Source organism: Streptomyces sp. TP-A0874, assembly GCF_001748085.1.
In the GTDB taxonomy this organism is placed as follows: Bacteria; Actinomycetota; Actinomycetes; order Streptomycetales; family Streptomycetaceae; genus Streptomyces.
Genome location: NZ_BBZK01000007.1, coordinates 282,298 through 338,292, shown reverse-complemented (window position 1 = coordinate 338,292; position 55,995 = coordinate 282,298). Strand labels below are relative to the sequence as shown.

The 55,995-nt window shown below is 69.1% G+C and carries 52 protein-coding genes and 9 pseudogenes (2 of these 61 cut by a window edge); 21 read left to right on the top strand and 40 right to left on the bottom strand.

Annotated features, from left to right (window positions below):
- Nucleotides 1–703 (top strand): annotated as a pseudogene (locus tag BGP73_RS13810) (APC family permease) (it extends 564 nt beyond the left edge of the window).
- A 256-nt stretch (nt 704–959) separates the two neighbouring features.
- Here the strand turns inward: BGP73_RS13810 and BGP73_RS23970 are convergent.
- The 4 genes from BGP73_RS23970 to purN form a co-directional block, all read right to left on the bottom strand.
- The gene (locus BGP73_RS23970) at nt 960–1,355 is read right to left on the bottom strand and encodes a DUF3017 domain-containing protein (RefSeq protein WP_069814628.1); all 396 of its coding nucleotides are present in this window, start codon (nt 1,353–1,355) and stop codon (nt 960–962) included.
- Between the two features lie 149 nt (nt 1,356–1,504).
- A complete protein-coding gene (locus BGP73_RS13800) occupies nt 1,505–2,371 on the bottom strand; it encodes a bifunctional methylenetetrahydrofolate dehydrogenase/methenyltetrahydrofolate cyclohydrolase (RefSeq protein WP_069814627.1) in 867 nt (288 codons plus the stop codon).
- 284 nt (nt 2,372–2,655) lie between these two features.
- Nucleotides 2,656–4,239: a bifunctional phosphoribosylaminoimidazolecarboxamide formyltransferase/IMP cyclohydrolase gene (gene purH / locus BGP73_RS13795; protein WP_069814807.1), complete on the bottom strand. Its 1,584-nt coding sequence runs from the start codon at nt 4,237–4,239 to the stop codon at nt 2,656–2,658.
- Between the two features lie 17 nt (nt 4,240–4,256).
- Nucleotides 4,257–4,913 (bottom strand): phosphoribosylglycinamide formyltransferase, encoded by a 657-nt coding sequence (purN, locus tag BGP73_RS13790; protein WP_069814806.1) that lies wholly within the window; start codon nt 4,911–4,913, stop codon nt 4,257–4,259.
- 326 nt (nt 4,914–5,239) lie between these two features.
- On the opposite strand from purN, the gene BGP73_RS13785 reads away from it, so the two are divergent.
- Nucleotides 5,240–6,124: a hypothetical protein gene (locus BGP73_RS13785; RefSeq protein WP_069814626.1), complete on the top strand. Its 885-nt coding sequence runs from the start codon at nt 5,240–5,242 to the stop codon at nt 6,122–6,124.
- A 220-nt stretch (nt 6,125–6,344) separates the two neighbouring features.
- Here the strand turns inward: BGP73_RS13785 and sucD are convergent, their stop codons facing one another.
- From sucD to BGP73_RS13740, 10 genes are all read right to left on the bottom strand, one after another.
- Entirely contained in the window at nt 6,345–7,229 is an 885-nt protein-coding gene (gene sucD, locus BGP73_RS13780; RefSeq protein WP_069814625.1) for a succinate--CoA ligase subunit alpha, read from the bottom strand.
- A gap of 71 nt (nt 7,230–7,300) precedes the next feature.
- Nucleotides 7,301–8,473 (bottom strand): ADP-forming succinate--CoA ligase subunit beta, encoded by a 1,173-nt coding sequence (gene sucC / locus BGP73_RS13775; protein ID WP_069814624.1) that lies wholly within the window; start codon nt 8,471–8,473, stop codon nt 7,301–7,303.
- Between the two features lie 410 nt (nt 8,474–8,883).
- On the bottom strand, nt 8,884–10,266 hold the full coding sequence (locus BGP73_RS13770) for a hypothetical protein (RefSeq protein WP_069814623.1): 1,383 nt from the start codon (nt 10,264–10,266) through the stop codon (nt 8,884–8,886).
- Nucleotides 10,267–10,363: 97 nt separating this feature from the next.
- Entirely contained in the window at nt 10,364–11,173 is an 810-nt protein-coding gene (locus BGP73_RS13765) for a hypothetical protein (RefSeq protein ID WP_069814622.1), read from the bottom strand.
- A gap of 425 nt (nt 11,174–11,598) precedes the next feature.
- Nucleotides 11,599–12,195 carry a DinB family protein gene (locus BGP73_RS13760; RefSeq protein ID WP_069814621.1) on the bottom strand — a complete coding sequence of 199 codons (597 nt, stop codon included), beginning with the start codon at nt 12,193–12,195 and terminating at the stop codon, nt 11,599–11,601.
- A 447-nt stretch (nt 12,196–12,642) separates the two neighbouring features.
- Entirely contained in the window at nt 12,643–12,831 is a 189-nt protein-coding gene (locus BGP73_RS13755; protein ID WP_069814620.1) for a DUF397 domain-containing protein, read from the bottom strand.
- Entirely contained in the window at nt 12,828–13,814 is a 987-nt protein-coding gene (locus BGP73_RS13750; protein ID WP_244501189.1) for a helix-turn-helix domain-containing protein, read from the bottom strand. The genes BGP73_RS13755 and BGP73_RS13750 overlap by 4 nt, the downstream gene beginning before the upstream one ends.
- Before the next feature lie 31 nt (nt 13,815–13,845).
- The gene (locus tag BGP73_RS13745; RefSeq protein ID WP_069814619.1) at nt 13,846–14,079 is read right to left on the bottom strand and encodes a hypothetical protein; all 234 of its coding nucleotides are present in this window, start codon (nt 14,077–14,079) and stop codon (nt 13,846–13,848) included.
- Between the two features lie 269 nt (nt 14,080–14,348).
- Complete coding sequence (locus BGP73_RS23135; protein WP_170837833.1) at nt 14,349–14,519, bottom strand: hypothetical protein; 171 nt, start codon at nt 14,517–14,519, stop codon at nt 14,349–14,351.
- A gap of 130 nt (nt 14,520–14,649) precedes the next feature.
- Entirely contained in the window at nt 14,650–15,066 is a 417-nt protein-coding gene (locus tag BGP73_RS13740) for a hypothetical protein (protein WP_069814618.1), read from the bottom strand.
- A gap of 244 nt (nt 15,067–15,310) precedes the next feature.
- Between BGP73_RS13740 and BGP73_RS13735 the strand changes: the two genes are divergently transcribed.
- Entirely contained in the window at nt 15,311–16,675 is a 1,365-nt protein-coding gene (locus tag BGP73_RS13735) for an IS701 family transposase (protein WP_079127505.1), read from the top strand.
- A 406-nt stretch (nt 16,676–17,081) separates the two neighbouring features.
- Here the strand turns inward: BGP73_RS13735 and BGP73_RS22100 are convergent, their stop codons facing one another.
- The 3 genes from BGP73_RS22100 to BGP73_RS23130 form a co-directional block, all read right to left on the bottom strand.
- Complete coding sequence (locus BGP73_RS22100; RefSeq protein WP_244501204.1) at nt 17,082–17,762, bottom strand: polymorphic toxin-type HINT domain-containing protein; 681 nt, start codon at nt 17,760–17,762, stop codon at nt 17,082–17,084.
- A 66-nt stretch (nt 17,763–17,828) separates the two neighbouring features.
- Nucleotides 17,829–18,578, bottom strand: a complete 750-nt coding sequence (locus BGP73_RS13720) for an IS5/IS1182 family transposase (RefSeq protein WP_069814614.1) — start codon at nt 18,576–18,578, stop codon at nt 17,829–17,831.
- A 284-nt stretch (nt 18,579–18,862) separates the two neighbouring features.
- Nucleotides 18,863–19,003, bottom strand: coding sequence for a hypothetical protein (locus BGP73_RS23130; protein WP_244501203.1), 141 nt, complete (start codon nt 19,001–19,003; stop codon nt 18,863–18,865).
- Nucleotides 19,004–19,109: 106 nt separating this feature from the next.
- On the opposite strand from BGP73_RS23130, the gene BGP73_RS13715 reads away from it, so the two are divergent.
- Nucleotides 19,110–19,337: a hypothetical protein gene (locus BGP73_RS13715; protein ID WP_139134565.1), complete on the top strand. Its 228-nt coding sequence runs from the start codon at nt 19,110–19,112 to the stop codon at nt 19,335–19,337.
- Between the two features lie 220 nt (nt 19,338–19,557).
- The gene (locus BGP73_RS13710; RefSeq protein ID WP_069814612.1) at nt 19,558–20,346 is read left to right on the top strand and encodes a transposase; all 789 of its coding nucleotides are present in this window, start codon (nt 19,558–19,560) and stop codon (nt 20,344–20,346) included.
- A gap of 277 nt (nt 20,347–20,623) precedes the next feature.
- On the opposite strand, the gene BGP73_RS22895 is transcribed toward BGP73_RS13710, so the two are convergent.
- From BGP73_RS22895 to BGP73_RS13700, 4 genes are all read right to left on the bottom strand, one after another.
- The gene (locus BGP73_RS22895; RefSeq protein WP_139134564.1) at nt 20,624–21,094 is read right to left on the bottom strand and encodes a hypothetical protein; all 471 of its coding nucleotides are present in this window, start codon (nt 21,092–21,094) and stop codon (nt 20,624–20,626) included.
- A 66-nt stretch (nt 21,095–21,160) separates the two neighbouring features.
- The gene (locus tag BGP73_RS23125) at nt 21,161–21,340 is read right to left on the bottom strand and encodes a hypothetical protein (RefSeq protein ID WP_170837832.1); all 180 of its coding nucleotides are present in this window, start codon (nt 21,338–21,340) and stop codon (nt 21,161–21,163) included.
- A gap of 261 nt (nt 21,341–21,601) precedes the next feature.
- The gene (locus BGP73_RS13705; protein WP_069814611.1) at nt 21,602–21,826 is read right to left on the bottom strand and encodes a type II toxin-antitoxin system HicA family toxin; all 225 of its coding nucleotides are present in this window, start codon (nt 21,824–21,826) and stop codon (nt 21,602–21,604) included.
- Entirely contained in the window at nt 21,823–22,038 is a 216-nt protein-coding gene (locus tag BGP73_RS13700; RefSeq protein ID WP_069814610.1) for a type II toxin-antitoxin system HicB family antitoxin, read from the bottom strand. The genes BGP73_RS13705 and BGP73_RS13700 overlap by 4 nt, the downstream gene beginning before the upstream one ends.
- A gap of 14 nt (nt 22,039–22,052) precedes the next feature.
- Between BGP73_RS13700 and BGP73_RS23120 the strand changes: the two genes are divergently transcribed.
- Nucleotides 22,053–22,220 carry a hypothetical protein gene (locus tag BGP73_RS23120; protein WP_170837831.1) on the top strand — a complete coding sequence of 56 codons (168 nt, stop codon included), beginning with the start codon at nt 22,053–22,055 and terminating at the stop codon, nt 22,218–22,220.
- Nucleotides 22,221–22,293: 73 nt separating this feature from the next.
- Complete coding sequence (locus BGP73_RS23965) at nt 22,294–22,560, top strand: hypothetical protein (protein ID WP_374701142.1); 267 nt, start codon at nt 22,294–22,296, stop codon at nt 22,558–22,560.
- 288 nt (nt 22,561–22,848) lie between these two features.
- Here the strand turns inward: BGP73_RS23965 and BGP73_RS13690 are convergent.
- Together BGP73_RS13690 and BGP73_RS13685 are read right to left on the bottom strand one after the other, a co-directional pair.
- Nucleotides 22,849–23,600 (bottom strand): annotated as a pseudogene (locus tag BGP73_RS13690) (transposase family protein).
- Nucleotides 23,601–23,764: 164 nt separating this feature from the next.
- Nucleotides 23,765–25,137: pseudogene (locus BGP73_RS13685) on the bottom strand (IS1380 family transposase).
- Between the two features lie 143 nt (nt 25,138–25,280).
- Between BGP73_RS13685 and BGP73_RS23570 the strand changes: the two are divergent.
- Nucleotides 25,281–25,508, top strand: coding sequence for a hypothetical protein (locus BGP73_RS23570; RefSeq protein ID WP_069814608.1), 228 nt, complete (start codon nt 25,281–25,283; stop codon nt 25,506–25,508).
- A complete protein-coding gene (locus tag BGP73_RS23565; RefSeq protein WP_244501188.1) occupies nt 25,498–26,235 on the top strand; it encodes a transposase in 738 nt (245 codons plus the stop codon). The genes BGP73_RS23570 and BGP73_RS23565 overlap by 11 nt, the downstream gene beginning before the upstream one ends.
- 931 nt (nt 26,236–27,166) lie before the next feature.
- On the opposite strand, the gene BGP73_RS22890 is transcribed toward BGP73_RS23565, so the two are convergent.
- From BGP73_RS22890 to BGP73_RS22660, 5 genes are all read right to left on the bottom strand, one after another.
- Nucleotides 27,167–27,601, bottom strand: coding sequence for a hypothetical protein (locus BGP73_RS22890; protein ID WP_139134563.1), 435 nt, complete (start codon nt 27,599–27,601; stop codon nt 27,167–27,169).
- Between the two features lie 17 nt (nt 27,602–27,618).
- Nucleotides 27,619–27,867 carry a polymorphic toxin type 24 domain-containing protein gene (locus BGP73_RS23960; protein WP_170837830.1) on the bottom strand — a complete coding sequence of 83 codons (249 nt, stop codon included), beginning with the start codon at nt 27,865–27,867 and terminating at the stop codon, nt 27,619–27,621.
- A 306-nt stretch (nt 27,868–28,173) separates the two neighbouring features.
- Nucleotides 28,174–28,686 carry a hypothetical protein gene (locus BGP73_RS13665; RefSeq protein ID WP_069814605.1) on the bottom strand — a complete coding sequence of 171 codons (513 nt, stop codon included), beginning with the start codon at nt 28,684–28,686 and terminating at the stop codon, nt 28,174–28,176.
- A gap of 36 nt (nt 28,687–28,722) precedes the next feature.
- Entirely contained in the window at nt 28,723–29,157 is a 435-nt protein-coding gene (locus BGP73_RS22885; RefSeq protein ID WP_139134561.1) for a hypothetical protein, read from the bottom strand.
- A gap of 109 nt (nt 29,158–29,266) precedes the next feature.
- A protein-coding gene (locus BGP73_RS22660; RefSeq protein WP_107474039.1) for an IS5 family transposase occupies nt 29,267–30,084 on the bottom strand; the annotation gives its coding sequence in 2 pieces (ribosomal slippage) (nt 29,267–29,742 and nt 29,742–30,084; 819 coding nt in all).
- A gap of 734 nt (nt 30,085–30,818) precedes the next feature.
- On the opposite strand from BGP73_RS22660, the pseudogene BGP73_RS24025 reads away from it, so the two are divergent.
- From BGP73_RS24025 to BGP73_RS22875, 5 genes and pseudogenes are all read left to right on the top strand, one after another.
- Nucleotides 30,819–31,316: pseudogene (locus BGP73_RS24025) on the top strand (RHS repeat-associated core domain-containing protein); the annotation flags it as partial.
- 476 nt (nt 31,317–31,792) lie between these two features.
- Nucleotides 31,793–32,242: pseudogene (locus tag BGP73_RS24020) on the top strand (polymorphic toxin-type HINT domain-containing protein); the annotation flags it as partial.
- Nucleotides 32,243–32,624: 382 nt separating this feature from the next.
- Nucleotides 32,625–32,918: a hypothetical protein gene (locus tag BGP73_RS22880; RefSeq protein ID WP_139134560.1), complete on the top strand. Its 294-nt coding sequence runs from the start codon at nt 32,625–32,627 to the stop codon at nt 32,916–32,918.
- Nucleotides 32,919–33,209: 291 nt separating this feature from the next.
- Nucleotides 33,210–33,740 (top strand): annotated as a pseudogene (locus BGP73_RS23315) (scabin-related ADP-ribosyltransferase); the annotation flags it as partial.
- Nucleotides 33,737–34,141, top strand: a complete 405-nt coding sequence (locus tag BGP73_RS22875) for a hypothetical protein (RefSeq protein ID WP_139134559.1) — start codon at nt 33,737–33,739, stop codon at nt 34,139–34,141. The pseudogene BGP73_RS23315 and the gene BGP73_RS22875, both read left to right, overlap by 4 nt.
- A gap of 90 nt (nt 34,142–34,231) precedes the next feature.
- Here the strand turns inward: BGP73_RS22875 and BGP73_RS13640 are convergent.
- Nucleotides 34,232–34,762 (bottom strand): annotated as a pseudogene (locus tag BGP73_RS13640) (site-specific integrase); the annotation flags it as partial.
- Nucleotides 34,763–34,871: 109 nt separating this feature from the next.
- Between BGP73_RS13640 and BGP73_RS13635 the strand changes: the two are divergent.
- A complete protein-coding gene (locus tag BGP73_RS13635) occupies nt 34,872–35,639 on the top strand; it encodes an IS5/IS1182 family transposase (protein ID WP_069814599.1) in 768 nt (255 codons plus the stop codon).
- Nucleotides 35,627–35,728, top strand: a pseudogene (locus BGP73_RS24015) (transposase); the annotation flags it as partial. The gene BGP73_RS13635 and the pseudogene BGP73_RS24015, both read left to right, overlap by 13 nt.
- 239 nt (nt 35,729–35,967) lie before the next feature.
- Here BGP73_RS24015 and BGP73_RS13630 read toward each other — a convergent pair.
- Nucleotides 35,968–36,114: pseudogene (locus BGP73_RS13630) on the bottom strand (site-specific integrase); the annotation flags it as partial.
- A 142-nt stretch (nt 36,115–36,256) separates the two neighbouring features.
- Here BGP73_RS13630 and BGP73_RS23110 point away from each other — a divergent pair.
- The gene (locus BGP73_RS23110; protein ID WP_170837829.1) at nt 36,257–36,565 is read left to right on the top strand and encodes a helix-turn-helix domain-containing protein; all 309 of its coding nucleotides are present in this window, start codon (nt 36,257–36,259) and stop codon (nt 36,563–36,565) included.
- Here the strand turns inward: BGP73_RS23110 and BGP73_RS13625 are convergent.
- The gene (locus tag BGP73_RS13625; protein ID WP_069814598.1) at nt 36,543–37,379 is read right to left on the bottom strand and encodes a DMT family transporter; all 837 of its coding nucleotides are present in this window, start codon (nt 37,377–37,379) and stop codon (nt 36,543–36,545) included. The genes BGP73_RS23110 and BGP73_RS13625 overlap by 23 nt on opposite strands.
- Nucleotides 37,380–37,494: 115 nt before the next feature.
- Between BGP73_RS13625 and BGP73_RS13620 the strand changes: the two genes are divergently transcribed.
- The 4 genes from BGP73_RS13620 (at nt 37,495) to BGP73_RS13605 (ending at nt 41,105) form a co-directional block, all read left to right on the top strand.
- Nucleotides 37,495–38,070: a helix-turn-helix domain-containing protein gene (locus BGP73_RS13620; RefSeq protein WP_069814597.1), complete on the top strand. Its 576-nt coding sequence runs from the start codon at nt 37,495–37,497 to the stop codon at nt 38,068–38,070.
- A gap of 59 nt (nt 38,071–38,129) precedes the next feature.
- Nucleotides 38,130–39,383, top strand: a complete 1,254-nt coding sequence (locus tag BGP73_RS13615; protein ID WP_069814596.1) for an MFS transporter — start codon at nt 38,130–38,132, stop codon at nt 39,381–39,383.
- Between the two features lie 366 nt (nt 39,384–39,749).
- On the top strand, nt 39,750–40,286 hold the full coding sequence (locus tag BGP73_RS13610) for a hypothetical protein (RefSeq protein WP_069814595.1): 537 nt from the start codon (nt 39,750–39,752) through the stop codon (nt 40,284–40,286).
- Nucleotides 40,287–40,568: 282 nt separating this feature from the next.
- Entirely contained in the window at nt 40,569–41,105 is a 537-nt protein-coding gene (locus BGP73_RS13605; RefSeq protein WP_069814594.1) for an SRPBCC family protein, read from the top strand.
- Nucleotides 41,106–41,208: 103 nt separating this feature from the next.
- On the opposite strand, the gene BGP73_RS13600 is transcribed toward BGP73_RS13605, so the two are convergent.
- From BGP73_RS13600 to BGP73_RS13560, 9 genes are all read right to left on the bottom strand, one after another.
- Nucleotides 41,209–42,159, bottom strand: coding sequence for a hypothetical protein (locus BGP73_RS13600; protein ID WP_069814804.1), 951 nt, complete (start codon nt 42,157–42,159; stop codon nt 41,209–41,211).
- A gap of 359 nt (nt 42,160–42,518) precedes the next feature.
- Nucleotides 42,519–43,400, bottom strand: coding sequence for a peptidoglycan-binding protein (locus BGP73_RS13595; RefSeq protein ID WP_069814593.1), 882 nt, complete (start codon nt 43,398–43,400; stop codon nt 42,519–42,521).
- Between the two features lie 82 nt (nt 43,401–43,482).
- Nucleotides 43,483–45,078, bottom strand: a complete 1,596-nt coding sequence (locus BGP73_RS13590; protein WP_069814592.1) for a DUF6519 domain-containing protein — start codon at nt 45,076–45,078, stop codon at nt 43,483–43,485.
- Nucleotides 45,079–45,221: 143 nt separating this feature from the next.
- Nucleotides 45,222–47,450: a hypothetical protein gene (locus BGP73_RS13585; protein WP_069814591.1), complete on the bottom strand. Its 2,229-nt coding sequence runs from the start codon at nt 47,448–47,450 to the stop codon at nt 45,222–45,224.
- A gap of 91 nt (nt 47,451–47,541) precedes the next feature.
- A complete protein-coding gene (locus BGP73_RS13580; protein ID WP_069814590.1) occupies nt 47,542–51,363 on the bottom strand; it encodes a putative baseplate assembly protein in 3,822 nt (1,273 codons plus the stop codon).
- A 64-nt stretch (nt 51,364–51,427) separates the two neighbouring features.
- Entirely contained in the window at nt 51,428–54,928 is a 3,501-nt protein-coding gene (locus BGP73_RS13575; protein ID WP_069814589.1) for a putative baseplate assembly protein, read from the bottom strand.
- Nucleotides 54,925–55,308 carry a GPW/gp25 family protein gene (locus BGP73_RS13570; RefSeq protein ID WP_069814588.1) on the bottom strand — a complete coding sequence of 128 codons (384 nt, stop codon included), beginning with the start codon at nt 55,306–55,308 and terminating at the stop codon, nt 54,925–54,927. Before BGP73_RS13570 ends, BGP73_RS13575 begins: the two co-directional genes overlap by 4 nt.
- Nucleotides 55,305–55,643 carry a hypothetical protein gene (locus BGP73_RS13565; protein ID WP_069814587.1) on the bottom strand — a complete coding sequence of 113 codons (339 nt, stop codon included), beginning with the start codon at nt 55,641–55,643 and terminating at the stop codon, nt 55,305–55,307. Before BGP73_RS13565 ends, BGP73_RS13570 begins: the two co-directional genes overlap by 4 nt.
- A gap of 20 nt (nt 55,644–55,663) precedes the next feature.
- On the bottom strand, nt 55,664–55,995 hold the 3' portion of the coding sequence (locus tag BGP73_RS13560; RefSeq protein WP_069814586.1) for a phage baseplate assembly protein V. Its footprint extends 208 nt past the window's final position; the window shows 332 of its 540 coding nt (coding positions 209–540); its start codon lies beyond the right edge, outside the window; its stop codon occupies nt 55,664–55,666.

Sequence of the window (55,995 nt, the reverse complement as noted above, 5' to 3'; positions counted from 1 at the left end):
CGGGGTGCTCCAGGCGGCCGGGCTGCTCTTCTTCGCGTTCGCCGGGTACGCGCGCATCGCCACCCTCGGCGAGGAAGTCCGCGCCCCGAAGCGAACCATCCCCCGCGCCATTCCCCTCGCGCTCGGCATCACGCTGACCGTCTACGCGGCCGTCGCCGTCGCCGTGCTCGCGGTGCTCGCGCCCGTCCGGCTCTCCCACACCGCCGCCCCGCTCGCCGAGGCCGTACGCGCCGCCGGGGTTCCGGGCCTGGCGCCCGTGGTCCGGGTCGGGGCGGCCGTCGCCGCGACCGGGTCGCTGCTGGCGCTGATCCTCGGGGTCTCACGCACCACTTTGGCGATGGCCCGCGACCGGCACCTGCCCCATGCGCTGGCCGCCGTCCACCCCCGCTTCCAGGTGCCGCACCGCGCCGAACTCACGGTCGGCGCGGTCGTCGCGGTCCTAGCCGCCACCGCGGACGTGCGCGGTGCGATCGGCTTCTCCTCCTTCGGCGTGCTGGCCTACTACGCCATCGCCAACGCCTCCGCCTGGACGCTCACCCCCACCGAGGGCCGCCCCGCGCGGATCGTGCCGATCGTCGGCACCGCGGGCTGCCTGGTCCTGGCCTTCGCCCTGCCCGCGGCCTCCGTGCTGACCGGCGCGGCCGTGATCGCGGCCGGTGGCGCCGCCTACGGGTTACGCAAGGCGCTCGACTCCCGCACCTGACGGCTGTCCGGCTACGGCGGGGGCGGTTCGTCGGCGGGCAGGACCTCGCGGGCCACCTCCGCCAGCGCCGCCTTACCGGCCTCGGTGGACCCGGTAGACACGGCGGGTACGGCCGTCGACGCACCCGCTGCTCGGAGACCAGCAGGCCGTCCGACTCCAGCCGGTGCGGCATCGGATACCGCGTGCCGGAACCGCTCCTCGACGGGCGAACCTCGCCGGAACGCGGCACTGGCCCGTAGCCGGGCCGCAAACCAGCTCAGCGAACGGTGAAGTGCAGCAGGTCCTTCAGCCAGGGCAGCTCCAGCCAGGGATCCGGCTGGGCCATCGCCGAGAGCAGCACGATGACGAGCCCCAGCCCGCCGTAGATCACCATGTCGGTGAACCTGGAGCGGACGGCGAGCATCCCGACCGCCGGAACCGTCCGGCGCAGCACGCAGCCCGCGATCAGTGCCAGTCCGACGAGGATCGTGCCCGCCCGCACCTGCCCGAGGGCCACCACCAGCAGGCCGACGCCCGCCGCACCCCCCACGGTGAGCAGGGGCCACTGCCGGACCGGTGCGGGCGCGTCCCCGGCCGCGGCTCGACCGCCGCCCTCCGGTCGCGCGGTGTCCCGGGTGAGCGGGGCGAGCCGCTCCGCGGGTTCCGTGCGCACTTCCGCTCCTCGTCCTGCCGGCTCTTCGGTATCCGCCACCTCTGCCGCCTCTTTTTTCGATCCGTGGCCCGGCCCGTACTGTCCGTGGCCCGCCCGGTAGCCGCCACCCAGGGTGCCACGGGCTTCCCGTCCGGCTCGGGGCCGCCGCCTCAGCGCAGGCTGCCGGCCGCGGTCCGCTCGGCGGCCTCGACGACGTTCTGGAGCAGCAGCGCCCGGGTCATCGGGCCGACCCCGCCGGGGTTGGGTGAGATCCATCCCGCCACCTCGGCGACGTCCGGGTGCACATCTCCGATGATCTTGCCGTCCTCGTCCCGGCTCACGCCGACGTCGAGCACCGCCGCGCCCGGCTTCACGTCCTCCGGCCGCACGATGTGCGGGGAGCCTGCGGCGGACACCACGATGTCGGCCTGGCGCAGCATGGCGCCCAGGTCACGGGTGCCGGTGTGGCAGAGGGTGACGGTGGCGTTCTCCGAGCGGCGGGTGAGCAGTAGACCGATGGAGCGGCCGACGGTGATGCCCCGGCCGATGACCACCACATGCGCCCCCTCGGTCTCGACGCCGTGCCGGCGGAGCAGCGTGAGGATGCCGTTGGGGGTGCAGGGCAGTGCGGCTTCCTCGCCCAGCACCAGTTTGCCGAGGCTCATCGGGGCCAGCCCGTCCGCGTCCTTGGCCGGGTCGATGAGTTCCAGCACCCGGTTGGTGTCGATGCCCTTGGGCAGCGGCAGCTGGACGATGTAGCCGGTGCACGCCGGGTCCTCGTTGAACTCCCTGACGACCGCCTCGATCTCCTCCTGGCTGGCGGTCTCCGGCAGTTCCCGGCGGATCGAGGCGATCCCCACCTGCGCGCAGTCGCGGTGCTTGCCCGCCACGTACCACGTGCTGCCCGGGTCGTCGCCGACGAGCAGGGTCCCGAGGCCGGGCGTGACACCGCCGGCCTTCAGCTCCGCCACTCGGGCGGCGAGTTCGGACTTGATCGCGGCCGCGGTGGCCTTGCCATCGAGAATCTGGGCGCTCATGGCCCCATCTTCTCCGAAACCGAGGTCCGCGTTCCAATCAGTCCGCACCGTGGGCAGCCAGGTCCTCCCGCCGCCCTCGCCGCCGTGCGGCCGGGCGCCTCGGGCAGGGCGGGACGACAACGGATACGCCTGGCTCGCGCCCGACACCGCCCCCCGGCTGCCCCCGCCTTCCGCCCGCCGCGCCGAGCGGCCCCGGCGCTGGAGTGCGGGTGGCTGTGCGGGGCCGCACAGCCACCCGGTCCGTCCCCGGCCGAGCTCGGCCGGTCACCGGCCGCGGCGCGCGATCAGTGGTAGAAGTGCCGCGTCCCCGTCAGGTACATGGTCGCGCCGGCGCTCTTCGCCGCCTCGATCACCAACTCGTCCCGGACGGATCCGCCGGGCTGGACCACGGCTCGCACCCCGGCCTCCAGCAGCACCTCCAGACCGTCCGGGAACGGGAAGAAGGCGTCGGAGGCGGCATAGGAGCCCGTCGTGCGTTCGGCTCCGGCCCGCCGTACCGCGAGCCTGGCCGAGTCCACCCGGTTGACCTGCCCCATACCGACACCCACGGTGGCGCCGCCGTTGGCGAGCAGGATCGCGTTCGACTTCACCGCCCGGCAGGCCCGCCAGGCGAAGGCCAGCTCGGCGAGGGCTCCGGCGTCCAGCGCCTCGCCGCTGACCAGCTGCCAGCGGGCGGGGTCGTCCCCGGGGGCCTGCAGCAGGTCGCTCCGCTGGAGCAGCGCACCGCCGGAGACGAGCCGGAGGTCCCGGGTCCCGGCGCTGCTGCCGGCCACCCGCAACACCCGGATGTTCTTCTTCCGGGCCAGCACCTCCACCGCGCCGTCCTCGTAGTCCGGGGCCGCGATGACCTCGGTGAAGATCTCCGAGACCTGCTCGGCCATGGCCACCGAGACCGGGCGGTTGGCGGCGATCACCCCGCCGAAGGCGGAGAGCGGGTCGCAGGCGTGCGCCTTGCGGTGCGCCTCGGCGATGTCGGCGCCGATGGCGATGCCGCAGGGGTTGGCGTGCTTGATGATCGCCACACACGGTTCGCCGTGGTCGTACGCGGCCCGCCGGGCGGCCTCGGTGTCGATGTAGTTGTTGAAGGACATCGCCTTGCCGTGCAGCTGCTCGGCGTTGGCGATTCCGTCCCCGGTCCCGTCCGAGTAGAGGGCGGCGGCCTGGTGCGGGTTCTCCCCGTAGCGCAGCGTGTCCTTCAACCGCCAGGCGGCGCCGGTGAACTCGGGCATCCGCTGCTCGCCCCCGCCGCCGGCGCCCTCCTCAGCGGTCTCCGCCCCCGCCGGGGCGTAGGAGTCCGCGAACCAGGAGGCCACGGCCACGTCGTAGGCGGCGGTGTGCTGGAACGCCGCTGCCGCCAGCCGCTTGCGGTCGGCCAGGTCGAAGCCGCGGCCGCGCGCGGCGGCGAGCACGTCCGGGTACTGCTCGGGGCTGGTGACGACGGCCACCGAGGGGTGGTTCTTGGCGGCGGCACGGACCATCGACGGGCCGCCGATGTCGATCTGCTCCACGCACTCGTCGGCGGTGGCGCCGGAGGCCACGGTCTCCCGGAAGGGGTAGAGGTTCACGACGACCAGTTGGAACGGCTCCACGTCCAGTTCGGTGAGCTGCTTGCGGTGGCTGTCCAGCCGCAGGTCGGCGAGGATGCCGGCGTGCACCCGGGGGTGCAGGGTCTTGACCCGCCCGTCCAGGCACTCGGGGAAGCCGGTCAACTCCTCGACCTTGGTGACGGGTACGCCCGCGGCGGCGATCCTGGCCGCCGTCGAACCGGTGGAGACCAGTTCCACACCGGCCTCGTGCAGTCCGCTCGCCAGCTCCTCCAGCCCCGTCTTGTCGTAAACGCTGACCAGCGCGCGGCGGATGGGCCGCATGGTTCCTTCGGCGGTCGTCACGGGATCATTACCTTTCGTCCCTCAATGCGGTAGCCGTGGCGGGCCAGGCGCCCCACGACGTCCACGAGCAGCACTCGCTCGACTTCCTTGATCCGCTCATGGAGAGCGGCGCCCTGGTCCGCCCGGTCCTCCTCCCGGACCTCGACCACGCCCTGGGCGATGATCGGTCCGGTGTCGACCCCGTCGTCGACGAAGTGGACGGTGCACCCGGTGACCCGCACGCCGTAGGCGAGGGCGTCCCGCACCGCGTTGGCCCCGGGGAAGCTGGGCAGCAGCGCGGGATGGGTGTTGATGAACCTGCCGCCGAAGCGGGCGAGGAACTCCTTCCCCACGATCTTCATGAACCCGGCCGAGACCACGAGGTCCGGCTGGTGGGCGGCGACCGCCTCGGTCAGCGTCCGGTCCCACTCGCCGCGGCTCGGGTGCTCGCCGACCCGGCAGACGAAGGTCGGCACCCCGCTCCGCCGCGCCCGCTCCAGGCCGGCGATGCCGTCCCGGTCCGCGCCGACCGCCACCACCTCGAAGCCCTGCGGGCGGCCCCCGCTCTCCAGGACGGTGCCCTGGGCGTCGAGCAGCGCCTGAAGGTTCGTGCCGGAGCCGGAGACCAGGACGACGACCCGCGCCGGGCGTCCTCGTTCCGCGCTCCCCGGCAGCCGGCTGCCCTCGTGCTGCCGGTCGTGGGCTCCGGGGGCGTCGGTGGCGGGAGGGGACCCGGCGGAGGGGCGGGACGTCGACACGATGGGGCTCTTTCTCGTGCGGGCGGGAACCCTGCGGTCTGTGCGGTCGTACAAGCAAGGAGAGTCCTGATTCGGGCAGTCCTACGAAGCCGCCGACCGTCGGCAACGATACCGGCACACCAGTCGGCCCCCGCGGGACGGGGCCGCAGGCGGAAGGTAGCGTTCTGGGGCAGCAACCGTCCCCGCGCTCCCGGCCGAGCGGGCGTGGACGGCACGACGACCTAGGGGAAGACACACTCCAGATGCCGGACCGACGCCGCCGCGCGGCACTCCGCCACACGGCGCAGCTGAGCCCACTGCTGCGCGAGCGCCAATCGCCGTCCGACGCGTCCTCCGGGCCCGAGGGAGACGAGGGGAACCCCTTCGCCGCACCGCCCCCGGGCCGGCCGGACCAGGCCTGGCGGCCACGCGCCGGATCCGAAGGCCAGCGGCACGGCGGCGGATCGGGTGGCCCGGATGAACCCGACGGGCAGGGCGACGGGGACGGCCGGGGCGAGGAGCACGGTCCGGGCGGCGACGAGAACGGCCGGGGCGGCGATGAGCGGGGCGGTTGGAGCGGCCAGTGGAGCCGCCGCCAGCCCCGGCACGGCGGCGGTGGCTTCGGTCGGCCGGAGCGCCGCGACGGTGGACCGGGCGGCCCCGGGTCCGGCGGCCCCCGCTGGGACCCGACGGATCCCGTACAGCGGCGGGCCCGCTACTCGATGTTGGCCGGTCTCTGGGGCTTCTTCTTCGCGCTGTTCAGCCTGCCGCAGATCGCGCTGCTACTGGGCGCCCTGGCCGTGTACTGGGGTGTCAGCGCGCTGCGCGGGTCCCCCGCCTCCGCCAGGGATACGGGCGGCCCGGGCGACGCCTCGACCGGCGGCGAGCCCACCGACCAGCCCCCGACGGGGCCTTCCGGACCGCCCGCGGGCCGGCCCGTCGGGCCGCGGCCGCAGACCACACCGGCGATCAGCGGCCTGGTGACCGGTGGTATCGCGCTGCTGATCGTGGCGGCCACCTTCACCTTCCAGCTGGTCTACAAGGACTACTACACCTGCGTCGACGACTCCTTGACCCACGCCTCCCGGCAGGAGTGCAAGAACCTCCTGCCCAAGGATCTGCGTTCGCTGCTCGGCTCACAGGACTGACGGCCGCCGGGCGGTAGGGGTCGGTGCCGGGGAGGCGGCGACGGTCGGCGCGCCTCCCGGAGACCGGCCGCCGCGCCCCGCCGCCGGAGCGGGACGACCCGCCGGAACCAGCCAACGGAACAGCGCCGGGCCCGCACCGATTCGACCGTGAGTCGATATCCGTGCGGGCCCGGCGCTGTCGCTCCGCGCCCTGGTGCGGCGCGATGTGTCGGGGCGGCTGTCAGCCGGCGAGCGCGGCGCGCGCCAGGCGGGCCGTCTCGGACGGGGTCTTGCCGACCTTCACACCGGCGGCCTCCAGGGCCTCCTGCTTCGCCTGGGCGGTGCCGGAGGAACCGGAGACGATCGCACCGGCGTGGCCCATGGTCTTGCCCTCGGGGGCGGTGAAGCCGGCCACGTAACCGACGACCGGCTTGGTCACGTTGGCCTTGATGTAGTCGGCCGCCCGCTCCTCGGCGTCGCCGCCGATCTCACCGATCATGACGATCAGGTCGGTGTCGGGGTCGGCCTCGAAGGCCGCGAGGGCGTCGATGTGCGTGGTCCCGATGACCGGGTCGCCACCAATGCCGACGGCCGAGGAGAAGCCGAGGTCCCGCAGCTCGTACATCATCTGGTAGGTGAGAGTGCCGGACTTGGAGACCAGTCCGATCCGGCCGGCGGTGGTGATGTCGGCCGGGATGATGCCGGCGTTCGACTGGCCGGGGCTGATGAGGCCGGGGCAGTTGGGGCCGATGATCCGGGTCTTGTTGCCCTTGGCGCCCGCGTGCGCCCAGAAGGCGGCGGTGTCGTGCACCGCGATGCCCTCGGTGATGACGACGGCGAGGGAGATCTCCGCGTCGATCGCCTCGACGACCGCGCCCTTGGCGAACTTCGGCGGCACGAAGATGACGGTCACGTCGGCCCCGGTGGCCTCCATGGCCTCCTTGACCGAGCCGAAGACCGGTACTTCGCTGCCGTCGAAGTCGACGGTCGTGCCGGCCTTGCGCGGGTTCACGCCGCCGACGATGTTGGTGCCCGAGGCGAGCATCCGCTTGGTGTGCTTCTGGCCCTCAGAGCCGGTCATCCCCTGGACGATGACCTTGCTTTCCTTGGTGAGGAAGATAGCCATGGTGTTGTGGCCTGTTCCTTAGTGTCGTTTCGGAGATGCGCCGGAGTTGTCGTGTGAGGACGGCGTGCGCGTTACCGCGCGGCCAGCTCGGCGGCGCGCTCCGCGGCCCCGTCCATCGTGTCCACCTGCTGGACCAGCGGGTGGTTCGCGTCGGTCAGGATCCGGCGACCCAGCTCCGCGTTGTTGCCGTCGAGCCGCACGACGAGCGGCTTGTTGACGTCCTCACCCTTGGACTTGAGGAGCTCCAGGGCCTGGACGATGCCGTTGGCGACCGCGTCGCAGGCCGTGATGCCACCGAAGACGTTGACGAAGACGGACTTGACGTCCGGGTCGCCGAGGATGATCTCAAGGCCGTTGGCCATCACCTCGGCGGAGGCGCCGCCGCCGATGTCGAGGAAGTTGGCGGGCTTCACACCGCCGTGGCCCTCACCCGCGTACGCGACGACGTCCAGGGTGCTCATCACGAGCCCGGCGCCGTTGCCGATGATGCCGACCTCGCCGTCCAGCTTGACGTAGTTGAGGTCCTTCGCCTTGGCCGCCGCCTCCAGCGGGTCGGCCGCGGCCTTGTCCTCCAGCGCCTCGTGCTCGGGCTGCCGGAAGGCGGCGTTCTCGTCCAGGCTCACCTTGCCGTCCAGCGCGATGATCTTGCCGTCGCCGGTCTTGACGAGCGGGTTGACCTCGACGAGCAGCGCGTCCTCGGCGATGAAGACGGTCCACAGCTTCTGCAGGACGCTGACGACCTGGTCCGCGATCTCGCTGGGGAACTTCGCGGCAGTGACGATCTCGGTGGCCTTCTCCGGGGTGCAGCCCTCGATGGCGTCCACCGGGATCTTGGCGAGCGCCTCGGGGTTCTGCTCGGCGACGACCTCGATCTCCACGCCGCCCTCGACGGAGGCCATGGCGAGGAAGGTGCGGTTGGTGCGGTCCAGCAGGAAGGAGACGTAGTACTCCTCCTTGATGTCCGCGGTCTCGGCCAGCATCACCTTGTTGACGGTGTGGCCCTTGATGTCCATGCCCAGGATCTGGTCGGCCTTCGCGACCGCGTCGTCAGCGTCGGCGGCGAGCTTGACGCCACCGGCCTTACCGCGACCGCCGACCTTGACCTGCGCCTTGACGACGGCGCGGCCACCGAGACGCTCGGTCACCTCGCGTGCCGCCTCCGGCGTCTCGATGACTTCACCGGCCAGCACCGGTACACCGTGCTTGGCGAAGAGGTCCCTCGCCTGGTACTCGTACAGGTCCACGCGTGTCCGTCCTTCTGCTTGTCAATACCGGGTTCGTGGCGATCACGGTTCGTTGTCTGCGTGGGCGTGCCGCAACGGGCAGCGTGACGACCCGGGTCACAAGTCAGGCGCACACGGTGTCCGAGGCGCGGCATGTCCGTCTCGCAGGCTATCGCCGTCCGGCCGGTGGCCGTAAATCGCAGGTCACATGTGAGCGGTGATTACCATCACAGCCCACCTCAGTCCAGAGTTTTTCCTCATCCTTCCGCGCGGCTCCCCGGGAACGGCCACGAAGCCGACCGGGCGGTCCCCGGTTGGGGACCGCCCGGTCGGCGATCGACTCGATCCGTGGCCGGACCGGATGCGGTGTCCGGATCAGACCCGGCAGGCCGGATCGGACGGGGCCGTCAGACCGGCTGTGGTCAGTCGGATCAGACGTGCGAGGTGTAGCCGCCGAAGAGCGACTGCAGCGGGACGCTGACGGCGTCGGCCAGGTCGACCGGGGTGATGCTGGTCGGGACCAGGCCCTCGGCGGTGGGCAGCAGGGCGTCCGGGGCGAGGTCCTCCACCGCCGGCAGGGTGTCCACTGGCACGGTGTCCACCGGCGACTCGGGCAGCAGACCCTGCGCGGCCGCCACCGCCTCGGTCGGGGTCAGGTTCTGCGGGGCCAGACCCTGGGGAGCCAGACCCTGGGGAGCCAGACCCTGCGGGGCGAGGTGCGCGACCAGGCCGTGCGGGGAGACCGGCACCAGGCCCTGCGGAACGCTCGCGACCTCGGGGGCGATCAGACCCTGCGGGGCCAGACCCTGGGGAGCGAGCCCCTGAGGAGCCAGACCCTGCGGAGCCAGACCCTGCGGAGCCAGACCCTGCGGAGCCAGACCCTGGGGAGCCAGACCCTGGGCGGCGGGAGCGACGTCACCGAGCGCGCCCTGGGCGAAGGGGAGGACGCCCTCCACCGCGTCGACGTCGCCCGGAACGGCACCGTCGGTGAGCTGGCCGACGCGCTCCCGGGCGCTCTCGGTTGCCTCCCCGGCGGTCGGCGAGACCTCACCGGTCACGTAGTCCACGGTAGAGCGCACACCGTCGGCGGAGAGCGCCGGAGCACCGGCGCTCCCGAGGACACCGGTGGCGGTGCCGGTCAGCTGCTCGGGACGGACACCGGCGGCCACCAGGCTGGCCAGCAGGTTGCCCATGTCGGCCGGGGCGGCGGGCACACCCGGCACGCTCGACGCGGCGGCGGGCAGGTCGACCGGGGCGGCGCCGAGCAGGTCCGCGCCGGGCAGGTCGGCCGGCAGGTTGGAGCCGTTCTCGACCGGCAGGGAGGGCAGGTCGAGCTGCGGGGCGGGCAGGCCGTCGGTGGCCGGGAGTCCGTCGGTCGGCAGGCCCTCCAGCGGCGCGCCCGCCAGTCCGGTGGCCCGCTCGGTGGCCTCCTCGACGTCGACGGCGCCCAGGTCCGAGGAGTCCTCGACCGCTCCGCGCACACCGTCGAGGGTGCCGGTCACATCACCGAAGGTGCCGGCGGTCGGCGTGGTGTCGCCCACCGCTCCGTCCACAGCACCGTCCACCGCGCTGGTCACGGTGCCGTTGACCGCGTCGAGGGTGGAGTCGACGGTGTCCTTCGCGGCGCCGGTCACACCGTCGGCCGGCAGCGCGCTCTCGGCGGTGTTCTTGACGGTGTCCTTCGCGGTGCTGGTCGCACCGTCGACAGCGGGGAGGGTGGGGAGCTCGGCCGCGGAGGCGGCGGCGTTGCCCAGGGCCCAGATGCCGGTGGCGGCAGCGGCTACGACGATCGAACGACGGATGTTCTTGCGCATGATGGAGGAAGTCCTTCGAATTCAGGGGTGTGTTGGACTGGGCAGACCTGTTCCGCCCCCGCGCGAGCAGGTCGAACTGGCGGTGTGGCGGACTGCCCTAGCCCGGGAATTCGAGGATTTCGGTGGATCGGTCACGCGTCGGTGAAGCGCTCACCGCGCGGATGGCCCCGGCCTTCAGGCCGAAGAGCGGCTGGCCGGAGGGGAGCACGGCGTGGCTCTCGCCGCCGCGCGGCCCGTTGTTGCCGTCAGCGGAGTTGACGGAGGTGGCGGCGGAGTAGGGGCCCTCGGGGAGTTGCACCGGCTGGGGACCGGGCTGCTGCTCCTGTTCGGGATCGCCGTCCGGTTCGGCACGCTCGCTCTTCTGCGACGGCTGCTTCCGCTGACTGTCACTGCACTGGATCGGTGCGCGGGCCTGTTCGGCGGTGGGCGCCTCGACCATTCGCTGGTCGCGGTCGTCCGCCGCCTGTTCGCTCCCGCCCCGCTCGTCCTGTGAACCAGCGCCCTCTTCCGCCGAGTCGTCCTCGCCCCCGGCCTCTCCCCCGCCGGGCAGCGGCAGGACGCCACCGGTGTTCCCGTCGACGATCTCGGCTATCGGGCGGGTGACGGCTTCGCTCTGCCGGAGTATCGGCCTGACCACGCCTTCGACGGCGTCCGCGACCTCACCGCGCCCGGCGGGGGCGCTGAAGTCGTAGTCACCCTCGATGACCGGCTGTTCGCTCTGTTGGGGTGTCTTCTCGGCCGGGTTGAACAGCTCCTGGGCGCTGTCGGTGGCCGGTTCCGTACGTTGCGCGGCGTGCGCGCCGTCCGCGAGCAGGAGGGCCAGCCCGAGCAGTCCGCCGAGGAAGACGGCCACCAGCAGCGCTCGCCGCACGGCGACCGAGCGCGGCGAGCGCACGGTCGCGGGCATGGCGGTGAGGGCAGACAAGGGGGTGGCCTTCCGAAGCGAGGAGCGCGGTAGAGAGCACAGCACGCCCAGGGACTGCGGCGCGGTGTGTGCCGCCCCGGGTGCTGAGAGTGATCCTTGCACGACCGGTGGGGGTCCGTGCAACCCCTTCCCGGACCCTACTCACCAGTCATCTTCCCTGCTCAGCAAGGGAGTTGACCGTTTTAACCAGCTACCACCGGATCATCGCGGGTAGACCCGCCCGCTCCCCGACCCGACCGGCGCCGCGAGGACGTCCCGCCGGTCGACGACAGGCGCTGGACCACGCCACCACGGCCAAGCACCTCGCGTCACCAACGTGCGGAGCCGACGGCCCCCGCCCGTGTGGCGGAGCCGGAGGGGCGGGCGCCTGAGGGCTGGCCCCGCCGTCCCCGGAACGAACCCGGCTCTCAGCCCGCCGTCTTGGCCTGGGCCTCCTTCGCGGACGCCTCCAGCCTGTTCCAGTACTCCTGGTACCAGGCGTCATCGCCGCCGTCCATGTTGCTGTTGCCCTCCCGCATGCCGACCCGGCCGTCGATGAGCTCGCGGACGATGTCGGCATGGCCGGCGTGCCGGTTCGTCTCGGCCGTCATGTGCAGCATGATCCGCTGGAGCGTCGCGTCGCCGTTCTCGCCCCACCACGGGACGTGCCCCATCGTGTCGAGCGGCAGCGCCTCGATCGTCGCGTCGGCGTGCGCCCAGGCGCGGTGGTAGAGGTCGACGATCTCCTCGCGCGACTCGTCGGCGGGTGCCCACATGTCCGCGTTGGGCTCGGAGTCCTCGTCGAGCCAGGGGAGGGATTCTCTGTGCGGGCGGTCGAAGACCGGGCCGAAGTACCCGAGTTCGACGCTGGCGAGGTGCTTTACGATGCCGAGGAGGTTGGTGCCGGTCGGCGTCAGGGGGCGGCGGACGTCGTACTCGGACAGTCCGTCCAGCTTCCACATGATGGCCTCGCGGGCCGCCTTGAGGTAGCGGTGCAGGTCCTCTTTGGGATCATTCGGCTTCATGGGCGGAGTCTCGCAGCACCCACCGACAGCGGTCGCCTGAATTTTCTGGCTGCTCGGGTTTCTGACTGCTCGGGCTCACCGCACGGTCTTCAGGGGCACGGCCTCCAGGGGGCCAAGCCCCCGAACTCTCACCGGTGGCCGTACCTGTGCCCGGCCCGGCCCTCCCGGCGCATCCGCACCAAGAACCGCCACCCGCCCGCGCTCCGCCAGCAGCTCCGAAACACGGAGTCCGGGGGGCCGCAGGACCAGCCTCCCTCGGCCGCGGCCTTGCGAGAACGAGGGCCGAGGGAGGCCAGGTCACTCCGGCTCAACAGCCACACCCCGGCGGCTGCGCGTCCGGATCCGGGAGCCGCTGCCGCACCGGGCGCACAGCCACCCCGGAAAGGGATCGGGGTTGGGTGCGGGGGTGTTCGGCCGCCGCATCGGCTCTGAGCTACGCAGTCCGGGCTACGTAGCCTGGGCCACGTAGCCGACGAAGCTCGTCCACGAGGTGGGCGAGAGGGCGAGCTGCGGACCCTGCTCGACTTTGGAGTCCCGGACGTGGATGGTCTCGGGTGTGTTCGCCACCTCGACGCAGTCGTCGCCGGAGCTCCCGCTGTAGCTGCTCTTGTACCAGGCCAGTTCCACTGTGGTCATGCCGCTCCTCGCATCTGCCGCAACAGGCTCAGGGAGTTTTCGAGCGAGAGAGCCTGTGAGCGCATCCTGGCATACCGCATCTGGAGCATGCTGACTACTTTCGGGTCAGAGAGGAACTGGCCGCTCTCCTGCCCCTCGCAGTAGCCGAACCATCTGTTGTCCGGGGTCTCCAACAGACGCATGGGGCCGTCGATGCCGGCGTGACTACCCCGCGCCTGCGGCATCACCTGCACCTCGATGTTCCGCAGCTCCGCCAGGGCCAGCAGATGCTCCAGCAGCTCCAGCTGAGCCGACGGGCCGCCGGTCGGGCGAGTGAGCACATGCTCCTCGATGATGAAGCTGAACGCCGTGTTCGGGCGCTCGCGCAGCAGCCGCTGCCGCTCCGCCCTGGCGACCAGCCGCGCCTCGATCTGCTCGTCCGCAAGCAGCGGGAGCCGCTCCGAGAACAACGTCCGCGCGTAGCCCTCCGTCTGCAACAGGCCGGGGACCAGCCGGCACTCGTAGGTGTAGAGGTTGACCGCCTCGGCCTCCAGCTGCGCCCACTGCCGGAACCAACTCGCCAGCCCCGGGCGGCGGGAGAGGTGCCGGGCAGCGCCGCGCAAGGTGCCGAAGGCGTCCAGGACCTCCTCGGCCCGGTCGACGAACTCCGCGGGAGGAAAACGCCGCCCCTGCTCGATCGAGGCCACCGTGGGCACCGAGTAGCGCACCAGTGGCGCGAACTGCTCCTGCGTCAGTCGGGCCCGTCTCCGGAAGGCTTTGACGACCTCCCCGAAGGACTTCAGGCTGTCGGAGACCTCCGGCTCGGCGCCCCCGGGCGCCTGGGTTCCGCAGCCACCGCCACCTCCGGTGCCGCTCCCGGTACCGCTCCCGATCCCGATCCCGGTACCGCTGCCGGTGCCGCCGTCCGTTCCGGCCGTTCCACCGGTCCCGCCCGCCACCATGCCGGCCACCACCTCCGTACGCACATATCGCTGAGGGGCCATCGTCGTGCCACACCGGCCGTACCGTCCACCCTCAGTGCCCGTACGCTGACACAGCGTACGGGCTGCGGATCTGGAGCGGCCCGCGGGCTTCCTCCCGGCTGGCGAACCCCTCAGCCGCCACGGCCACATGGGCGCCGCAGCGGGCCTCTACGCCCACCCGGATCCACCTCCAGGGCCAGCCACCGCCTCCCTGATCGGCGCCCTTGGCCAGCGCGACGACCCCGACGAGCCGCCCGCCGCACCGGATGTTCGCCGATGCTGCCATCACCGTTGTCGTCAGACGCTTTGCGAGGGGCCGCCGGACCTGGAGGAGTTACGAGCCACATCAATCACGCCTCGAAGCTCCTCCAGCTCCTCTGCATTTGGCTCGAAGGGCGCTGAGCACGTCCTCAACACCTCAATCTTCAGGCAGGCTCCCCACGCGTCCCATGTTTCCAACGACGAGGCGTACCGAGCGATAACGCCCCTCGCGTATTCTCTCGCGGACGACCTTCGCCAGGACTCCCATCGCGCCACCCGGTGCGAATCACCGATTCACTCACTCTCAAGGATGATCGAATCAACGATTCGGTGGTGCGCAGCCGCAAGCCTCGGACTACCGAAGTACGGCTCAGGAGCCTGATCGTCCTCGAACTTAAAACGCACCAGCGCCGAAGCCAGCGTTTCCAACTCCTCAAGAGCCAGCTCTATCTGCACAAACTTCATCTATCCAAACGGGATTGGGGAATGCGTCAACACGGACATGCCGTGGCACCCAGCCGCATGGCAGTCGACCTCGTCATCGAAAGCCTCGGTCGGACGGGATTACGCACATCAAGCGGCGAGAGTTTTGTACTCAGCCATCCACGAGACGACCCATCCATCGCTGACACAGCTCCACGGTTGCCTGCTCGAATAGCTCTGGAGAAGATATCTCGAAGAGGAACTGCGTCAGTAGGTCCACATCTGTGTCATCAATCTCGATGCGTTCCGACATGTGAACTGCCTCAGCCCATTCCGGCAGCTCTGCAACATCCAACTCAGCAGAGATGCACCGGATCAGGACTTGTTTCACATCCCACCGCTCAAGGCAAACACTCGCGCCATCCTCCGAGTCGACGCGTTGGGCCTCGCGAACGAGATTCGTTAGCACCCCTGCCCAGCCGATCAACCTGACCAACGGGCCAATTTTTTCCGAGGCCATAAGAAGCCGCGACTCCTCACCACAGCCGAGGGCCATCGGCTGCACGCGTTGTTCGAACCCGCCCTCCACAGCGAACTCCGCGAATGAGAACTCCTCCGCCTCCCCTGGGAAGACCTCATCCTCAAGGCAGGCATCGCCGCCATCCGCCGCGCCCTCCAGCGCACCAGCACAGGGGGCTCACCACACTGCCCACCAAGACGCAGGGCTCAGACACGGCAGCTGTAGTTCGTGAGGCGTAAGGCAACGCTGCTGGTCAGCGTGGCGGATGGGGTGCCTGCGAGCAGAGGTGCGGCCACCTGCATCGTGATCGTTTGTGAAGACGGAAAACGAAGCGGTGGCCGCGCAGGCCACGGTAGTACACGCCCTGTGGGACGAGTCCTTCGAGGGGCTGATGGGCCGGGTGGCGGGCTGCTTCCCGCGCCGGGAACCCCGGCTGACCTGCCGGAACATGGTTCAGGGACTGCTGATGGTCAAGGACTCGGCGAACTGCTGGTCGCTGGCCGAGGCGATCGGCCACGCCGGCCCGCACGTGCTGCAGCACTTCCTGTCCCGTGCCCGCTTCGACACCGAGGCGGTACGCCGGTCGGCCGCGGCCTGGGCGGTAGAGCAACTCGGCGACCGGGAAGTAATGTTGGTGGTGGACGAGACGGGCGATGAGAAGTCGTCCCTCGACGCGGTCGGCGCGGCCCGGCAATACTCCGGCGCCCTGGGCGGTATCGGACTGTGCCAGGTCGCGGTACATCTCTCCTACGTGAGCGCGCAGGGCCACGCGCTGATCGACCGCCGCCTCTACCTCGGTGAGGCATGGTCCGGCGACGACGAACGCCGTGAACTGGCCGGGGTGCCCGACGAGACGGCATTCGCCACCAAGCCGCAACTGGCCGGCGACATGCTCGCCGAGGCACACGCCGCGGGCATCCGCACCGCATGGGCAGCGGCCGACGAGGTCTACGGCGGCCGGGAGTTGCGCGCCCGGATCCGCACCCTTGGCCACGGCTACGCGATCGCCGTGCCCACCAGCCACCGCGTCACCACCCCGGGCGGGAAAGACAAGGCCACCACGCTGCTGGAGCGGGTACCCAAGCGGGCCTGGATGCGGCTGAAGACCGGCAACGGCACCAAGGGCGAACGGCTCTACGACTGGGCGATGATCGACGTGAACCCCGACGACACCCCGCCCGGACACCCCGACGGGCACAGCCAGGTCCTCATCCGGCGCCACCGACGCACCGGCTCCCTCTCCTTCTACCGAACCTGGCACCCCGACCCGCAACCAATATCGGTGCTGGTCAGCGTGGTCTGCCGCCGCTGGCGCGTCGAAGAGGACTTCCAAGGAGCCAAGGGCCTGGCCCACCTCGACACGGGCCAGGTCACCTGCTGGATCTCCTGGCACCGCTGGAGCCTGATGAGCCTGCTCGCCTACGCACTCCTGGCCGTCGGCGCCCTCCACGAGCGGCAACGCGCCACCCCCGCTGAGCCCGAGGACCACCTGGTCATGGTGCCCGTCAGCCCACGCGAACTCCTCGCCCTGCTCCGGGCCTTCGTCCTGCCCCGCCCTTGCCAGGACACCGATCCCGCACACGCGCTCCGCTGGTCACACTGGCGCCGCCGACACCAGCATCGGGCAGCCGACTGCCACCGCCGCTGGAACAACGTCACGGCAGTGGCCATCGCATGACAGGAACCTCACGAGTCACGAACTACAGCTGCCGTGTCAGACCGCCGCCATCCGCATACCTCATAACGAGGATGTAGCACCACCAACGCCCGCTGTCACCCCACCCTTTCAACGTCAGCGTCACTCCACACGAAAGCCCCGCCAGGACACGCCTGGCGGGGCTTCAGGTTTGCATGAGCGATCACATCACAGCAGTTAACTCCCACCACGGAGTGGCAGATTCGGCAGGCTATCCAAGAGAGCCCTCACCTTATCCTTGGTCGCTCCTACACGCGTCTGAAAGTCGCGGTCATCCCCGGTCTCAAGCGCTTCCATCATCAGCGTTTCAACCAGAAAGAATTCCGCTCTGGGCATCGTGATCACGACCTGCTCCCCACGATCCTCCACATTCATCAGAATCGTCCTCTCACTCTGACCTGAAGTTCCTGGTGAAGTACCTATAGCCCTCTTGAGGTGCAAAGACAGTACCACCGTCCCTCGATCCGGGGTTGCGGATCACGACTACCCCGTTCCTCCAGTAAGCAGACGCGCCATCGGATCGCACGCGACGCTCTCCGTTCAGAATTACGCCTTCAATCATGTCGGAGAATTGTTCGCGGGTTCGAATTCCGGGGAATTCCCCCTGCTCTACAACATGTTTTTGGAAGGCGTGCCCGTCCGCTCCAGCAAGCTCCTCCGCTGCGAGCCGAGCTTGAAGCCGGCGGCCATCCGCAACGTTGCACCCGCCGGAATTGTGCACGAGTACTGGCGTCTCGCCCGCGAGTACATAGTACGTGTGGAGGTCGGCGATGGTGAGGTTGTGGGCTGAGGCTTGTTGGGTCCAGTGCTGTATGTGGGTGATCTTGGCCGGGTTGCCGGGTGTGGTCTGGAGGGTGTCACCGACCTGCAGCGTGCCGACATCCACCCATCCGCCGGGTGTGGGGAGCCAGAACAGGTGGCCGTTGGCGGCTGTTATGGGGGTGGTTGCGTTGTGTTGGTCTCCATCTGTGTCTACGGTGATTTTGACGAGGTTCTTTGGTCCTTCGCCGATAATTTCCGCGGTTACGGTCTTCGATATTGTCTTGCCGGTCTTCGGGTCAGTGGCCAGAAATTTGTCGCCGACCTGGACATCGCTGATTTTTCTGCTGGTGCCGTCCGCCAGCAGTGAGCTTTTTCAGCGTTGCCGCTCGAGAGTGAGTACGGCCTTGGCGATTGACGTCATTCGATTCGGGCTGCTGCGTGACCTGCGGAAGATGCGCCAGGACTTCAGTCGTGCCATCCCGCGCTCGACAGGTGCGCGGGCCGTGGCGAGAGCGCGGTTGACGGTGCGCTGGGTCGGGGTGAGTTCGCCACCGGGTGGCCGCTTGAGTCCGACGGTCACCCAGGGGCCGGCGCCCTGGTAGGCCCGGTCGGCGAGGACCGGAACGCCCTGGCGCTCGCAGATGCGGATGATCCGGTGCGTGCGAGCTGCGGTCAGGTCGTGAGACCGCCCCGGCAGTGCGGGCGAGATCCACAGTACGTTGCCGGCCGGATCGGTGAGGACCTGCACGTTCACACCGTGGCGGCGGTGCTTGGCGGAGTAGTCGGCCCGGCCGTCGCCGGTGCGGTCGCACTCGGCAAGGGTGCCGTCGAGCAGGACGTAGTCAGGGTCGTTCTCGCGCAAAACTTTGAGCAGGCCCGGTGCCTGGTCGGCGAGCAGATCGATCGTCTTCGCGGTGTAGGCGTGGGCGGTGCCGAGCGAGATTCCGAACCCGGCGGCGATCTGGGCGAGGGGGTCGTGCTTGCGCAGGTACACCAGGGCGACCAGCGCACGCTGGTGCGGGGGCAGCTTGCAGCGGCGGTCACCCTCGCGGGTGACGATGAGCATGGTGGCCCACTCGACCAGGGCGTGAGGAAGGTCGAGTGCGGCAGGGTAGGGAACCAACGAGGCTCCTGTGCCGGCGGGTTGAGACTTCGAACACCTCCCTCAACGGCACGGGGGCTTCGTGCGTTGCGCACCCCACGACCATCACCCGACCAGTGGCCCAGCTGAAAGAGCTCACTCAACGGCCCGACGATCGCTGAGACAGGCCGCGCCAACGGCGACGAGCCGCCGCCCAGCGCCGCCCTCATCCGCTGACGTTGCCGTCAACTACTGCCGTCACCCCACGCAGAAGCCCCGCCAGGACGCACCTGGCGGGGCTTCAGGTTTGCACCTGCGCGCGGGATCTATCGCCGCCAGGCGGGCTCACGGAACCGCCGTACCTGAGAGATGCTCGTCGACCAGTCAGAGATGCGGTTTCCATCCTCGTCGACCGTCGATCGATGCTCTACATAACGCCACGGCTCCTGCGGGTTGACCTCATGAATTCAGCTGGGCTGCCGAACTGACGCCCCGACAGAAGAGGGTGCCTCTCACCTGTGATGATCTGGACTGTCGAGATCAAAACCGTCGCAGAGAAAAGGCACCCAACAGGTGCAGGCTACCGAATGGGATCACCGGCTTGCCGTGCGGGCCGACGGCAAGAACCTGATCGGGCACGCGGGGGTGGTGCTGCTGCGGAAGGTCGCCGACCGCGTCGGCCTGGCCACCGCGCTCACGGCGGCGTTGCCGAAGGGCGCCGGGCCTGGCCGGCGGGACCGGGGCACGGCGCTGGTCCAGCTGGCCTGCGCGATCGTGCTCGGCGCGACGAACATCCTTTAGGCCGAGCAAGTCCAGTACCACTGGCGGACACTGTTCCCCCAGCCGATCTCGGACAGCACCCTGCGCCGCACCCTGGAGACGATCGACGCCCCGGTCGCGGCCCGGGCGGAACCGTCCGTGCCCGCGATACGCCGCGCGGTGTGGACGCTGCTGGCCCTGCGCCCCGGCGGCTTCCCCTGGATCGAGGTGTGCGGGCGGGAGCTGGCCGGCTGGTACGTCCTTGGATCTGGACGCGACCATCGTGACCTGCACCAGCAAGAAGGAGGGCGCGGCCGGCACGTTCAAGGGCACCTTCGGGCACACGCCGCTGGGGGCGTGGGTGGCCAACACCCGCGAGTGCGTCGCCCTGCTGCTGCGGCCCGGCAACGCACCGCCCAACAACATCGCCGACCACCAGACGGTGCTGGCCGCCGCGCTGCGGCAGCTGCCGCTGTCGCTGTGGTCGAAGCTTTTGGTCCGGATCGACGGGGCGGCCTTCAGCCACGGCCTCCTGGACCATCTCCAGAGCCTGACCACCAGCCGGCGCCGGGTGCGCTGGGTGACCGGCTGGGCCATCAACACCACCGACGAGCAGGCCATCGCGCTGCTGCCGGAGAACGTGTGGACGGCCGCGCTGCGGCAGGACGGCGAGGTGCACGAGATCAAGGGCCCCGACGGCGACATGGTCTCCTACCAGGTCGCCGAGCTGACCGGCGTGCGCGACCTGGCCGGCTGGCCGGACGGGATGCGGCTGATCGTGCGCCGGGGCAAGCCCTCACGCCGGGATGCGAAGAAGCTGACCGCCTTCGAGAAGCGCACCGGCTGGCGCTACCAGATCGTCGCCACGAACATCCCCGCCCACCACGGGCTTTCCGGGGTGCCCGGCTCCGGACAGGTCTGGTTCCTCGACGCCCTCTACCGGAATCACGCCGAGGTCGAGGACCGCGTGAAAACAATCAAGAGGGTCGGCCTCGGGCTGCTGCCCTCGAAGTCCTGGCAGCGGGCCCATCAGCTTCCGGCCCTCACCTGACGGGGCCGGCACCACCCCGACGACACCGGAGAGGAGAGGACCGCATCACCCTCGGGCCCGTGGAACCCGACGCCCCGCAGCGTCACGCGACGGCCAGTCCCGACACGGCACGGGACATATCGGGCAGCCGGCCGCCCACCGCGACGACGTCAGCTTCGGAAGAATCGAGGATAACTCCACATCAAGATCGAGGAGTTATTTTTCGACAGCCCCCTGCCACCGAGCACAGCTCGGTGGGGCTCCCGTTTTCAGCTCTCCTGAAAGGCGAGAAATTCGATCAGTCCGATCGGACGAGGTCAGCAAGTTCGATTAGATACTCGTTAAACCTCAAGTCGCCATGAGCGGAAAAAAGCACCTCAAAGGCCGACTGAAGAGCCATATTCGGGGCTTCCTTCAAATCGCGCAGAGGGGCCGTTGAAACCGCATCGGAAAAGCTATAGGAGAGCTCCACCGCGCCTCCTGCCATCACAGCTGTAATTGAATCCTGAGTTTGCGAGGATTCTACAATTGACGCACCGGAAGATACGACTTCGCGGCACAGCTGAACAAGCATCAGGACAAAGTCCACGACGGGGAGGCCAGGCGTCCTCAATTGTATCTCATTGCACCCATCGCCGATCACTACGTCGGAACTGAAATAGTGAAAAGTCAGGTCATCGGCCGTTAGCGTGCGAGCTGAGAGCCCCGACAGGCCGTCGGCATCCCAGGACGGATCGTCGATGCGAGGTAGGAATGTAAACGAGATCACTCGTCTCCTAGTACATAAACTTCGGCATCGCGGTGACGAAGTTCCCCGCACCATCAACGGCTATTCTCATGCCGTTCTGGTCTGGCCCATGGAACCGACTTCCACATCGCCGAAATCGTAGTCGATGTAATATCCGCCGCGAGGGTCGGACTTAGACCTAGGAACCTGCGTCCCGTTCTTGATCGCCTCATCCACCATCCCTCGGAATCGGGTCTTGTCGATGCCATCGGCAAATACATTCTCCACCTTTCCGGCCTTATGGTAGGCCCCTCCAGGTGAATGCTGGTCCCAAGCGTGGTCAACCTGCCGAGTTCCTACAATGCAGTTTGCATTGTGGACCAGTACCGGAGTCTTACCCGCTAGCACATAGTACGTGTGGTGGCGCGGTACTCCTATCTGGGTCTTCGCAGGTCAAATACGGCGCGTTAGTCCGTGGAGGTCCACCGGGTGACTGAAGTTCGTGGTTCTTGCCGTCGCTGTTGCCGTCAGAGGTCTGGACCGGGATGGCTATTTCAGAAAGCTGTTGAGGTCGTCCACGGTCCAGTCGGCCTGACGGAGGATGGAGCGCAGGGTACCTGGTGCGAGGGAGCGGTGCAGGGGCACGATGACGGTGCGGTCGTCCTTGCGGTACTTGGCGTGGCTGCCGCGTGTGGAGATGTGGCCGAACCCTGCGCGCTCCAGGGCTTTGGCGATCTCGGTGCCGGACAGGCCCGTGGGGACGGCGGGACTCATGCGACACGGACCTCGACGGGTGCGGTGATCACGTCGGTGACCTCGGGGGCCGGGGCGTCCTCGAAGTAGAGTTCGAGGGCTTCGCGAAGGTTGGTGAGGGCCTCCTCAATGCTCTCGCCCTGGCTGGTGACCTCGGCCTGGAGGCAGCGGGCCACGTACCACTCGCCTTCGCGCGTGATCGCGGCGGTGAGATGCAGTGCATGCGACGTCATGGACAGAGTCTGACATGCCTACCCACCGTCGTCTTCCGTGTTCTGTCAGCCTCGGCCGCAAGGCCACCTTCGCCGTCTCGGCCGCCATGCTCGATCTTCTCGCCCTGAGCCCGGAGCAGGCAGCCCGCCTGGACCTGCGCGACGTGGCCCGCCTGATACACGAAGAGGGGGCACGAACGTAGAAGCCGAAGCCGTGACGGGTACGCGCCGGACATGTTGCTGGTCGCAGCGGTGCTGGTCAGTGTGTGACTGCTGGTGACAGTGGTGCGCTACGTGCGGGCCGACCAGCGCACCTGGGTCAGCATGCGGCAGGTTGTCTGGGGCCGCTGGGGCTGGTACGGCTCGCGTCAGCGGGACGCCCGTGAGCAAGGCGTCGAACTCGTCGTGATCAAGGAACTCCTCGGCCACGCCCACATCGGCGTCACCGCCACCGCTACCGCCACCGTCACGCCTACGTCCGACTCTGCTGCCAAAGCGACGCCATCGACACCCTCGGCGCTGTCCTCGACGGACACCCCCTGACGCCAGACGGCAATGGCGGTGGATACCCCCCAGCGTCCGCCGCCGTTGCCGTTAACCTCGCCTATTCAGCTACGGTGGTTGCGTCGGCCTGATCTGACGCTCTGATAGCGAAGATGCCTCTCACCTGCGATGATCTGGATTGTCTAGATCAAGAAGACCGCTAGCCTCGATCTTTCTTGACGGTCCGCCGACGGAGTCGGCGGACCGTTTCGTTTTCGGTGGCTGAGGGTGGGCAGGCCGGTGGCCCGACTGTCGCGTCGGGTGGGCGCCGGGTTCCACTGAGCATTTTCAGCGTTGCCTCTCCAGGGTGAGGACGGCGGCAGTGATGGTGCTGAGGCGGTTCGGGCTGCAGCTGGCGTGTCGGAAGATTCGCCAGGACTTGAGGCGTGCGACTCCTCGTTCGACAGGGACGCGGGCGATGGCCAGGCCCCGGTTCAGCGCCTGCTGGGTCGGCGGATGGTCACCGCCCGGCAGGGCGGCGTTTGGCGGTGGTGACGTGCTCGCCGGCGCCGATGTAAGCCATGTCGGCCAGGATCGGGACGCCTTGGCGTTCGCAGATCCTGATGATCTTGTGGGTACGGGCGGCGGTGAGGTCGTGGGTGCGGCCGGGAAGGGCCGGGGAAAGCCACAGCAGTCGGCCCATGGGATCGGTAACGACCTGCACGTTCACGCCGTGCCGCTGGTGCTTGGTGGAGTAGTCGGCCCGGCCGTCGCCGACCCGGTCGCACTCGGCCAGGGTCCCGTCTACCAGGACGTACTCCGGGCCCGATTCCCGCAGTGTCTTCAGCAGTCCAGGTGCCTTGTCCGCGAGGATCTTCACGACAACGGTGACGTAGGCGTGGGCAGTGCCGACCGAGACCCGGAATCCCGCCGCGAGTTGGGCCAGGGTGTCGTGCCTTCGCAGATACGCGAGCGTGATCAACGCGCGTGTCCGGAGGGGCGGGTTTGCAGCGGCGGTCACCCTCACGGGTGACGATCAGCATCGTCACCGCTTCAATCAGCGCGTGGGGGAGGTCGAGTGCGGCGGGATAGGGGACCAACAGGGCTCCTGGTCTGCGAAGTTGAGACGCCGAACACCTCAACCAACGGCACAGGAGCCCTGTCCGTTGCGGCCACCCCGCTGTTCACCCGAACGGTGGCCGATCTGAAAACCCTCACTGCTCCGGTAGGGGTGGTGCTCCTCGTAGGGACGTGAAGTCGCTGGTCAGCCGGGCTTCGGCAGGAGAGCGAGTCGTGCAAGTGCTGTGGTGATCTCGTCGGTCCATGGCCAGTGGCGGGCGATGTGGAGGATGCGACGCCTGCCGGTCGTGACGAGCTGGGCGGCTGGGGAGAAGGCCGGACGAAGCCGGCGGGGTTCCCAGAGCCGGGCCTGACCGTTCAGTGCAAGCATCGGCATCCAGGCCAGCAGGTCGAGTGCGATCTGGACGATCTCCAGCCAGACCCTGTTTTGCGCGGTGTCGTGCAGGGGCAGGTTCCGCAGGCCGGTCGCGCGGGCGGCCCGGACGCGGTCCTCGGCCCGTGCCCGCAGGCGGTGGCGGAGTTCGAGCTCGGCGATGGGCCGACCGGTGGTGTTGGTGGCGAAGCACGTGATCCGCATGCCGTCGGCATCCGTGATCCTCAACTGGGCTCCGGGGTACGGTCGTTCCTTCCGGACGATCAGCCGCATGCCCTTCGGCCAGCCGTCGAGCATGCCGCCGGTGAGTTCGGCGACCCAGGCCCCGTCGCGGATCTCTCCGCCGGGCTCGACGGCCGGCGTCCATGCCGCGAGCGGCACCTTGAGTACGGCCTGGTGAATTGCGTCGGTGATGGTCATGCCGACCGAGTACGAAGCCACCGTCCGCGTTTCGCGAGCCAGGCCACGAACTCGTGGGTGCCGCCCGCGGAGTCGGTGCGGATCAGCGTCCGGCGCCCGCGCCGATAGGACTTGGGCAGCTGGGCCAGGGCCAGTTGGGTGGTCGTGATGTGATCGGCGGCGGTGTTGCTGCCGGCGTTTCCGGGCCTGAGCAGACCGGCCACCGGTTCGCCGGACCCGCCCGTCCCATGGTCGACGAAGCCCATCAGCGGATGGTGGCCGAAGGTCTTCTTCCAGGTCGCAGCCGTGTCTTCCTTGTCGGAATGCGCGATCACCAGGACGCCGTCCAGGTCCACGGTCACAGAACCGGTCGCATCCGGCGCCGACGTGCCAGCCAACTTCCATACATGTTGACGCACTTGGGACCGGGCGCTGCGGATCGCGTTCAGGGCGCGTTGGCCGCCCGCTGCGAGCGTGTCGATCAGCCGGGAAACTGTCGGGTCCGAAGCCACCGGCCCGAACACGGCTGGCTTGGCCCGCAGCATGCCGATGTCGGCCAGGCAGTCCCCGCCCAGCGCCACTGCCAGCGCGACGTCCAGAAGGATCTTGCCGGGATCGTGCACCGCCCGCGGCTTGCGCCAGGGTGCCAGAGCCGCAGATATCGCAGTATCCAGGCCCGTCTTGCGGACTGTTTCCACCAGCAGCACGGTCCCGGCCTGCGAGACCACTCCACGACCGCTGCCCTCAACGCGGACACGCGGGTACGACCCGATACGCTTCTTCACCTGAGAAGTGCTTCTTTCCACGGCACGATCTGGACCATCGACAAGTCCTATCGTTCCAGGTCAGGAGCACTTCTCGCGTTTGCGATCAAGTCTCGGACAGGCCACCTCGTGAAAGCTCGAGGCTAGGAAGAGGCACCCGAAGGGTGAAGGCTACCGGCTGGGATCACCGGCTTGCCGTGCGGGCCGACGGTAAGAACCTGATAGGCCATGCGGGTGTGGTGCTGCTGCGGAAGGTCGCCGACCGTGTCGGCCTGACCACCGCGCTGAGCGTGGCGTTGCCGAAGGGCACTGGGCCGGGCCGGCGGGACCGGGGCATGGCGCTGGTCCCGCCGGCCTGCGCGATCGTGCTCGGCGCGACGAATGTCCTTTAGGCCGAGCAACTACGTCCTGGACCTGGACGCGACCATCGTCACCTGCACCAGCCGGAAGGAAGACGTGGCGGGCACCTTCAAGGGCAGCTTCGGCCACATGCCGCTGGGGGCGTGGGTGGCCAACACCCGTGAGTGCGTCGCCATGCTGCTACGGCCCGGCAAGGCGCCGCCCAACGATGTCGACGACCGCAAGAGCGTCCTGGCCACCGCGCTGCGACAACTCCCGCTGCCGCTGTGGCCGAAACTGCTGGTCCGGATCGACGGCGCGGCCTTCAGCCACGGCCTCCTCGACCGCCTCCAGAGCCTGACCACCAGTCGGCGCCGGGTGCGCTGGGTGACCGGTTGGGCGATCAACGAGACGGACGAGCAGGCCATCGCCCTGCTGCCCGAAACAGTGTGGACGGTCGCGCTGCGGCAGGACGGCCAGGTCCACGAGATCAAGGGCCCCGACGGCGACATGGTCTCCTTCCAGGTCGCCGAGCTGACCGGTCTGCGCGACCTGACCGGCTGGCCGACCGGGATTCGGCTGGTCTCCCCCAGCCTTCGGCCGGGAGGTGCCCCCACGTCGGGCAAGCCCTCACGCCGGGATCTGAAGAAGCGGACCGCCTTCGAGAAACTCACCGGCTGGCGTTACCAGATCGTCGCCACGAACATCCCCGCCTGCCAGGGGCTCTCCGGGGTCCCGGGCTCCGGGCTGGTGTCGTTCGTCGACGCCCTTCTACCGTGATCATGCCAGGGCCGAGGACCGAGTCAAAGCGATCAAGCGCGTCGGCCTCGGGTTGCTGCCCTCGAAGTCCTGGCAGCTGAACGCCGCCTGGGTACTGGCCGCCACGATCGCCGCCGACCTCGCGGCCGTGGGCGTCGGCGTGCACCACCGTATGGCAGCGAGCCACCCAGCTCCCAGCTCTCACCTGACATCCGGCCACCAGCCCGACACGGACCAGGAAGGAGTAGACCAGCAGGACTCCGGCCCCGTGGAAGCCGGTGCACCCGCAGCGTCACGCGAAGGCTTCCCGCACTGACCCGCAGGACAAACAGGGCAAGCCGTCGAACCAGCCAGGCCGGCCAGGTCACAGACGAATCGAGGCTGGGCCGACGCATTCACCACCGCATGGCGGCGGCTCGGCGACCTGCCGACCGTCACCTGAGGACCGGCCCCCGACCCGACGACGCCGAGAGGAGAGGAAACCGCACCACCCGGGAGACGTGGAACCCCGGCGCCCCCCGGCAGCGACACGCGACGGCCTGTCATCGCACGGCAAAGGAGACAGTACGGGCGAACGCCGAACCGATCAGCGACCACACCCCGCTGAAGAATCGAGGTCCAACTCCCGAACCTCCCGAGGATTTCGGTCAGATCGCCCTGACCGTCACCGAGGTCCGCCGCCTGTTCCCGCTGTTCACCGCCATGCTGCGGGACCTGCCCACCGCCCTCGCGGCAGGCCACATGGCCTTCCACCTGCAATGGCCCACCTGGCGACGTCGCCACCAGGCCCGCGCCCGCTGGCACCACTACAAGCGACGCCTCGCCGGGCTCGCCCGAACCTGTACCCCCGACAGCCCGTGAGGTCACAAAGTGCGACTGGAGTACCAGAACCGAAAATCCACCCCGGAACCAATCACACCACGACATCAGCGATCACGCGGTGGATCGAGGATCAGGGAACGGTTTGCCGCACCAAGATACACGGGCCTTCCGATACGACATCCCCGTCCAACTCGATACTGAACACGCGATCAGGAAAATCGGATCTTAGTTTGGCTGTCCAGGCTTCAATCAAGAGCTGCGCAAGACACAATTCCGCGTCTTCCATATTCGCTGAATTATCGGGCCAATTAGCAAACAGGTATCGAACTTCGTAAGTGTTGAAGCTGTCGACGAATTGACTCCACTCCATTTCGCCGGATTCACTCCATGCGGCAACTCGACGATCGATCTCCTCCGCGTCCCCCACATTGAGCGCTAGGAATACAGTCCCGTTCGCCAGTCTTGTCTCGGGCCAGAAAAGACGCCCCAGGGAAAGGGCAACGTAGAGGTCCGCAGCTTCGGAAAACTGGGCATTCGCACACCCCCTCAGTGCATTGTCTACCACTTCATAAATTCTCATTTTTAGTACCCCAAAGGAAGGTGTACACCGGTGGCGCTTTCTCCATAACCGCCACCCTTTGGATAATACAAAGGCGGATTCACTCCGCTATGCGGCTTACCAGTCCCCCGGAACCTTGAACCAAGTCGCCATCCAGACGGCGAGCGCGGCTCCTCGATCCAGGTCCGGTAGCGGGATATTTGCCCCCTCTCGTCTCGCTCAAATAGCGTGTGGCTCCCCTCAGCTTTTTCGTCGGGCTGAAGATGCTCCACTCGCTTCTTTTTTGGACTAGACGATGAAACCGAATGTCCGCCAGTTGGACAACTGTTGTTGTGAACGAGGACCGGGGTCTCGCCCGCCAGCACATAGTACGTGTGGTGGCGCGGTACTCCTATCTGCGTCTTCGCAGGTCAAATACCGCGCGTTAGTCCGTGGAGGTCCACCGGGGTGACTGAAGTTCGCCGATGCTGCCATCACCGTTGCCGCTGCGTCAATTACTGTCGTCAGACCACGCAAAAGCCCCGCCAGGTGTCACCTGGCGGGGCTTCAGATCTGCTATTGGGATCTCCTGAGAACCCTCACGAGATCGGAGCTGCTCGCGCGGTGAAATCCCGGGCCAGAGAGACCGACCAAATATCGCCCCGCCGCAAGATGTCTCCAGAGTCAGTCTCCAGGACGTGCACGATTGCCCTCGACTCCATCACCGAAAATCTGGAGTGAAGATGACGACCACGGTCACTGATCTGTGCGACTTGGAGACCTTCGGCAGTAGCGTTTACCTGGAGGTCACTGAACCGAACCCTCGACTCTATTTCCCCGTATTCCTCAATTAGGGAACTCGGCACAACATCGGGAATGTCTTTGGCCAGCCTGTGAACTTGCAAGCTCGCCTCGAAGCACTGCCAAATCTCGCCCTTCTTGAAGAATGAGAGCTCCACTAGCCCGTAGTCACGACGCATTCGACCCTTGCGTACGTCGTCTATGTACCCGGAGCCAAGCTTCGCTTCCCAGTCTTCAGGTCGCGCGTCCAGCCCGAGCCCTTGGATGGCCCCAGTCTCAAGGACCTCGACCAAGAATCGAAAGGCACTCATCCGAGTTTTCTCCAAATTCTTGATAAGGAAATGCATCTATGCGGCACGATTGGATTGCATCACGAATTCACCTACGTTCATACTGGTGCGAGCAGATGTAGCCTTTGCGATGATGTCAGCCCTCAGGGCAGGATTCGAGTGAATCTCGTCCAGAACTTTTTGAACTTCCTTCGGGCTCGCCGTTCCGCTTCTCAGTCGAATTGCTTCGGCCCCAATTCCACCCTTGTCGCTCGGGAAGATTCGAACTTCACTCTTCCCGATGTGGATGTGGGCACCCTTCGTCGTCCAGCCCTGATAGGCGACTGAAGCATGGATACAGTTGCCATTGTGCATCAGGACCGGCGTCTTACCTGCCAGCACATAGAACGTGTGGGTGTCGTTGATGGTGAGGCCGTGGGTACGTTGCTTTTGGGTGAACTCGCGTGTTTTGTGCACGATCAGGGTAGTTCCGTTGACTGTGCGGATGGTCATGCCGGGGTTGAGTCGGCTTGCCTCAACCCATGTGCTCTTCGAGTCTGATCAGAAGGGGGGTGTGCTGGCGATCACGATCGTGTTACGAGCTCTAATATAAGAGGGTGTCTCACGTGGTGATTTTTGCCAGCTTCTTGTAGCAGGTCAGGGCTGCGGCGAGGCCGAGGAAGGCGAGGAAGTGATTGCCCTTGCGTTCGTATCGGACGGTGAGCCGGCGGTAGCCGAACAGCCAGGCGATCGACCACTCGATCTTCCAGCGGTGGCGGCCGAGCCGCTCGCCGGACTCGATTCCCGGACGCGCGATCCGTGGGATCAGGTTGCGGCCGCGGAGCCAGGCCAGGTGGTCGGCGGAGAAGTACGCCTTGTCAGCCCGGATCTTGACCGGTCGCCGCCGGCGCGGTCCACGCCGGGAGCGGATGTCCGGTATCGCGAGGATCAGCGGCTTGAACGCCTGGCTGTCGTGCAGGTTCGCCCCCGACACCGCGACAGCCAGCGGGATGCCCTGAGCATCGGACAGGGCGTGCAGTTTGCTGCCCTTCTTGCCGCGATCGACCGGGTTCGGCCCAGTCAGCGATCCCCCCTTTTCGCACGGACGTACGCTGCGTCGATGATCGCCGAGGTCCAGTCGATCTCGCCCCTGGCCCCGAGTTCATCCAGGACCGCGCGGTGCAGCCGACGCCACAGGCCCGCCTTGGTCCACGCCGTGAACCGGCGATGCGCCGTCGCGGGAGAGGTGCCGAACGTCGGTGGCAGATGCCGCCAGGCGCAACCACTGACCAGGACGTACACCACAGCTGTGAACACCGCCCGCACGTCACACGGAGCGGTCCCGCCACCCTGCGGGCGAGCAGCAAACGACGGCAGCAACGGGGCGACCAGTTCCCAGAGTTCGTCAGGAACCAGCCGCTGCGACAGATCAGCACCCACGACCGCTCATGATGCCGCACAGGCCATGCACCACGTGAGACACCCTCTAAGTGCCAGTCAATAATTTGCGAGTGCGCTCTGTTCGTGCATTTGCGAGTCCTATCCATGCGCAAGGTTGCGGCGATTACGATGACTTCTGCAACGCACGCATTCGCTCTGCGGCGAGATGCCTAACCCTTTTCGTCCGTCCCGATTGGCTCAACTGCCTCAAAACTCTCGGAGATGTCGATTCCTCCGAAGCTCGACGCTGCAGCCAGTCAGACCATTCTGAGATTTGATCGCGTGCGGGAGAATATTCCCTCCCTAGGTCACCACTCACGGCTTCCAGGATCTGAATTTCACGCATTCGCAGATTGGCCAGCGCATGCTTTCCTTCTCTCGATATCTTTTCGACCCAGGAATTTCTTTCGGGCTCCGGAACTCGTTCCAGCATCTGCAGGACCACTGACGTGGCGATCGACGGATCAGGCTCTGCCTCGACGGCCTCCAACAGTCGACTCCACTCGAGCGGTGAGCCCATTACCCGCCGATAAAGTTCCCAGCGCACATGCCCACTAGACAGGTCGACGTTTTCGACACCTACACGACGAGCGATGTCCAGAATGACGGATCTCCAGTCGGAGGAATTAGCGGCATCCACTACCGCCAGCCAATCTATATGCGGTCATACTCTTCCTGATCCCCTTGCGAACGCCGGTGAGGACGGTGGTGACGGCAACGGTGGTGGTGGCGGCACCGAGTTCCTCTACGACGCCGACGGCAACCGTCTGATCACCCGGACCGCTGAGAAGTCCACCCTGCACCTCGGCGACCACACCGAAGTCGTCCTGAACCAGGGCTCGACCACACCGGAAGCCACCCGCTACGTCCCCTTCGGCAACGGACACCAGGGAGTCCTGTCCGACGACGGCGTCTGGTCCATCACCCTCGCCGACCACCACGGCACCGGACAACTCGCCATCGACGCCGCGACGTTGAAACTCACCCAACGCCGCACCCTCCCCTTCGGCGACCCCCGCGGCACACCGGCCGAATCCTGGCCCAGCACCAAGGGCTTCGTCGGCGGCACCGACGACACCGCCACCACCGGCCTCACCCACCTCGGAGCCCGCCACTACGACCCCACCACCGGCCGCTTCATCTCCGTCGACCCGATCATGGACCTCGCCGACCCCCAACAAACCCACGGCTACACCTACGCCAACAACAACCCCCTCACCTGGTCCGACCCAGTGGTTTGTGCATGGCGGACGCGTGTGGCATTGGATACCCCATCGGTGGTACTGGAAGTAACGGCAGTCGCAAAGAATACGTTACAAAAGCCCCGAATTCACGACCCGCCGGGCCTCCGATGGATCTCAGGGGCGGCATCATCGGCAAGACTGCAACGGTATATTTCAACCACGTAAAGCTGCCGAATAATTGGAGCAAGAAAACCGAGTTCCTGGATAGGCTCACAAATTTCTATGAGGGAACAGGCAGCACGAACGTCTTCGGTAATCGCGTCTACCCCGACTATCTGACCGAGGCCGGAAACCCTGATGCTGAGCGCCAGTGGCGGCTCTGGATGTGGAGGGTTTGCGGTGAAATGAAAGAGTGCCCCGAAGGGGTTGCAGTCAGTCTTGCTCAGGTCATGGCGGACGGCGCAGCCAGTGGAATGGTCAGCCCTGGAGGCGGTTCGCTACGCGGAACCACAAAAAGCCGACCAAAGGCCGGATGTAAATGCTTCCTTGCCGGGACAGACGTCCTAATGGCGGATGGAAATACTCAACACATTGAAGACATCGAAATCGGTGATCAAGTCCAAGCTGCTGACCCTGAAACCGGGGAAAGTGGTGCGCACGAAGTCACCGCCCTCATCATCACCGACCACGACAAACACTTCAACACTCTGAGCATCGCCACCGAAGACGGTGTTGAAGAACTCACGGCCACACATGAACATCCCTTCTGGTCCCCCTCGGCGCACGACTGGGTCGAGGCCCGAAACCTTGCCCCAGGCGCAACTCTGCTCACAGACAGCGGCGACACCGTCATCGTCACCGCAAACCACCCCCACACAGAGAAAGCCAAGACATACAACCTCACCATCGCCGACCTCCACACGTACTATGTGCTGGCGGGACAGACCCCGGTGCTCGTTCACAATGCAAACTGCGTTGATGCGATGCTCGATGATGCCTCTGAGGCGTACGTGCGGGGTAAGCACATGCCCGGAGGGCGTCAGGTCACTTCTGACAAGAGCGTCTTCAATTCGGGTGTGCACCTGGACGACCTGGTGGATAACGCAAATCGATGCAGGTCTCATGGCCCGAATGCGCACGGGAACTTTGAGCGCGACGTCAATGCGGGTACTGTGATCGGTCGACTATCGGACGATGCTGGTGGGCTGCCCACGACGTGGTATCGAGTCGTTCAAGACAAGTACGGCGGCGTGATCACGATGCACCCTATTCCGAAGCCGGTAGTGCCTAGATGATTGTTCGTGGGGTCGGCTTGATCTTTGCAAGCCGACCCCACGAAATAGAGTGGGAGTTTTAATGGGCCTTGCGGTCTACATCGAAGATCAGAATCATCAGCGGGTGCACGCAGGCAGGGAGGCTGGAGCTTACCTCGAAGCGATCTTGCCGCACGTTGATGCTGATGCCCTTCTGGCGGGAGTTCATCTTCATGGCGACACAATGTTCAACTCTCCTCAGTTGATGCGGATAATGGGTGAAATTGACCTCTTGATTGAGCAAAATTCCGACGCAAAAAACGATGCGATGGAATTCAAGTCAATTCTAGACGGGGTGGTCAGGCGCAGAGGTTATCTGTGGATCTCCGGTGATTGACTTGATCAACCCGATCCCTGCGAGCTATCCCGTTCGCTATTAATAGGTGCTCATCCGTCTCCTTCCGGCCAGAGGCAAGGCTCTGGGGGTAACAGCGGCTAATACAATGGTCGGGTGGCCCGAGGGTGAGACTCCCTCGGGCCACCCGACCGGTGTTCATGCATTCCTCTGTATGAATTCCTGGCGAGGGGTCCCAAACCCACCGAAAAAGCTCCGATCATACCCAGACACCTGCTTGTCCAGTTAGCAGTCCAAGCGTAGATCGTGATCCGGCTGAGGCGATACCGGGAAGTCGAGGCCCGAAACCTTGCCCCAGGCGCGACTCTGCTCACAGACTGCGGTGACACCGTCATCGTCACCGCAAACCACCCCCACACAGAGAAAGCCGCGACGTACAACCTCACCATCGCCGACCTCCACACGTACTATGTGCTGGCGGGGGCTACGCCGGTACTCGTGCACAATTCAGGTGGCACCTGTCCGCTCTACCGAAGCGACACCCGCGGCCCGGACGAGATATTCGAGTCGGGATTTGAGCCGAGAGGTGACAATATGGACCTCCTGGAGCATGCATCCGGATACTCAAGGGACTCTGGATATATTTCCACTACCACTTCTGAGTCTGTGGCGATCAAGCGTGGCGGAAACGTCTACGAGATTCGCGGTGTTGATGGGGTGGATGTAAACAAGGAATTTCCTGGAAACCCATTTGCGCATGAAAGGGAGACTGCAATTCCAGGGCGGGTCGACACAAGTTGCATCGTTGCTTGCAGGCTTCGAGACGGAACTAGGGTTTCGAACCCCAACTATGGCGGGGGATGATTGTGGAAGAGCTGGCTCGGACTGCAACCAGGGCAAGCGGGGAGGTGGTGAACGTGTTGCTCCAGGTTTCTACACCGCCTTCGACTCTTCGGATGAGATTGCCCGATGAAGAATTTGAGCGCATCTACGAAGAGGTTGATTTGCTGGAATGTCTCAAATCGGCCCGCCGCGATCTCGAAGACATGGGCCTGCTTCTGTGTTGCCAGGGTGCGAGATTGAATGTTTTCCCGTCAGGGATGACTAGGCAGATGACGGAAGGTCGATTGGCCTACTCGTTGCAAGCCGGAAAGGCTCTCTCTGATGACGACCTCGTGGATATCTTCGCTCCAGCGGACTGCTCTGAGGTCGGAACGCTAGAAGACCAGCTAGCGGCGATGCGAAAACTGTTTCGCATGAAATGAAGTTGATTCACCTTGGGTGAATCTGATGGCCCCACCAGATAATTCTGGTGGGGCCATCAGGGCGATTTGACGGCAGCGCTGACGGCAACGTCAGCGGACAGCTGCTGTGGTGGGCGGATCGTCTGGGTCGTCGTCGGCCGGGCCGAGGGCGTGGCCAAGGGTGTCGATGGCTTGACGCTGGAGGCGGAGTCGGAAGTGGGCGTAGACGCCGGCTGTCACGCCGATGTGGGCATGCCCCAGAAGTTCCTTGATGACGACGAGGTCGACGCCCTGTTCCAGCAGGAGGGTCGCGGTCGAGTGCCGGAGGTCGTGGAAGCGGATCGTCCGGAGCCCTGCGCTGTGAAGGAGGCGGCGGAAGCGGCGGGTGAGGTTGGTGGGGTCGAGCGGCGGCCTGCCCTTCGGGGTGGTGAAGACGAGCCCGTTGCCCATCCAGCCCGTTCCGGCCGCCTGACGCTCTTCCTGCTGCCTTTCCTGGTGGATCTTGAGGGAACTGAGGCATTCGGTAGGGAGAGCGATGCGCCGCTCGGAGGCCAGGGTCTTGGTGTTCAGGACGGTCAGACCCTGGCTGCGGGTCCGCTGGAGGGAGCGGTGGATGGTGGCAGTGCCGCCGTCGAGGTCAAGGAGCCCTTTCCAACCTGAGTGCGGAGCTTGGCCGTTGGGCTGACAACGTGGTGAAGCCCCTGGTAGATGGGTTTTCGACCAAGAAATCCGTCTCCACCAGAGGCTTCACGTGCTTGTTTACCCGTCGGGCGTCGACGTGTCCAGCTCTGCCCTTCGCTTCCTCGCTCAGGAGTTGCGGCGGCACCGCCGTGTGATCGGCTCCCGTTGGCGGCGGCTGAGTGCCGGTCGTCAGGCTCTCCTCGCACTCGCCCATCTGCGGGTGGGGCATATCTATGGCCAGCTCGCGGCCGGATTCGGCGTTGGAACCACAACGGCTTACCGGTATGTCACCGAGGCCGTCGACCTTCTGGCTGCCCTCGCACCCAGCCTGGCCGACGCCGTCCGCACCGCGTCGACGAAGGCGTATCCGCTCCTGGACGGCACACTCCTGCCGATCGACCGCATCGCCGCTGACCGGCCCTTCTATTCCGGCAAACACAAGAGGCACGGGATGAACGTGCAGGTCCTCGCCGATTCTTTCGGCCGGCTGTTGTGGGCCTCGCCGGCCCTGCCCGGCGCCGTCCACGACGTCCGCGCGGCCCGCGAACACGGCATCGTCGAATCCCTTGCCGAGGCTGACGTCACGTGCTGGGCCGACAAGGGGTACCGGGGTGCCGGCGGCACGGTCCGTACCCCGTGCTGGGGGCGCTGGGAGACTCTCTCCACCGGTCAGCAGGCGGTGAACCGGTCCCACGCAAAGATCCGCGCACTCGTCGAGCAGGCCATGGCCACCCTCAAGTCCTGGCGGCTCCTCCGCAAGCTCCGGTGCTCGACCACCCGGATCACCAGCCTCGTCCAGGCCGTCCTCACCCTGCATCTGACCAGCTCAGACCGATGATGGAAAAGGCTCACTGGCTCACCATCGTCAAGCTCCCGCCCTACGCGCCCGACCTCAATCCCGTCGAAGGTGTCTGGGCCCACCTGAAGAAGTCCCTGGCCAACCTTGCACCCTGCGCGATCGAAGACCTCACTCCGCTCGTGAAGAACCGGCTACGCGGCATCCAACGTCGACCCGAGGTCCTCGACGGCTTCATCGCCGAGACGGGACTGGAGCTGGAGCCCCCGTAACCCAGTCACCCCACCCTTTCAACGTCAGCAGCAACGTCACCAGACAAGGCGTTCTGTGGCAGCAGGTCGTCACCGTCGAAGCGTGCCGTCTGTGTGGTCTACAGGCGGCCGAGGGCGCCGTTGAGGGCGTCGATGACTTGCCGTTGGAGGCGGAGCCTCACGTGGGCATAGACGGTGGCGGTGACGCCGATGTGGGCGTGGCCGAGGAGTTCCTTGATGACCACGAGGTCGACGCCGTGCTCAAGGGCGGCCCGCTGGCGCGGGCCGCCGCGGGCAGGCGGCGGAGGTGTTCGGGCCTCCGAGCGTTCGGTGGGCAGTTGGTGGCGGTTGTTTCGCGCCCGTGGCCGTCAGGCACTGCTGGCCCCACCACGGCAACCGCGCGCCGGGATGGGCGAGCTGCCGGACGCGTCCACGCGGGGTGCGGTCCTGCAGGCGATGCGGGACTACTCCCGGCTGATATCGGCACAGCGGGGTGCTGTGGACCCGCGCCTCGGTGAACTGGTCAAGCTGGTGTGTGGGTTCTCGATAACCGAGCAGGGCTTGGGCAAGTGGCTGCGACGGCACGGCTTCACCCCGCAGCGCCCCGCCCGCCGCCCCTACCGTCAGCAGCCGGCCCAGGTGCGGGCCTGGCTGAATGCCCCCGGGGTGTGGGGGATACGGGTGCCGGCTGGGCTCAGCCCAGGGCCAGCAGGCTGACGGCGACGGCGGCGACGCCGAGGCCGACCAGCTGTCCGCGGTGGATGCGTTCGGCCAGGACGCTGCGGGCGAGCAGGACGGTGCCGGCCGGATACAGCGCGGTGATCACAGCGACGACGGCCAGGTCGCCGCTCCGGACAGCCAGCAGGAACAGCAGGTTCGCCAGCGAGTCCAGCACACCCGCACTGGCCGACACCGCGTAGGCGGGCTTCTCGGGTCCGAGCCTCCGGTACATCAGCCCTGCGGCGGCCAGGGTGACGGCGGAGGACACGGCACGGCCGATGATCAGTGGGCCGATGCCGCTGTCCACAGGCGCCTGGCGCAGGAAGACCAGTTGCAGGGCGATGGCGGCGCCCGCACCGAACGCCAGCAGGATCGCGGCCCGGGCGGGGCGGGCCGACCTCGCTCCGGGTCCGGCGCTGACCAGGACCACCGCCACCAGTGCGAGCGGCAGGCCGAACAGGCCGGCCACGCCCAGGCGCTCGCCCTGGAGCAGCCCCACGCTGACCGGCAGTATCGCGGAGACCAGCGCGGTGAGAGGGGAGAGGACGTTCATCGGGCCGATTGCGAGCGTCCGGTAGAGCAGGGCGAACGCTGCGGCCGAAGCGACGCCGGAGGCCGCGCCCCAGAGAAGGGTCGCCGGAGCGAAGGATGCGCCGAGGAGGGGCCACAGCAGGAGTTCGACGGCGAGCGAGGCCGGGGCCGCGATCATCACGGTGCGCAGGACATGGGCCTTGCGAGCGCCGAGGCCGCCGAGGAAGTCGGCGCATCCGTAGGCCAGGGAGCTGACCAGGGCCAGCAGCAGAGCGAGCACGGTGCATCCTTTAGCATCAATGGAACGACTGAACCGTATAACGCACCGACCGAATGGCGCCAACCGAACGACCGCGTGGTGCGGCAGACTGAACCACGGAGAGAAGGGCGAACTGATGGCGGAGACCGAGGCGGCTCTGCGGACGCTCGCGCACAACGTCCGGACCGCTCGCACACGCGCGGGGCTGTCCCTGGACGAACTCGGCCGGCGCGCGAAGGTCAGCAAGGGCTCGCTGTTCGCCCTGGAGAAGGCGCAGGGGAATCCGAACTTCGCCACTCTGGTCCGGCTGGCCGACACCCTCGGCGTTTCGGTGTCCGTGCTGATGGAGGGGGCGGCCCAGGAGCGCGTCCGTGTCGTGTCCGCCGACTCCGTGCCGCCGCTGTGGGCGGGGCCGCAGGGCAGCGAGGCCCGGTTGATGCTGACGACCTCCGGTCCGGCCCCGGTCGAGGTCTGGCGCTGGCGGCTCCGCCCCGGCGAGGAATACCCCAGCCACCCCCACCAGGGCGGCGTCGTGGAGACGGTCAGCGTCACAGCGGGCCGGATGGTCCTCGTCATCGACGGGGTCGAGCATTCCGTCGGAACCGGTCAGACCGCCACCTTCGACGGCGACGTCCCCCACACCTACCGCGGCGCCGGTGAGGGGACCTGCCACCTGATCATGACCGTCCACCTGCCACCCGGCCCCGGCTGACCACCGCCCCGCCCCATCCCGCCACCGTCGCACCGCAGATCGAGGACGGCCTGAGTTCCATGACCCAACGCGCCAGAGAGTCCGTCATACGGGCACCCGGCATCCCACACCTGCTGGTGGTGGTGGTCTGCTGCTTCTCGGGGTTCGCCCTCCTGCTGCCGGTCTCCCCGGCGTGGGCCGTCAGCGGTGGAGCCGACGAGTTCGGCGCCGGACTCGTCACCGCCGTCCTGATGGCCGCGACCGTCCTCGCCCAACTCTGCGTCAAGGCCACCCTGCGCAGGCTCGGCTGGTCCCGTACGCTCGCCCTCGGCGCCATCCTGCTCGGCCTGCCCGCCCCCTTGCAGGCCCTCAGCGACCAGTTGCCGCCGATCCTGCTCACCACCGCGTTCCGTGGAGCGGGCTTCGGGATCATCACCGTCTGCGGGTCCACCGCCGCGGCCGTACTGGCCCCGCGGGGGCGCCAGGGGGCGGCGATCGGCCTCTACGGCCTCGCAGTCGCCCTCCCCCAGGTCGTCCTCACTCCGGCGGGACCCTGGCTCGTGGGCGCGTTCTCCCTCCCCGCCATCATCGCCTGCGCGGTCGTTCCCGTGCTGGCGCTGCCCTGGACGCCCGCCCTCGGCCGCGCTGTCGAAGCCCGCGCCGACAGCCCCGCCCCCCACGCCGACCGCCAGCAGCCCACCGCGCCCTCGACCACGGTGCTTCGGCGCATCCTGCTGCCACTCGCCGTACTGCTCACGGTGACGGCGGCGGGCGGCGCGGTACTCACCTTCGCGCCCCAGTTCACCGCCAGCCCGGTGCTGGCCGCCGCGAGCCTCCTCGCCCTCACCGCGACCGCCGCAGCGGCCCGCTGGGGCTGCGGATACCTGGCGGACCGGATCGCCCCGAGGCCGATCAACTGCGTCCTCACCCTGGCCGCCTGCGCGGGCCTGCTGCTGATCGCCGTGACCATCGGATCGGAGTCCGTCGCCATCCCCCTCCTCCTGACCGGGCTGCTCCTGCTGGGAGTCGCCTACGGGGGCTTGCAGAGCGTCACCCTGGTCCAGGCGTTCGACCACGCCGGCACGGAGAACCGGCACACGACGTCCGTCGCATGGAACATCGGCTACGACGCGGGCACCGGCGTCGGAGCGCTGACGCTCGGCCTGGCCGCCCACGCAGCCACCTTCTCCACCGGCTTCACCGTGTTGTCCGCCGCGATGGCGACGGCGTTCCTCGCGGTGCTCCTCGCCGGTGACCGGCCGGCCGCCGGCCGCCCCGCAGGCGTCCGCCGGCGCACAAGAGGCGGAAAGCGCGGTTCGCTCACCGACTGCTGAAGCCCCCTGCGGCGCCCTGCCGAACACCGAGGCTCAGCAAGACCGTCTCCATGACGGTCGGCGAGCGCCTCCGCTCCGAAAGCCCGGCCGCGCCGGGCGCGGTCTCCTCCTGACGACACCCGGGTGCCGTGCCGCATGGCCATGCGGCAGAGTGAGACGGCGCGGAGGTCTCACGGGCCGAGCCGGTGCTCTGCACCGCCCACAGTACGCCCTGTCGTCGTTCTCGGACGAGGAATATCCTGTCGCTCAGCAGCATCAAGGGGGGTTCAGGTGGGGAGCGACCAGGAGCCGGCGCGTTCGGGGACGAGCGATCTGCCCGACGCCCGGCAGCGGCGTGGCGCGGACCGGTCACTGAACAAGACTGTGATGAGCATCGCTTTCGCGCTACTGGCCTGGCTGGTCATCGGATTCTTCCGCGACCCTCCGTCGTCGTGGATGGAGCGGTACATCGTCGGACTGCTCGCGTTCTGCTTCGCGGTACCCGTGATCCTGACGAGGGGTTACCGCAAGACGCTCCCGGCTCTCGACCGGACACCTCGCCGGGCAACTGTGACCGGGCGCCGCGGCTACAACACCGATCCGGATCCCGAGAGTGAGATCGGCCCCTACGAACTCCTCACCGTCACCCTCGACATCAACGGCACGGCCGTCGAATCGACCATCGCCGACATAGTCGCGCCCGACTCCCTGGACCGGTTCACCGTCGGCTCGATCTGGACCGTCTACGCTTTCGAAGACCCCGCCGCACTCAACAAGGACGCGGACCGCACCCGGGTCATCCTCACCGAAGCCCACGACGACGTCATCCGCTCCGGCTACGACCTCGGCTTCTACTCCCTGCACGACGGTCCCGGCCCGGGGTCGGACCTGCTCCTGCGCCGTTTCGCCAACGACCGGCGGTGATGACACCGGGAACTGGCTCGGCAGCGAGTGCGGTCCTGGGCAGCCGACAACCGCCCCGTCTCATCGGCGCCAAGCTGAGGACCCGGGGGCCGGTGTGTGTTCGCGGGAAGGGGCAGGCGAACACGGCCTGCGGGTACGGGAAGTCACCCCCGCATGGGATCGTTGATCGGACAGGCTCTTCAGCGCGTCTGCTCTGATGTCCCAGCCGCACCAAGGCAAGGCGTCACCTCTGATCCCGGTCTGTGGCTCCGAGACTTCCGCGCTGCAGCGAAAGGGACGTTGATGACCAGGATGTTTTCCTTCGGACCACCCCTCGGTGAACTACGCCGTGACTACGCGCTCCGCGGGCGTACCGATCCCGACGCTCCGGTGCGGGCCGCGGCGGAGGAACGGATCGACGCCCCCGTGGAACGGGTCTGGGAGCTACTCGCGGGGCTGTCCGGCTGGCCGGCCTGGAATCCGTCGATCAAGTCCGTCGCCGTAGTGGGCGAGGAATCCGCTGACGGGCCCACCGCCACTCCGGTGGCTTGCGGTACGGGCTTCACCTGGGTGAACAACGGCATGCGGATCAGGTCGCAGATCGCTGTCGCCGAACCGTGCCGCGAGCTTTCCTGGACCGGTGTCACCCTCGGGATCAGAGCTGTGCACCGGAACACCTTCGAGGAACTGCCCGACGGCGGCACGATGGTACGCAGTGAGGAGTCCATGTCCGCGCCGCTGCTCGCCCTGCTCTTCAGCAGCGGGAAGCTGGAGCGTGAACTGTCCACGCTGCTCGGTCGCCTCAAGGCGGCGGCAGAGCGGGAGGAGACCTCCGGCTGACCTCGCCTCGCAGGATCACTTCTGGAATATCCCGCGGCAGCCTGGCGCGGTGCTGAAACGGAATGCCCCTCCGGGGCCGGAGAGGCATTCATGAGGTCTTCTTTCAGTTCATGAGCAGGAGTTGCGTGCCCGCCTTGAGCTTGCGGTTGACGCTGGTGGACTGCACGAAGATCTTGTACTGCTCATTATGGTCCGGCTTGACCCGGACGGAGGTCCGGCCGAGCCCCAGGATTCCCCGCACGGAATCTCCGGTGAACACGCTTCCGGTACTTTTCTCCACCACGGCGAGTGCTTTGTTGCCCTGGATTGTCTCGGTCTTCATCAGCTCGTAGTAGGCCTTGCCGACGCGGTACTGGCGGCCGCACTCCTCCTCCACCCAGGCCTTGACCGGAGCGTCCCGCGTCACCGGTACCAGTACGTATTCCTTCGGGCTCAGCGGCTTGAGGTCGGCTGCCTGGATGCTTTCCTTGTTGACCGTGTCGGCGCCGGTGGAGAAGACGGAGGTGCTGGAGCGGATGCCCGCGGCCCGGTTCCTCATGAATGTTTCGGTGGCGCGCTGGATCGTCGAAGCCGCCTGATCGAAACCGACCGACGAGGAGGCGTCCCAGATGGCGATGTTGCCGGGCGGGAAGCCGCACTTCTGGGCGTAGTTCTCGCCTCTGGCGTCGGGGACGAGGGCGGCTACGGTCCAGTTGTCGGGGAGCTTGGAGACCCGCTGCGACAGGGTGGACGGCTTGTTCTTCGAAGCGTTCTCCATGCCGTCCGTCAGGCAGACGGCCATGAAGGCGTGGTCGGCGTATTTCTCAGGGATGTCCGACAGGTCATCCAACGCGAGAAGCGTCGCATCGACCAGAGCGGTACGACCACGGGGTTCGTAGTACTCCCTGATCGACGGTAGCCGCAGTACGTCCTTGTCGTATATCAGGACGTCGACGTTGTCGTCGAAGATGACGACGGTGACCCGGGTTTCCTGGTCCATCTCCTGGGACATCCTGGCAAGCTCGGAAATCTGCTCGTCGACGGCGGCGATAACCGCGTCCCGGTGCCCCTGCATGCTGTAGCTGCGGTCCAGCACGAGCGCGACGTGATTGGTAAGGCCCTGCTTCACAACAGTTTTCACCGCTGTCCCCCATCCCTCGTTTTCCAGATGCCAGCATCGTCGCACGCACCACTGACAACGGGGCCCGAGCGCATTTGGGGTAACACTGTTGCCGACGCTCGCTGTTGACGATCCAGGGCACCGAACCGGATTGACTTCAGGCCTTTCGCACGGTGGGAAACTTCTGGTTCACGGCTCTCGTGCGTAATGGGGCGGCAGGCGAGGTTTGCCGTGTTCACCCGGAAGCACACCGGAGGCACTGGAGCGCGTCCCTGAGGTTCGATGCATACGCTGCCCGGCCGGGATGGCTGCCCTCAGACCTTCGGCACCTTGAGCTTCTTCCAGCTGGCGCTGCCCGGGATGCCGTCCGCGTCCTTCCCCGAGTAGCCGAGCTTCCGCTGCCAGGCGGCGTAGGACTTCCGGTCCGCCTCCGTCCAGTTCGGGCCTGGCCCCACCTGGTAGCGGCTGCAGCCCTGGGCCACGAGCCGCTTCCCCATGGCGGTGATGATCTTGCTGTTGCGGCCTTCGCGGAAGAAAGCGGCGCCGGGGAACGGTTCGTGGCTGGCCGGCGGCTTGGGCGCGGGCGCGGTGGGGCCGTCCGGTTTGCCGCCGAGCCGCTTGGCGATCCGCTTGCGCATGGTGCTCATGGCGAAGCCGCGCGGGTCGATCTTGCCGGGCTGCCATTCGAGGTGGCCGATCACGGACTTCTCGTTCCAGCCGTGCGCCCGGCAGATGGCGGCCGAGACCTTCTCGATCGCCAGCTTCTGCGCCTCCGGCCAGGGGTCCTTGCCGTCTCCGAGGTTGACGCACTCGAAGCCGTAGAAGTGGCGGTTGCCGTCGGTGTCCGCCTCGTTGTCCTTGGGGAGCTTCTTCTCACCGATGACCGCCCGGAGGACGTCCCCGTCACCCAGGCCGGCGTGGTTGGCGCGGCCGTTGCCCACCAGGTGCACCGCGCCGGCCTTGTCGATCACGCCGTGGCACAGCGGTCCCGGCAGCGCGGAGTGGCCCCGGTAGCAGAGTTCCACGCTGCTGCTGGTGCCCTTGGTGACGGTGTGGTGGATCATGACGCCGTTGACCGGTCCCCAGGGCCCCTTGTGGTTGCGGTTGTGCGAGCGCCAGTCACGGTACTCGTGGACTTCGAGACCTTCCTCCCGCAGCGCCTTGACCAGGCGGGCGGCGGTCAGTGGTGTTGCCATCGTCGGGTTGCTCCTCTCGGACGTACCTCACGGCTCGGCAGCGGCCCCCGCTCGCGTCGGTCCGGGCGGGGGCCGCAGGCCCTCAGTTCCCTGCTCCGGGCTCCGCGCCCGCTTCCTCCTCCGCCGCCAGCGCCGCCGCCTCCGCCTCGACCTCCGCCTCCGCGGCCAGCTCCTCCTCGCTCGCGGCGGGGATCGCGGTGGCCAGCGGCGGGAAGGCCAGCCGCAGGTCCGAGGGGGTGCCCTCGCCCATCACCCAGGCCAGCGGCGCGTAGTGCACCCGGACGCCCAGCGGCCCGCGCAGCAGCGGCTTGCGGGCGGCGTTGACCGGCCACTCCACCGTCCCGGTGGCGGTCCGGGCGGGCACCAGCCAGTACTCCCCGCTCCGATAGCTGCCGCCGGCCGCGAAGTAGACCTCGACACCGTCCTCCAGCGGCAGCCACTCGCCCTCCTCGATCCGGACGGCGCCGTGCCGGAGCCGACCGCCGCGGTCGCCGCGGTGGGTGCGCCCGGCGTCCTCCGGCTGGTCCCAGCGGCGGAGGAACGGGTGGAGTTCGGGGCGGCGGCCGACGCCGGGGGCCGGCTCCTCGGAGAGCCGCACCCGCCGGCCGGGCAGGTCCAGCTCCTCGACGCGCAGCAGCGGCTGCGGCTCTCCCCGGCTGAGGTAGGCGGTGTCGCAGAACTCCACCCGGTCGCCGACGGTCAGGTCCAGTTTGTCGTCCTGCCCGAGAGAGGCCAGCTCCACCCAGGTGCCGTCGAGTGCGTCGACCGGGAAGACCACCGAGCCGTTCTCCCGGGACCACTTGAAGGTGGCCTCTCCCGCGGAACCGCCCCGGTGGACCTCCACCCGGTAGAGCTGGTTCTCCGGCCCGCGGTAGCGGGCGTCCGGCCCCACCAGGCAGGGGTGCTCGTCGGCGTGGTCGGGGCGGTGGCTCCGGGCCGCGAGCCTGGAGCCGTGCGCCGACTGCTCCTCCGCCCACCGGCGGAAGGCCGCGCGCACCGTGTCCTTGTCGCTCTCGCCGTCGGGCAGCTCCAGTTCGGAGCCGGGCAGCGGCAGCACCTGCCAGACGACCTTGACCCGGGCGGTGGTGTCGGGTGTGGCGGAGCCGAGCGCCACCTCGCGCAGTGCCGGGTCCTCGGCGGCGGTCACCAGTCGTTCCCAGACCTTCAGGTAGGCGAGGTACGGGTATTCGGTGGGCAGCCGGTCGCCGGGCCGCTCCGGGTCCCGGTAGGCGTCGGGCTGGTCCCAGTAGGTCCAGTCGGCGGGGGCGCTCGGGTCCGCGGTGGTCCGGGGCCGGCCGTCGCCCTTGCCGCCGGCGTGGGCGTCGCCGTCCTGCCCGTCCGGGGCGGGGCGGTCCGCGCCGGGGGGCTCCTCGACGGCCTCGTCCGGTGCCGGGCGGGTGGCGTCGCAGCAGATGCCGTCGACGTAGTACCGGCCGCCGCCGATGGTCAGGTCGTCCAACTCCCGGCTGCCGCCCCGGAAGTCGACGGCGAAGCCGGTGGCCCCGGCCGGGCCGCCGTGCTGCCCGAGCAGGTCGGCGGTGAGGGTGCGGGCCTGGTGCAACTGGATCGCCGCCTGTTCGTTGGCGTCGGCGTCGAGTTGCACCCGGCCCTGCTGGGCGACGACCGCCGAGTAGTGCCGCTCGGGGCGGTGGGTCACACGGGAGAGATCGGCGTGCATGGAAAGGGTCCCCCTCGGATGGTTCGTTGAGGCTGCGTCGGGCTGCCGGGTCGGACTCGGGCTGCCGCTTCCTGCGGACGGGTGGGAATCGGGCGGTCGGTGGGATCCGGGGCGCCGCTGCTGCCGGATCCCGGCGGTGGGTGTCAGGTCACGAAGAGGACCCCCGCATCGGTGTCGGCGGGGCTGTACTCGGCCAGCCGCGCGCGCAGGCTGTCCTCACGCTGCGGCAGGTAGAGGTCGTGGAAGGCGCCCATCGAGGCGCCGTCCTCCGCCCCTCGGACGATCTCCGGGGCGCAGCCGGCGGCCAGTTGGCCGTAGTCGGGGGTGCCGTACCGCTCGCTGGCGAACAGCGGGCGCACCCGGCCGGCCCCGTCCGCCCCCACCAGGTCGGGTTGGCAGCGGTGCCGCCGCGGGGTGCGCGAGCCGGGTGGCACGTACGAGTGGCGGAGGCAGCCGATCCCGCGGCGGGCGACGTGCATCCGCCCGGTGAAGACGCTGTTCTCCCCGATCTCGACGGCGTGCGTGTGCACTTCGCCGATGACGGTGGTGCGGTGGGCGTGCAGCACGGCGTGCGCGTGCCGGCAGTCCGGTGCGGAGAGCGCCTCCGACTGGTGCCCGGTGGCGTCGAGGACGCTGTCGCGGATGTGGATGGGCAGCGGGTCGGTGCTCACCTCGTCGCCGATCACCAGGATGGTGCCGAGGATGCTCCGCTCGATCTGGACGCAGGCGGTGGTGCGCTCCAGGACGAGGCTGGGCTCCTCCGGTGAGTGCGGCTCGCACCGCGGCTCCAGCGACCAGCCGGGCACCAGGGTGCAGTGCCGGATGACGACCGAGCCGACCGGCCCGGTGACGTTCAGCCCGCGCCCGCTGACCAGCAGGCCGTCCAGCACGATGCGCGGCTCCCGGCCCGGCTCGCAGTCCCGCGGGGCGCGGATGTTGAGGGCGTCGGGGCGGTTGCTGTACCAGTCCAGGAGCCGGATCACCGGCCGGGTGCCCTCGGCCGCGCGCAGCTCCAGCCGGTCGCCGGGGTCGAGGTCGAAGTCCAACTGCTCCTGGTAGGCGCCGCTGTGGGTGATCTCGATGATGCCGTCGGGGCCGCACTCGCCGGCGCGGCGGTCGCGCCGCCAGGCCGCGTAGGCGTCCATGATCCGCTGGTGTGGGCGGCCCGGCCCGACCGCGTAGGTCCGGGCGCCGCCGCGCTGGTCGCCGGACGGCCGGCGGACGCGGTCCGGCCGGTCGTACTCGCCGCCGCCCAGATCGTCGGCGAAGGCGTGGTGGTAGCTGACCCAGACGCCCCGCCGGGGGGCGGTTCGGGAGCCGAAGGCGATCCGGCCGAGTTCGGGGTCGACCACCACCTGCCCGCGGGCGGGCCGGTAGCGCCAGTCGCTGAGGTCGGCCACCACGATGTCGGCGGGCGGCACCGGTTCCCGCCGGCCGTCGCGCCAGACGGTGAGGCTCTTGCCCGGTCCGTAGTAGTCCGCCGGCCGGTCGTGGAGCTGTCTGCGGCTGATGTACGCGGGCACGTTGTCGATGGTGGCGATGTGGGTGGCGGACGGCTCCGGCTCGGGCCGGGTGACCAGCGGGGTGTCGTTCCCCAGGATGGAGAAGGTGTAGAGGTTGCGGGCCCGGTCGACGCAGTAGGCGGGGGCGCGGGTCACCGGGTAGGGCCGTAGCCGCCACACGAACAGCCCGACCCCGGCCGGGGTGAGCCCGCCCGTGGTGCGGGTGGAGGCGGTGCGGCCGGACGCCGCGCGCCGTACGTCGACGGTGCGGGCCACCGTGCCGAAGGGGCCGCCGGTGAGGTCGAGCGCGGAGCTGTCGCGCAGGTCGGCGAGGCGGCCTCGGGAGCGCCGCCGCCGGTTCGCCGTCTCGTCCGCGCCGGTGTCCGGCCCGTAGAGCCGGACCGGTTGCTGGTGGGAGACGAGCCGGGAGAGTTCGACGGCCCGGGCCGGCCAGCCGGCGGAGCTCCGGGCGAGCTCCTCCAGCAAGTGGAGCGTGCCCTTGCGGCGCCGGTTGGCCACGGTGGCGGCGACGTCGGCGCGCGGGGCGAGGGCCCGGGCCAGGCGCTGCCGCGAGGTGTCCGCCGGGCCGCCGTCGCGCAGCCCGGCGGCGAGTACCCGTTCGTAGCCGGCCAACGGCCGGTAGCCGACCAGGTCGCCGAGGTACGGCAGCACCCAGTCGGCGGCGGTCTCCACGAACCAGTCGTCGTAGCCCTGTTCGACTCCGGTGCGCACCCGGTCCACCTGCTCGGCGATGACCGCGAGCAGGGCGCGCAGGGGTTCGCTCCCGGCGGTCCCCTCGGCCTGTTCGGCGTCCCGCAGGCGGTGCCACTGCGGGAGGAGTTCGGCCAGCCCGTCCGGTTCCCTGCTCATCGCCGGGTCCTCTCGTCGGTGGCGGCCGGCCCGCGGGTGGTGTCGCCGGCACCCGCCCGGTGCGCCGGTCCGGTCGGTGGGGGTGTGCTCCTCACGAGGCTTCCTCCGTCAGAATCAGCGTGTCCGCCACCTCCGGGGCGAACAGCGCGAGCTGTGCCGGCCGGATGCCGCGGAAGACGAACACCGAGCGGCCCCGCTCCAGCGGCCGGGTGTCGGTGATGTCGGGGTTGAGGCGGAGCAGTTCGGTCAGCGGGATGCCGTGGCGGCCGGCGACGGCGCTGAGCGTCTCCCCCGCCTCGGCGGTGACCGTGTGCACCTGCTCGTCGTACTCGGCGAGCCGGGCCGGGACGGTCTGCCGCGGAGGCCGGAGTCCGGCGGCCAGCCGGGCGAGCCCGCGCGGGGTGGTGGAGGCGGGCACTCCGGAGAAGACGTCGACTGCCAGGTGGTCGACGCCGGGCACCGCCTGGGCAGTCGCCAGCACCTCCGACAGCCGGGCCGGCTGGCCCAGGTCCCGGCAGGGGAAACCCAGGCGGTGCAGCAGGGCGGCCCGCAGCCGGGGGCGGACCACCTCCCAGGAGTGGTCGCGGGCCACCTTCACCCTGGCCACCAGCAGCAGCAGCACGAGTTCCCGCACGTCGACCCGGACGGGCAGCCGCGCGTCCCCGTAGGTGCCGAGCGAGGCGCGCAGCGAGTGCAGCAGATCGCCGCTGACGCCGATCGGCGCGTCCTCGGCGCCGGCGACGGTCAGATGGAGCACCTGCCGCCGCCCGTCGTACAGTTCGCGCGCGGCGGCCCGGCCGATGCCGGCCCGGGAGCGGGTGAAGTCCTCGTAGTCGGAGACGGAGACGAGGCGGTCGAGGGCGGAGACGGCGAGCGGGACGGTGCGCCGGGTCAGGTCCGGTCCGTCGGCTTCGGCGCCGCCGGTGGCCGGCAGCGGGTTGGTGACGGCGGTGACGCCCAGCGGCCGGGTGACGGCCTGGGTGATCCGGCCGGCGGCGATGTTGGCGGCGCCGCCGGTGCCGAACCGGTAGCGGGCGCGGACGTTCTCATGCCCGGAGGGCAGTCGCGCCCCCTGCCGCCCGTCGCCGAAGGTCACCGTGGTGCGGCCGTCCCCGGCGGCGCCGATGACGTAGACGCGCTCGCGCGGGCTGCGCCCGGCGAGGCTGTCCACCGGGTGCCAGAGCAGGCCGTCGACGCGGACCTCCAGGGCCGGTTCGGCGCCCAGCGGGTTGTCCGCCGGCAGCCAGGTCAGCGGAGCCTGCCAGAGGGTGAACGTCTGGTTGGCCCGCCCCGCGTCACCGCTGCCGATGGCTTCGTCGCGGCTCTCGCCGTGCGTGGCGGGCACCACGTTGCCCTGGATGAGCAGGGTCTCCCGGCGGTAGCGGTGGCTGAGGTCGGCGGTGAGGGTGAGCACGGTGTGGACGTGGTCGCCGGGCAGCTCCGGGTCGAGCCGCTGCTCGACCTCGGCGATCACGGCGAGTTCGGTGCCGCGCACCCCCGACGCCCCGGGGATGTCCGTCCGCTCGCCGGAGAAGACCAGGGTGCGGCCGGGCCGCAGCCCCTCGTGCAGCTCGGCGAGTTCGATCCGGTGGCCGCCGACGTCCTCGGCCAGTGGCTCGTCGGCGGGGCGCAGCGGTTCGCCGGCCGCGTGCACGGTGGTGCCGCGGATGTGGGAGAGCAGTACGTCGTGTTCGTCCAGCCAGGGTTCGGCGAGGGTGAGTTCGGTGCCGCGGCCGGTGATGCCGTAGCGGGTGTAGGAGACGGTGCGCGCCTCGACGACCCTGGTGGTGACCGAGGCGAGCGCCGGGTCGCCGGGGATGCCGTTCTCCGCTCCCTTGCCGGGGCGTTCGATCGCCACCCAGCTGCCGGGGGTGATCCGCTCGTGGACGGTGTCCAGGGCGAGGACGTTCCGGTGGACGGGGTCCGGGAGGGTGGCGAGGGCGATCTCCACGACCGGTGGTTCCCCGGCGGTGGTGTGGCTGACCGTCACCTCGTACCCGCCGTACCGCACCTGCTCCCGGTCTCCGGGCGCCAGCCGCCAGTCCAGCGGCTCGCCGTTCTGCACGGCGACCTGCACGCCGCCGTCCTCGTCGGGCCGGGAGACGAACAGCGTCAGCTCGGGCAGTTCGGCGAGGAGCACGGCGGTCACGCCCGGCTCCTGGGAGTCGGTGGGGCGCCTGCTGAGCCAGCCCAGGTCGTTGTCCTGGCCGGTGCGGGTGGACAGCCGCACCCGTCCGGGACCGAGCGGGAACTCGGTGTCCGAGGGCAGGTTCTCGGTGTGCTGGGTCGCTCCGGCGGCCTCGGCGTGGACGAACTCCGCCCGCACCGGCGCCCGTCCGGCGGGGTCGTAACGCACCCGCATGGTGGTCAGCGCGGCCCCGGTCAGCGGCCAGTCGGTCTGCCGGATGATCCGCCCGCGTTCGTCCTGCACCGACTTCAGCGGGGCGGTCGATCCGAACGGTGCCGCCTTCACCCGTAGCGCCAGCAGTTCGCTGAGGGCCGGGGAGGCGGCCGGCGGGGCCGCCCGCCAGGCCGGGTAGAGCTCGCGGGAGAGCTCCGGGTCGAGGGCTGACAGAAGTCGGGCGCCGAGGTCGGACTCCGGGCCGAAGAGCCGCGCCGGGTCGCGGGGGGCCGCCGCGGGCGGCCCGGGCCGGTGGCCGCCGGCCCCGGCGCGGAGCGCGGGCAGCAGTGCGGCCAGTGCCTGCGCGGCGGCGCCCAGGGGCGGGTCCGCGGAGGCGGCCGGGTCGGCCGGGATCGCGGAGGCGTCCGGTGCGGTGGGCGCGGTCGCGAGTTGCGGTTCGAGTCTCGCCGCGCGTTCCTGGAGGTCGACGAAGACGGCGTTCAACCGTTCGAACCAGTCCCCGGCCTCCCGGTGGCCGGCGGCGAGCGCCTGCGCCTCCCACAGCCGCCGCACCGGGCCGTCCAGTCGGCGGGCGAACTTCGCGGGGGTGTCCAGGAGTTCCAGGTCGGCGCGGAGCTGCGCCAGCACCTGCTCGTCGAAGTCCTCGGCCAGCGCGCTGCCGACCGGCCGCGGCGCGGGGGCGTCCCCGCCCGGGGTGATCCACCGCTGGAGTTCGCCGACCAGCTCCCGCAGTGAGGGAGGGGCGGAGACCGGGAGCCCGATGGCGGTGGTGTCGCTCTCCCCGTCGACGCGGACCCGCCGCACCGGCAGCAGCAGCCGCCCACCGTGCTCTTCGTCTTCGGCGGCGTCCCCGCCGAAGACGAAGAGCAGCTGGTCGCCGACGGAGAGCCCGGTCGTGGTGGAGGCGACATGGATCTCCGACCGCTCCCGGAGGTCGTCCGGGGTGAGCGGGGCCGGGCGGCGGCGGCGCACCGCCAGTTCGTTCCACGACCAGCGGGCGGTCAGGTCCTCGGCGGTCTCGAAGGTGTGGGTGGCCTCCTCCGAGGAGGCCGGCACGCTGTGGCTGCGCGAACCTCGCGGAATCAGCACCGGCACGTCCTCGCGGCTGCGCGGGTCTCGGTCCACGGTGTAGGCGAGGTGGGTGCCGGCGGCCAGTCCCGGGCGGGGCCGGTGTCCCACCAGCCGCCCCAGCCGCAGCAGGGAGGAGTGGTCCTCGGCGGTGCGCAGGTAGCCCTCGTCGGCGATCCGCTCGGAGTGGAAGGTCAGCAGGTCGCCGAGGACCGCCCAGGAGTCCAGCAGCGCGATCGCCGGGTCGTCGGGGGTCCGCGCGGTCAGGCCGCGCAGCGCCGGATAGGCGGGGGAGGCCAGCCGGTCGAGCATCGCGGCCAGGAACGAGCCGTGGTCGCCCACCCGGTAGTCCAGGGCGGTGCGGCCGGGCGGGTTGTGCGGGGCGGCCGGGGCGCGACGTTCGGCGCTCGGCCGCCGCTCGGGGGCGGTGCCCTCACCGTCGCAGCCGCAGCCGCAACCCCCGTGTCCGGGTGTGCCGTTCATGGGTTCACCTCCGAGGTGGGCCGGTAGGTGGGCGGGTGCGTGGGCGGGTGGGTCGGCGGACGGGTCAACGGTTGCCTCCGAGCTTCAGCACGAGCCGGCCGTTCTCCGGCCGGTCCGGGTCGTTGTCGCACTGCGCGACCTCCAGCGGACCGATGCGGAGCAGGCCGTCCCGCGCGGGCCTGGCCGGTGGTTCCGCCGACCGGTCGCCTGCCGCGCCCCCGGTGGAGGCGTCCTCGAACAGTCGCCGCAGCCTGCTGACCCTCACGTCCACCACTCCCGGCACGGCCATCGCCACGGCGACCAGTCGGCTGAGCCGCACCGGCCGGCCGAAGCCGAGGGCGTCGGGGTGGAAGAAGCCGAGCCGGCCACCGGGCAGTCGGCGGTTGCCGAGCACCCGGTGCAGTTCGGCGAGGATCTGGCCGTGCTGGTGGCCCGGTGCCGCGCAGACCTCCAACTCGATGTCGAGCGGCACCAGCCGGGCCGGCCGCACCACCAGGTCGTGTCCGATCCGCCGGAACCTCTCCAGCGCGTGGGCCACCGAGTCGAGGAGTTCGGCCGGCGGCTCCGCCGTGCCGCGGGCGTCGACGGCGATGTGCGCCTCCCGTCCGCCACCGGTCCAGCGGAGCTCGGCCGCCGCCCGCTGCACGCCCGGCAGCGCGGAGGCCAGACTCGCGTAGTCCTCGGCGGTGACGGCGCGCAGCCGCACCCTCCTCAGCTCCAGCGGGGCGAGCCGGCGGACCTGCTCCAGCGGTTCCGGTTCGGTGCCGCCGACCGCCGGCAGCGGGTTGCGCACCCCGGCCACCGGCATCGGCTCACCGCGGTCGACCGCTCCCCCGTCCCGGCGGAGCACCAGGTGGCTGATGGCCTCCGCTGGGACGTTGCCGGCGCTGCCACCGCCCAGCCGGTAGCGGACCTCCAGCGTCGACCCGGGCTCGGGCCGGGCGCCGTGGTGGCCGTCGCCGAAGCGGAGTACGAGCCGTCCGTCGTCGCGTAGTTCGCCCACGAAGTGGTGGTCGCGGGGGCCGCTGTCCAGGAGGTCCCGGCGAGGTTCCCACACCGTCCGCGGGTCGTCGCCCGCGCCTCCGGCGTGTTCGGCGTCCTCGGCAACCTCGGTGACCTCGCTAGTGCCGGCCGTTCCGGTGTCGGCGGTGAGCTGGGCCGGTCCGGCCGGGGGCGGTTCGGTGACGGCTCCGGCCGCCGTGTCGGGCACGCTCGTCAACCGTACGGCGGGGAGCGCCGCCCGGGGGTCCGGCAGCAGCGCGGCGGCCGGCCCGAACAGCACCGGCTCCCGCGGATGCAGTCCCTCCGCGTAACCGGGGCCCCAGCTGTGGGCGATCTCCCAGGCGGTCCGCCCGTCCAGGACCCGGCCGGCGCGAGCTCGGGCAGTGAGCACCTGGAGCCGGTCCAGCTTCGCCGCCAGCAGCCGCTCGGAGCGGTGCAGCAGTTCGCGCAGTGCCCGCACCGGATGGCGGCGCAGCTCCAGCCGTTCCAACACGGGCAGCCCGAACAGCACGGTGAGTTCGGCGATCTCGCCGTCGCTCAGCCCGTCCCGGTCCCGGGCGCTGCGCCACAGCTCCACCAGGCGCTGCCGCACCCGCCCCGGGATGGCCGCCAACCGTTCGGCCTGCCCGGCCGACACATGCTTCGGCTCGGGGAACGGCACCGCCTGCACCACGGGCGAGCGGTGCAGGAGCGGGCCGAAACGCGGTGCGATCCCCGGGTAGACGGACTGCGCCAGCAGCGCTTCCAACGCCTCCGCCTGGGCGTAGGCGGTCTCCGGCGTGGTCCGCTCCCGCCGCCGACCGGCGAGTTCGATGCCGATGCCGGCCCGGCCGGTCGCCTCCTCCCCCACCACGGTGAACAGTTCACGCACCTGGTCCGGGGTGAGGGTGTGGCCGGCGCGGGTCTGCTTCAGCCGGTCCTGGATCAGCTCCCCGGGCCGGTTGCCCTCGGCGGTGTCGGGGCAGCCGAAGGCCGGCGGCTCGCAGGGGGCGATGACGGCGGGCACCGGCGGCACGGTGATCCGCTCGGGCGGACCGCCGCCGAAGGCCAGAGAACGTCCGTGGTCGACGAGCGCCACGTTGCCGCGCGCCACGCTCACATCCGCCACCGGCGCGCAGTCCGCACCGCCGACCGTGGACAGGTGGAGCGCGAAGGTCAGGGCGTCCTCCGCTGCCCAGGTGACCTCCAGCACCGGCTGGCCGCAGAGCCGGTCGACCGCCGGGGTGACCGAGGTGAGCCGGACCACCTGGCGGTTGCGGGGATCCGCGTCGCCGGGCGTGCCGGAGCGCGGACCCTTCACCTCCTCCAGCAGGAGCAGGTCGCCGGGGCGCAGGGCGAGTCGGCGGTGACGGTGGCGGCCGTGGGCGGGTGCGTCGCTCTGCTCGGGGACGGCCTCCGGGTGCACGGCATCCGGCCGGTCCGTTTCCGGCTGATCCCGCTCCGGTCGGCCGGTTCGCTCCCCGCCCCGTCCCGCCGCCCGACCGCCGGCGGACTCCTCCGCCCACCCGTCGCGGAGTGTGGCGGCGGTGGCCCCGCGCGGCAGCAGGCACTGCTCGTCGCCCCAGGTCCAGAAGAGGATCTCGTTGTGCGCCGGGTGCAGGCGCAGCGGGGCGTCCCCGACCGGCTCGAAGACCTCCACCGAGCCGCGCTCGTCGAGCACGGTCAGATCGCCGTCGTCGATGACGGTGCCCAGACCGGGCCGGTCGCGCGGGCCGAGCCTGCCGACGTCTACGGCGGCGAAACGGTACGTGCCGGCGAGCAGGGTCAGTGGCCGCGCCGCCTCCAGGGTGACGAAGGCCCGGGCGGTGCAGCCGTCGTGCATCGGATAGTCGATCAGCCGCACATGGCGGCGCACCGAGATCCGCCGGCGCGCGGTGTCGAGGTACGCCTCGGTGGCGATCGCGTCCTGCTGGTAGCTGATCTGGTCGGCCGTGTAGGCGAGCAGTTCCGTCAGGGTGGTGCCGAGGTCCGCCGCGTTCCGTTCGACCATTTCGGGCACGGTCAGGGCGAGGCGGTCGAGGATCAGCCGGCGCAGGCTCTCGTAGTCCCGGGCCACGTAGTCGATGGCCGGCCCCGTCGCGGGCGCCGCGCTCCGGAAGGTCTCCGGTGGGGTCGACCGGTGGTCCCGGCAGTCCAGCGGCGCGGGGCGGTCCGGTGCGAAGGTGAAGTCCGCCGCGTGGTAGCGCTGGTCGAAACCGCGGAACGGCTCGGTCCCGGGACGTCCGTAGGGGTCGGTGTCGACGATCGCCAGCCGGTAGCGGCCGGTGTCGCCGGTCCGGTCGACGGTGACGTACAGGCGGTCGTCGAGCTCCGGGTCCTCCTCCCGGACGACCTCCACCGCCACCGCCTCGATGCCGGTGATCCGCCGGCCGCCGTCGATGCGCACGTTCTCCGGACGGAGGCCGTGCGGGGCCCTGCCGAGGAAGGTGACGGTGAGCGTCAGCCCGTCGTCGCCCGCTTCGACGGCGTCCACCCCGGCCAGCCGCGCCGCCCGTACCCTCCCCCGTCTGCCGTCGGTTCGGCAGACGGCCTGACCGGTCGTACCGCTGGTGGCAGCGCTCATGCCGCGGCCCTCCCTTCGAACGTGTCGTCCCGCCTGCTCTCGGTGGCGCGCACGACGTAGCGCAGGTGGACCCGGACGACGTTCTCCTCGCTGACCACGTCGAGCGCTTCGACCTCGATCAGTTCGCCCAGCCAGCGTTGGAGCGAGGCCTGCACGGACAGCTCGAGGGCGGAGGCCAGCTCCGGGCTGTTCGGGGTGAACACCAGGTCGAGCAGGCCGCAGCCGAAGTCGGGGCGCATCACCCGCTCACCGGGGCTGGTGAACAGCAACTGCTCGATCAGGTCGCGCACATGCTCCTCGTAGGACGCACCGGCCGTCCGGCCGTGCCGGTCGACACGGAACGGGAAGGCGATGTCCCGCCGCGGCGGCTTCGTCCTCATCCGCAGACCACCCCCCGCGGAGTGACGGAGCTGACCACCGGCGGTCCCTGCGGCACCAGCCCGGCGGTGTAGCAGAGCGCCGGGGTGGTCTCCAGCACCACCGGCGCACCGTCGACCCGCACGCTGTCGGTCGGCGGGCTCCAGCGGATACTGGTGCACGGTGTGGGCACACCGTCGACGGTGTGCGGGCAGCCGGTGACGGTGTGGACGACCGAGTCGTTGACGGCGGTGCGCCCGTCGAGCAGCACACCGCGCGACGGGGTGGGCGCCGTGCCGGCCCGCCCGCCGTGGGGGCAGCCGATCTGGGTGCCCGCGTGGATGACTTTCCCGGACAAGCTTCTCTCCCCGTTCCTGTCTAGCGCTTCTTGGGCACGGTCAGCCGGCCCTGGTTGATGTCGACCTGGTCGCCGGCCACCAGGACCGAGGCGCCCTGCCCGTTGTCGATGTGGACCCCGTCGTTGTTGACCCGGATGGAGGGGCCGTTGCCGTCGCCGCCCGGGGCCTGGATGAGGATTCCGACGGCGGGGTCGTCGGAGAGCACGATCTTGTGGTGCCCCTGCGTCTCGATGACCACGGGGCGCTCACCCCGGTCGGCGCCCGCCAGCGCGTCGGGCGGCAGTTCGCTCCGGTCGCCGAACCAGCAGCCCGTCCAGACGGGGAAGCTCGGGTCGCCCTGCTCGAACTCGA

What these genes read in the sequence shown, in the direction of transcription:
- BGP73_RS13800 (WP_069814627.1), bottom strand. Translation starts at nt 2,371, where the DNA reads ATGAGCGCCCAGATTCTCGATGGCAAGGCCACCGCGGCCGCGATCAAG.
- purH (WP_069814807.1), bottom strand. Translation starts at nt 4,239, where the DNA reads ATGCGGCCCATCCGCCGCGCGCTGGTCAGCGTTTACGACAAGACGGGG.
- BGP73_RS13785 (WP_069814626.1), top strand. Translation starts at nt 5,240, where the DNA reads ATGCCGGACCGACGCCGCCGCGCGGCACTCCGCCACACGGCGCAGCTG.
- sucD (WP_069814625.1), bottom strand. Translation starts at nt 7,229, where the DNA reads ATGGCTATCTTCCTCACCAAGGAAAGCAAGGTCATCGTCCAGGGGATG.
- BGP73_RS13770 (WP_069814623.1), bottom strand. Translation starts at nt 10,266, where the DNA reads ATGCGCAAGAACATCCGTCGTTCGATCGTCGTAGCCGCTGCCGCCACC.
- BGP73_RS13765 (WP_069814622.1), bottom strand. Translation starts at nt 11,173, where the DNA reads ATGCCCGCGACCGTGCGCTCGCCGCGCTCGGTCGCCGTGCGGCGAGCG.
- BGP73_RS13760 (WP_069814621.1), bottom strand. Translation starts at nt 12,195, where the DNA reads ATGAAGCCGAATGATCCCAAAGAGGACCTGCACCGCTACCTCAAGGCG.
- BGP73_RS13755 (WP_069814620.1), bottom strand. Translation starts at nt 12,831, where the DNA reads ATGACCACAGTGGAACTGGCCTGGTACAAGAGCAGCTACAGCGGGAGC.
- BGP73_RS13750 (WP_244501189.1), bottom strand. Translation starts at nt 13,814, where the DNA reads ATGGCCCCTCAGCGATATGTGCGTACGGAGGTGGTGGCCGGCATGGTG.
- BGP73_RS13745 (WP_069814619.1), bottom strand. Translation starts at nt 14,079, where the DNA reads ATGGCAGCATCGGCGAACATCCGGTGCGGCGGGCGGCTCGTCGGGGTC.
- BGP73_RS23135 (WP_170837833.1), bottom strand. Translation starts at nt 14,519, where the DNA reads ATGAAGTTTGTGCAGATAGAGCTGGCTCTTGAGGAGTTGGAAACGCTG.
- BGP73_RS13705 (WP_069814611.1), bottom strand. Translation starts at nt 21,826, where the DNA reads ATGAGTCCCGCCGTCCCCACGGGCCTGTCCGGCACCGAGATCGCCAAA.
- BGP73_RS13700 (WP_069814610.1), bottom strand. Translation starts at nt 22,038, where the DNA reads ATGACGTCGCATGCACTGCATCTCACCGCCGCGATCACGCGCGAAGGC.
- BGP73_RS23120 (WP_170837831.1), top strand. Translation starts at nt 22,053, where the DNA reads ATGCCTACCCACCGTCGTCTTCCGTGTTCTGTCAGCCTCGGCCGCAAG.
- BGP73_RS23565 (WP_244501188.1), top strand. Translation starts at nt 25,498, where the DNA reads ATGTCCTTTAGGCCGAGCAACTACGTCCTGGACCTGGACGCGACCATC.
- BGP73_RS13665 (WP_069814605.1), bottom strand. Translation starts at nt 28,686, where the DNA reads ATGAGTGCCTTTCGATTCTTGGTCGAGGTCCTTGAGACTGGGGCCATC.
- BGP73_RS22885 (WP_139134561.1), bottom strand. Translation starts at nt 29,157, where the DNA reads ATGACCATCCGCACAGTCAACGGAACTACCCTGATCGTGCACAAAACA.
- BGP73_RS22880 (WP_139134560.1), top strand. Translation starts at nt 32,625, where the DNA reads ATGGGCCTTGCGGTCTACATCGAAGATCAGAATCATCAGCGGGTGCAC.
- BGP73_RS22875 (WP_139134559.1), top strand. Translation starts at nt 33,737, where the DNA reads ATGATTGTGGAAGAGCTGGCTCGGACTGCAACCAGGGCAAGCGGGGAG.
- BGP73_RS23110 (WP_170837829.1), top strand. Translation starts at nt 36,257, where the DNA reads ATGGGCGAGCTGCCGGACGCGTCCACGCGGGGTGCGGTCCTGCAGGCG.
- BGP73_RS13620 (WP_069814597.1), top strand. Translation starts at nt 37,495, where the DNA reads ATGGCGGAGACCGAGGCGGCTCTGCGGACGCTCGCGCACAACGTCCGG.
- BGP73_RS13615 (WP_069814596.1), top strand. Translation starts at nt 38,130, where the DNA reads ATGACCCAACGCGCCAGAGAGTCCGTCATACGGGCACCCGGCATCCCA.
- BGP73_RS13610 (WP_069814595.1), top strand. Translation starts at nt 39,750, where the DNA reads ATGAGCATCGCTTTCGCGCTACTGGCCTGGCTGGTCATCGGATTCTTC.
- BGP73_RS13605 (WP_069814594.1), top strand. Translation starts at nt 40,569, where the DNA reads ATGACCAGGATGTTTTCCTTCGGACCACCCCTCGGTGAACTACGCCGT.
- BGP73_RS13600 (WP_069814804.1), bottom strand. Translation starts at nt 42,159, where the DNA reads ATGCAGGGGCACCGGGACGCGGTTATCGCCGCCGTCGACGAGCAGATT.
- BGP73_RS13595 (WP_069814593.1), bottom strand. Translation starts at nt 43,400, where the DNA reads ATGGCAACACCACTGACCGCCGCCCGCCTGGTCAAGGCGCTGCGGGAG.
- BGP73_RS13590 (WP_069814592.1), bottom strand. Translation starts at nt 45,078, where the DNA reads ATGCACGCCGATCTCTCCCGTGTGACCCACCGCCCCGAGCGGCACTAC.
- BGP73_RS13585 (WP_069814591.1), bottom strand. Translation starts at nt 47,450, where the DNA reads ATGAGCAGGGAACCGGACGGGCTGGCCGAACTCCTCCCGCAGTGGCAC.
- BGP73_RS13580 (WP_069814590.1), bottom strand. Translation starts at nt 51,363, where the DNA reads ATGAACGGCACACCCGGACACGGGGGTTGCGGCTGCGGCTGCGACGGT.
- BGP73_RS13575 (WP_069814589.1), bottom strand. Translation starts at nt 54,928, where the DNA reads ATGAGCGCTGCCACCAGCGGTACGACCGGTCAGGCCGTCTGCCGAACC.
- BGP73_RS13570 (WP_069814588.1), bottom strand. Translation starts at nt 55,308, where the DNA reads ATGAGGACGAAGCCGCCGCGGCGGGACATCGCCTTCCCGTTCCGTGTC.